The organism is Thermoflexus sp., from assembly GCF_040289485.1.
GTDB lineage: Bacteria > Chloroflexota > Anaerolineae > Thermoflexales > Thermoflexaceae > Thermoflexus.
Window position 1 is genome coordinate 1 of record NZ_PSLG01000001.1, and the last position, 57,671, is coordinate 57,671.

A 57,671-nucleotide genomic window follows, 5' to 3' on the forward strand; every position below is an offset into this window, starting at 1 on the left:
CCCGCCGGAACGCCACCTCCCGTCCCCCGCGGTCCCGAAATACCACCCCCCAGCCCCCCAGCGCAACCGGCTCCGCACTGCGCCACTGAAAACGCACCACCACCCCAACACCCCCCTCCCGCTCTCCCACCACCACCTGCGGCGGCGCCGCCATCACCCCATCCACCAGCCGTGTCCCTACCCGCCACGGCGCCGCCCGCGGAACCACCTCCACCTCCCCCACCGCCACCACCTCCCCTGCCTCCTCCCGCAAAGGCACCCGCGGATATCCCGGGCTCCCCGTCGCATACCATCCCACCACCACACGATACCGCCCCGGCGGAAGGTCCGGCGGCACATAAAGATACCGCCAGACCGTCCGCACTTCCCCAGGCCTCCACCGGTCCGTCGGAGGATCCGGCTCCTCATCCCGGTTCGTCCACAGATTCCCTGCCCCGTCCACCAGATGCACAAACAGCGTCCACCGCCCCTCCTCGCGCCCTTCGGTTCCCAAACGCAACACCAAAGGGATCGTCCCCCCAGGCGCCACCTGGCTTTCCATCTCCCCCACCCCCTCCAAACGCAGGCCGTTGGCCCACACCGCCCGCCGATCCCGCCACCGCCCCGGCCACGCCTTGCGCACCAGGTGGAACACATCCGCCCGATACTCCGGGATCGGGTGATCGAGGGCGATATGGAGATCGACATCATGGGTGGCCCTCATCGCCTCCAGCCACCCCTCCCACTCCCCCCGGTACAAAGAGACCCCCACAAACCAGAAAGCCGACGCCCCCTGAACCACCCGCTCCCGCTCCTCCGGGATCGGCCAATCGTAATGGCGGAAGCCCGCCGTTCCAAACACATCGCGGTGCCAGGGCGCCTGAACCAGGACGGGGTCCTGGATCCCTCCCAGGAACCGCATCGTCGACGGAAAGAGCGCGCCGGTCGGCCCCAACGGGCGTCCTTGAAGGAGCGGAAACCCAGCCCACCCCAACAGTTGCGCCCCCAGCAAGGCCGGCAAAAGGAGCCCCGAGCGCCGGGTCCCCAGAACCGCCAGGATCACGACCAGGGGAACGAAAACCATCGCAAAATAGCGCGCCGCAAAAAAGGGCCAGCGCAGCGCCAGAAGCGCCCCCACCCCCACCGGAACCAGCACGCTCCACCCCATCGCCATCCATCCAGGCCCCAACGGACGCCCCCGACGCGCCAGCCCTACAGCCCCCACCAACACCCCTATCGCCACCCCCAAACCCCGCGCCCCCTCCCCATCCGCCAAAGGGCCTACCACCCCATTGGCCCAAAAATGCCCGACGACCTCCCATGGCCTCGGGCGGACGGGGATCATCGTGAGGTGGCGCACCGTGTTCGCCATCGACCCCTCATAGGCCTGGGCCAGCCAGAGGCCGAACAGCCCGAACACCGCCCCCGAGAGCAACAGCCCCCGCCGCCAGCCCGGCGGACGCCGCACCAGCAAGACCACCCACTGGGCCAGGACCAGCCACGCCCCATAATAATGCGTGAACAGCAACAACCCTTGCGCTGCCACCCATATCCCCCACCGCCGCCCCGAAGGACGCCCCAGCAACCCCAACCAGGCCTCCGTCAACCACGCCCCCAAAGCGATCACCAGCCCATACATCCGAATCAGCATCAACTGAAACAAATAAAACGGATGCAACGCCATCAGAACCACCGCCGCCAACCCTCCCCTCTCCCCCCCCACCCGCCATCCCAGGCGAAACGCCAACGCCAGAGCCGGCAGCCCCAGCAACACCGAGAACACCCGATATCCCCACGCCCGATCCAACCCGCTTAGCGCCCACCACCCCTGGACCAGCCAATAATAAAGCGGCGGATGACTGTCCCGCATCAGATTCCGGGCCACCTCGAGCGGACCGTAGGAGGTCACCTGCCCGAGGACGTGCTGCTCGTCGAAGAGAGCCAGTTCGGGAGGCATCAGGACCAGGGCCGCCCAGAAAGTCAACCCTACGCCCACCAGGGCGGCGGCCCGAACCCGCCATCGTCCCTTCCCCATCTTCCGCCCTTCCCTCATCATCAAGCGAAGCCTCTCATGGCTCCCCCACGAACCCCAGCGGGGTTTTCCAGAAACGCCCCGAGACCCCCTCCCAGGTCCCGGTGCGTCCGACCCACCGGAACGAAGGGGCCTGCCGGGCCTGCAGCAGCACCCAGGCCAGATCGTATCCCAACGGCGCGTAAGGGCCGGGTTCGGCCCCCAGGGCGATGGCCCGGTAGGCCTCCACCCACGCTGGATCCGTCACCCGCCGGGTCTCCGCCACCACCCGCACCGCCCCGCTCCCATCCCAGAACGCCCGGAGATCCGGATGGAGCAGCCCTGGGCCACCGAGCAGCGGCCCGGACCATCCCTCCTGGCGCCACCGCCGCCATGCCTCGCCCGCGTGGACGGCCCGCCCGTCAAACCAGACGGGCTCAGAACCCCGGGGGGCAGCGTCCTGCCAGAACGCCTCGTGGACCTCCCAGCCCTGCTCCCGGAGGTGGGCGATGATCTCCGGTCCGAACCACGCCTCTTCGCCGTCCCACACCCACCAGAGGCGCCCGCGGGGTGGGCGCGGGAGCCCCTCCAGCAACAGGCGCACCATCGTCCTTTGATCCGGCGCCGTAGGGAGCGCTCCCTCAGGAGCTCGATCCGCGGGGATCAACGGGGCGACCCACAGGAGGCCGGCCCCTTGATAAACGGGGGCGGCCGCCCGCGTGGTTTCCGGGCGGAAGTGTCCGATCACCGCGATGAGGCCGGGATGGCCTCGCAACTGCCGGGCCCGCTCCGCCGCCAGGGCCGGGTCCCCCCCATCATCCAAGGCGACCAACAACGCCAGGGGACCGTTCGGATGCTGTGCGTTCCACTGGCGGACCGCTAGACGGGCTCCGAACAACACATCGTAGCCGATGGGGCGATCCCGCCCCTCAAAGGGAGCGACCAGCCCGATGGCGACGAGGGGCGGCGCCGGGCGGCAGGCCACAGCGAGCGCCAACCCGAGCCCGACGATCCATGCGGGCGAGACGGCGGGCCTTTTCTGATCTTCACGTGTTCTTCCGTCGACAGGGCGCGGGCATCCCCGAGAAGCATTCACCATCGCCCTCCAGCCCCCACATCTGCCCCTTCCACACCGGATGCATTATAATGAGGACGCCATTCATCCGACGGACCAGGCGCGCCGAGATGGGGGAGACCGAGCCGTTCCGGCCGGAGCCCGTGGACGAGTCATCGGCCCCAGAGCGTTGGGACACCGCCCCGCTGGCGGAGGGAGAGGGGGAACTGGAACCCCTCTCGGCGCCGGCCACCCTGCTGCGTCTGCGCGTGGCCCAGAGCGGGCGGACCATCGAGATCCGCCGGGACCAGGCCTGCGAGATCGGGCGTCCGGATCCCAGCCTGGGGCTGATCCCGGATCTGGATCTCTCATCCGAAGGGCCAGAGGCCCTCTGGGTCTCGCGCCGCCACGCCCGGATTTTCTATCACGACGGGCACTTCTACATCGAGGATCTAGGCAGCACCAACGGCACGTATCTGAACCACAAGCGCCTGGTCTCCGGCCTCCCCTACGCGCTCCAGGACGGGGACGAACTCCGCTTCGGCCGCATCGTGGCCCACGTGCATATCGAGTAAGCAACAGCGCGGTCAGCCCCCTACAACTTGGACCATATCGGCCTACACCCACGGCGGGCCGCGGCGGACCAGGGCGTCGGTCATGCGGGCCACGCGGACCATGGCCTCGACATCGTGCACCCGCACGATGTCCGCCCCCCGCACAATGCTGACGGCCACCGCCGCCGCCGTGCCCTCCAGCCGGTCCTCCGGGGGCAGGCCCAGGGTGTAGCCGATGAAAGATTTCCGGGAGGGGCCCACCAGCAACGGGAACCCCAGCGCCCGCAACTCCCCCAGCCGGTCCACCAACTCCAGGTTCTGGGCCACGGTCTTGCCGAACCCCAACCCGGGGTCCAACAGGATCCGGTGCCGGGGGATGCCGGCCGCCTCGGCCGCCGCCACCCGCTCCAGCAGATGGGCCCGCACCGCCGCCACAATGTCCCGATGCGCCTTCCCCTCGTAACGGGCCCCCAGCCGGGGATCCCGCACCACCGCGTCGCGCCGGCTCCGGTTGTCCATCAGCACGATGGGAACCCCCAGCGCCGCCACCACGGCCGCCATCTCCGGGTCCCGCTCCATCGCCCACACGTCGTTGACCAGATCCGCCCCTGCCTCCACCGCCGCCTGGGCCACCCGCGCCTTATATGTGTCCACCGAGATCGGCCCCAGCCCCTCCGCCGCCAGCCGCTCGATCACCGGCAGCACCCGCTGCAGCTCCTCTTCCTCCGGAACCGGCTCCGCCCCGGGCCGCGTGCTCTCCCCGCCCACATCCAGCAGATGGGCCCCCGCTGCTTTGAACCGCCGCGCCTGGGCCACCGCTGCCTCTACCCAGTCTGGCCCCCGCAACAGACCGTCCCCCGAGAAGGAATCCGGGGTGACGTTCAGGATCCCCATCACGAAGGTCGCGCGGCCCCAAAACAGAAACCCCGCGCCCACCCGCATCGGCGCCCGGGCCCACCGGCGAACCCCCTCCTGGGGCAGGCGGGCCGCCAACGCCGCAGCCGTCTCCCCCAGCCGGGGATGCACCCACCCGGGGGCGATCTCCGCCAGGGGAACCATCACGAAGGCCCGCTCCGCCATCCGGGGGTGGGGGAGCGTCAACGTCTCCCCTTCCAAGCACAGATCGTCGTAGAACAGCACGTCCAGGTCGATGGGCCGGGGGCCCCAGCGAGGCCCCGGCCGACGGCCCATCGCCTGCTCGATGGCCTTGCAGCGCGCCAGGAGTTCCTGTGGGCTCGCGTCGGTGGTCCCGATGCAGACCGCGTTCAGGAAGGGCGGCTGATCGGCGTAGCCCACCGGGTCCGTCTCATAGAACGAAGAGACCCCTTCGATCTCCACCACCGGCAACAGGCGCTCCAGGGCCTCCCGCAGGGCCTCATCCCGATCCCCCAGGTTGCTCCCCAGGGCGATCCCCACCCGATGCTTCCGACGTCGCAGCGGCGGCATCGATCTCCTCCCGATAGCACGCGCTCTGGCCGAAGGATTCCTCCACCTCAACCTCGAGGGATCGCAAACACAGGGCACGGGGCAACCGTGCCCGCAGCCGCCCGGCCAGATAGCGGGCCAGCCACTCCGCCGAGGTGTTGGGGATAGGGAGGAGGCGCACATCCCCGATGGGGAACACATACCGCTTGCCATCCACCTCCGCCTCTACCGCATCCTCCCCGATCGCCAGCCGCAGCCGAGGGTGGCCCGTCGGCAACAGCACCCGGTGATCCAGTTCGTCCACCAGCCCCTTCACCAGCCGCTTGAGGGCCACGAAGTCCATCACCATGTCCTCGTGCAGCTCCCCCTCCAGGGCCACGGCCACGCGATAGTTGTGCCCGTGAAGGGGCTCGCTCCCCTCCGGGAAGATCATAAAATGCCCCGCGCAGAACACCAGGTTGTCCTGGGACACGCGCACCCGATCCATCGCTTCCCTCCAGCACGGAAGGGATGGGCACAGCCCTCCCGGACCCTCATCCGCCTGCCGGGGTCGACGCCCCTCCCAACCCCTCCAGGATCTCGGCCGTGCGCCGGGCGCACGCCGTCCAGGTGAAGGCCGCCGCCCGCCGAGGACCGCGCTCCCGCAGGGTCCGGGCCAGGGCCGCGTCCACCAGCACGGCGATCAACGCCCCCGCCATCGCCCGCGGATCCTCCGGCGGGACCAGATAGGCGGCGTCCCCCACCAACTCGGCCAGGGCCGGGATCTCCGAGGCCACCACCGGGGTCCCGCACGCCATGGCCTCCAGCACCGGGAGGCCGAAGCCCTCATACCGGGATGGATACAGAAAGGCTGCGGCGTGGCGATAGAGGGCCGGCTTGTCCTCCTCGGCCACCGGCCCGATGTAACGCACCACCTCCTCCAGCCCCCACGCGCGGGCCAGGGGGCGCGGATCCACCCACAGCCTGCGGGAGCCCTCGGGCAGACGCCCCGCGATCACCAGCGGGAACGCCTCCCCCACCGCGTCCCGGGCCCAGCGGTAAACCGCCAACAGCCCCTCGATGTGCTTCCGGCGGTCGAACCCCCCCAGGTAAAGGACGTAGGCCGGAGGGAGATCGTAGCGGGTCCACACCCGCGCGTCGGCCACCGGGTCCGGCCGCCGGTTGAACCGCCCGTCCACCCCCAGCGGGATGGCCGTCACCCGTCCCGGCGGCAGACCCAGCCGCCGGAGGATGTCCCGGCGCGACGCCTCGGAGTCGGTGAGGACATGGGCCGCCCCCGCGGTGGCGGCAAGGGCCAGCGCCGTGTAGAGGCGCACCCCCGGGTGGGACCGGTATTCCGGGAACAGCAGCGGGATGAGGTCGTGGACCGTAACCACCACCGGGGCCGGCGCGCGCAGGGGCGGCGCCCAGTAGGGGACGAACAGCCGGTCCGCCCGCCATCGGGCCGCCGCCCGGGGCACCGTCACCTGCTCGAACCACACCTTGTCGAACGGGTGCGGGAGCGGAGGCCGCGGCAGGATCACCGGGGCGACGCCCGACGGCAGCGATCCTTCCCATCCCTCCGGGAGGGCCACCCCGATCTCCCAGGCCGGCCGCACCTCCGGGAGATGTCGGAGGATCTCCCGCACGTATTGACCGGTGCCTGTGGTCGGATGCTGGAGAAACCAACCGTTGACCAGAACCCGCATCCCCCTCCTCAAACTGGACGCCCGGCCTCGAAGCCCACCTCAGGACGCGCCAGGGCCGTAGACCTCCCTGGCGCCGGCCGCAACGGCCCGACGGCGGGGACCAGATCCTGGAACCAGAAGCCCTCGCGGAACACCTGTTCCCCCAGCGTGAAGGCGACCGGCTCCCGGAAGCCAGGCCCGTCGTAGACGAAGGTGTGAAATTCGCCGTTCTCGCCCGCCGGATCCACATCGGGGGGCAGCTCGGCCAGGAAGGGGAGGTCCAACGGCCGCCCGAGGAACCCCCGGCCCAGGCGCTGCCCGTCCACACAGACGGTGATCGCCCGGAACCCCAGGCCGACGAAGGCCTGCACCAGCGCCCGGGTCGGCTGGCCCCAGAGGGGGAACAGGACCTCGGCCCCCAGAGGCCGTAGGTGGCGGAGCCGGTAAGCGCGGATCTCCTCCAGGAACAGGTCGCCAAAGGCGAAACGGCGGATCCCACGGGCCATCAGGGCTCGAACCGCTTCCCCCATGCGCTGCTCGTAGACCTCGTTCGGACACGGGTCTGGCAGCCAGACCTCGTGGACCGGCAGGCCCAGGGCGGCCGCCTGGGCGTGGATCAGCGAGCGGCGCACGCCGTGCATGCTCACCCGATCGAAAGCCTCGTTGAGGGTCACCAGCAGAACAGCGACGGCCTCCCCACGCCGGCGCAGGGTGTGCAAGGCCATCGCGCTGTCCTTCCCGCCGCTCCAGGCCAGGGCGATCATCCCGCGGCCTCCCCATCCAGGATGCAGGTTCATGTTACCGCAGACCGACCCGCGCTCTCCAGCCGTCCCTCCGGGCGGATCTGAGGTAAAATTCCTCCCGCGGATGGATCTAAGAAAGCCCCAGGGGGAGGGATGGAACCGATGAGCACCTTGAAGGGCCGCGTGGCAGTGGTCACAGGGGCCTCGCGGGGGCTGGGGCGGGCCATCGCCCTGGAACTCGCCCGCCGGGGCGCCCGCGTGGTGGTCAACTACCGCCAGAACGAGGCGGCCGCCCGCGAGGTGGTCGAGGCCATCCGGGCCGCCGGCGGGGAGGCCATCGCCGTCCAGGCCGACGTCAGCCGCTCCGAGGAGGCGGAGCGGTTGATCCGCTCCGCCCTGGAGGCCTTCGGGCGGATCGACATCCTGGTGAACAACGCCGGGGCCACGCGCGACAACCTGCTGGCGATGATGAAAGAAGAGGACTGGGATTTCATCCTGGCCACCAACCTCAAGAGCGCCTTCCACTGCACCAAGGCGGCGCTGCGGCCGATGATGCGCCAGCGCTACGGCCGCATCATCAACATCACCTCTATCGCCGGCCTGGTGGGCAACGCCGGGCAGACCAACTACGCGGCCGCCAAGGCCGGCCTCATCGGTTTCACCAAATCCTTGGCCAAGGAGGTGGGCTCTCGCAACATCACCGTCAACGCCGTGGCCCCCGGCCTCATCCCGACCGACCTCACGGAGCCTCTGCCCCAAGAATTTAAGGAAGCCGCCCTCCGCATGACCCCCCTGGGGCGCCTGGGCACCCCCGAGGACGTGGCTTACGCCGTCGCCTTCCTGGCCTCCGACGAGGCCGCCTTCATCACCGGCCACGTGCTCACGGTGGACGGAGGGATGACGTGCGCGTGAGGGAGGGCGCGGGATGAGCGACGAGACCGACAAGAGGATCGAGCCGGTGGGATCGCCGGAGGAGGCAATGGGCCCGGTCGCCGGGCGCATCGTGGTGGCGCCCGAGGTGCTGGCCACCATCGTCCGCCAGGCTGCCCTCCAGGTGCCCGGCGTCGCCCGGCTGGCGACGGTCCGCTTCGGCCCCTGGGCCCTCTCCCCCGGCTTGCGCCTGCGCGTGGCCGAGGGCCACGCCCAGGTCGACTTGGCGTTGGTGGTGCGCCCCGAGCGCTCCTTCCGGGAGATCGCCCGGCAGACCCAAGAGGAGGTCGCCCGCGCGGTCCATGAGCTGACCGGCCTGGAGGTGACGGCCGTCAACGTCCTGATCGCCGATGTAGAGGTGGAGGAACGTGGCGCGTCTGAAATCCCCGGCGCCGTCCGATGAGATGGAGGAGGAAAGCCCGCGCCGGCCGGGAGGGCCAGCGGGGATGCCGCTGATGCGCCGGGCGCGGATGGTGGCCCTCCAGGCCCTTTACGAGATCGACGCGGCCGGTCACCCCCCGGGAGAGGTTCTGGCCGCCCGTTTCCAGGCGGAGCCGTTGCCGCCGGAGGCCCGGGCCTTCGCCCAGGAACTGGTCATGGGGGTGATGGCCCACCGGGCGGAGATCGACCGGCTGATCCAGCGCTACGCCCCCGCCTGGCCGGTTTCCCAATTGGCCCTGGTGGATCGCAACATCCTGCGCATGGCCATCTATGAGTTCGTGATCGCCCGGCGCACCAGCCCCGCGGTGGCCATCAATGAGGCGGTGGAACTGGGGAAGATGTTCGGCTCCGACAGCACGCCGCGCTTCGTCAACGGCGTGCTGGGCAGCATCGCCAGCGAGCAGGCCCCGCCCACGGGCGAGGGCCGCTGAAACCAGGGAGAGACACGGCATGGACAGCCTGTTCGGCATCGGACCGATGGAACTGGCCTTCATCTTCCTGCTGGCGTTCATCCTGCTGGGGCCGCGGGATCTGCCCCGCCTGGCTTACCAACTGGGCCGGTGGGCCCGCCAAGCCCAGGAACTCTACGCCGAATTCCGACGGGAGTGGGAGGCGGAGATCCAGGAGGTGAGCCGGGAACTGGAGCGCGCCACGGCCGAGGCCCCCGAGGTCCCCCTCCCGCCGTCCGCCGCCGCCTACCAACTGCCGCCGGATTCTGGAACCGCCCATGCCCATCCCTCGTCTCCCAACCCGCCGCCCGCGGCATAGCCCGCGCCTCCAGGACCGGCCCCGCCCGCTGCTGGAGCACCTGGAGGAGCTCCGACAGCGGCTGTTGCGCAGCCTGATCGCCCTGGGGATCGGGACGGGGATCGGGCTGCTGTTGGCCGACCGGGCCATCGACTTCCTAGCGGCGCCGGTCGGGGGCCGGGCGGGCCTGGTTTCCATCGACTTGACCGAGAGCATCGCCGCCTACATGCGGGTGGCCCTCCTCACCGGCTTCGCCCTCTCCTTCCCCTATATCGTCTATCAGATCCTGGCCTTCGTTTACGTGGGGCTGCTCCCCCACGAGCGCCGCGTCCTCCTGCTGCTGGTGCCGCTGGCGACGCTGCTCTTCCTGGGCGGGGCAGCCTTCACCTACTTCGTGATGATGCCGGTGGCCATCCCTTTCCTGACCACCTTCGCCGGCATCCGCACCGAGCCCCGGCCGTCCAGTTATCTGGGGTTCGTGGTCTCCCTGATGTTCTGGTTGGGATTGAGTTTCGAGATGCCCCTGCTCGCCTTCGCCCTGGCCAAGGCCCGCCTGATCACCGCCCGCCAGTTGCTCCGGGCGTGGCGTTTCGCCGTGCTGGCCAGCGCCATCCTGGCGGCGGCCATCACACCCACCGTCGACCCGGTCAACATGTCCATCGTGATGGTGCCGCTGATCGGGCTGTATCTGCTCAGCGTGCTCATGGCCGCCCTGGCCCGATGAGCCGCCCTTCCGCCGATGTATCCGAACCGAGGAGGACGCCGCCATGGCCGATCGCGTCCGCGTGATCATCATGGGCGCTGCCGGAAGGGATTTCCACAACTTCAACGTGTTCTTCCGGAACGACCCCGCTTATGAGGTAGTGGCCTTCACCGCCGCCCAGATCCCCAACATCGAGGGGCGTCGATATCCCCCCGAACTGGCCGGGCCCCTGTATCCCGAGGGGATCCCCATCTATCCCGAGGAGGCGCTGCCCGAACTGATCCGCCGCCACCGGGTGGACCGCGTGGTGTTCGCCTACAGCGACGTCAGCCACGAATACGTGATGCACCGCGCCAGCATCGCCCACGCCGCAGGGGCCGACTTCTGGCTGATGGGGCCCAAGGCCACCCAGTTGAAGGCCGCCAAGCCGGTGGTCTCCATCGGCGCGGTCCGCACGGGGAGCGGCAAGAGCCCCACCACCCGGCGGGTGGCCCGCCTCCTGCGGGACCTGGGATGGCGAGTGGTGATCGTCCGCCATCCCATGCCCTACGGCGATCTGCGCCGGCAGGTCGTGCAGCGGTTCGCCTCCTTTGAGGACCTCGACCGCTATGAGTGCACCATCGAGGAACGGGAGGAATACGAGCCCCACCTGGCCAACGGCTTCGTCGTCTACGCCGGGGTGGATTACGAACAGATCCTGCAAGCGGCGGAGGCCGAAGGGGACTTGATCCTCTGGGACGGTGGGAACAACGACTTCCCATTCTTCGTCCCTGATCTCCACATCGTCGTGGTCGATCCGCACCGCCCCGGCCACGAGGTCCGCTATCACCCCGGCGAGGCCAACCTCCGCATGGCCGACGTGGTGGTGATCAACAAGATCGACACCGCCCATCCCGACGCCGTGGCCCAGGTGCGCGAGAACGTCCTCCAGGCGAACCCCCGGGCGGTCCTGATCGAGGCGGCCATGCCGATCTTCGTGGAGGACCCCGGGGCGATCCGCGGCCGGCGGGTGCTAGTGGTGGAGGACGGGCCCACGCTGACCCACGGGGAGATGGCCTACGGGGCCGGCTGGGTCGCCGCCCGGCGCTTCGGGGCTGCGGAGGTCCTGGACCCCCGCCCCTACGCGGTAGGCAGCATCCAGGAGGCCTACCGCCGATATCCCCAGACCGGCCCGGTGCTGCCCGCCATGGGCTACGGGCCCGAGCAGATCCGAGAACTGGAGGAGACCATCAACCGGGTGCCCTGCGACCTGGTGCTGGCCGCCACCCCGGTGGACCTGGGGCGCCTCCTCCGGGTGCGGCACCCGGTGGTGCGGGTCCGCTACGAGATCCAGGAGATCGGCCGCCCGACCCTGGCCGAGGTCCTGGCGGAGCGGCTGGGACGGGGCGGGTCCCAGGTTTCCTCATCTTGACGGGCCTGCCGCCCCCCCTCTAAAATGAGAAACGCCGGAAGCGTTTTGCGGCCCCGCGAAGGAACACGGCCCGGGGAGTCGGAAGGAGCGGCGATGCGGTATTACATCCACACCTTTGGCTGTCAGATGAACGTGGCCGACAGCGAGCGGCTGGCCTCGGCCCTGGAGAAGCTCGGGTATCAGATGGCCGAGCGGCCCGAGCAGGCGGACGTGCTGGTGGTGAACACCTGCGTGGTCCGCCAGTCGGCCGAGGAGAAGGCCTACGGCTGGCTCCACATGGTCCGTCCCCTCAAGGAGCGGCGGCCCGACCGCGTGGTCGCCGTGATGGGCTGCCTGGTGGGGGTGAAGGGGAACGAGGGGCTCCGCCGCGCCTTCCCCTGGGTGGACGTGTTCATGCCGCCCGCAGATCCCCGCCCCCTGGTGCAGTTCCTGGCCCGGCGGGTCGACGAAGGGCGGGCCGTGGAGGACCTGGAGCGGATGCTCCGCTATGCCCTCCAGGACGAGGAACTGGTGCTCCCGCCCTCCGAGCGGGGACGCAAGGTCACCGCGTATGTTCCGGTGGTACACGGCTGCTCCTTCGGCTGCACATTCTGCATCATCCCCTACCGCCGGGGCCCGGAGCGGAGCCGGCCCCTAGGTCAGATCGTCGCCGAGGTGCGGGCGCTGGCCGAACAGGGGGTCCAAGAGGTCACGCTGCTGGGCCAGATCGTGGACCGCTACGGGAAGGACATCCCGGACGGCCCCGACCTGGCCGACCTGCTGCGGGCGGTCCACGAGGTGGAGGGGATCCAGCGCATCCGCTTCCTGACCTCCCATCCGAACTTCATGACCGATAAACTCATCGAGACCGTCGCCTCGCTGCCCAAGGTCTGCGAGCACATCGAGATCCCCGTCCAGGCGGGGAACGACGAGGTGCTGGCCCGCATGCGGCGGGGTTACACCGTGGCCGAATACAAGCGCGTGGTGGAGAAGATCCGCTGGCGCATCCCCAACGTCTCCATCGCCACCGACATCATCGTCGGCTTTTGCGGCGAGACCGAGGAGCAGTTCATGGACACCTACCGGCTGGTCGAGGAACTGGAGTTCGACGTGGTCCACATCGCCAAATACTCTCCCCGGCCGGGGACGGTGGCCTGGCGGACGATGGCCGACGACGTGCCGCCGGAGGAAAAGGAGCGGCGGTTCCGCATGCTGGAGGAGCTCTACGAGCGGATCTCCCGCCGGAAGAACGAGGCCCTCATCGGCCAGACGGTGGAGATCCTGGTGGAGGACCGCAACGAGAAGGGGAAGTGGTTCGGGCGCACCCGGAACAACCGCCTGGTCTTCTTCGAGGACGGCGACCGCGACTGGCGCGGCCAATTGGTCCAGGTGCGCATCACCTCGGCCGGCGCCTGGTCCCTCCAAGGAGTTCCCTGTGCCCATGGGACACGGTGATCCCACCGTGCCCCCTTTTTTAGGCGACGCGTCCCCCGGGCAGCGGATGGGGATCACTCGGTGACGATGTTGACCAGCCGGCCGGGCACGTAGATGATCCGCTTCGGCGTCCGGTCGCCCAGATGCCGGCGGACGTTGGCTCGGTCCAAGGCGATGGCCTTCGCCTCTTCCTCCGTGATAGAGGCCGGCACCTCGACGCGATCCCGCACCCGTCCGTCGATCTGAACCACCAGAGTGATGGTGTCCGCCCGAGCCAGGGCCTCATCCCACTGCGGCCATGGCTGCTGATGGATGCTGTAGGGATAACCCAGGCGCTCCCAGAGTTCCTCCGCTAGGTGCGGGGTGAAGGGCGCCATCAGCAGCAACAACGCGCGGATGGCCTCGCCCCAGGCCTCGTGGCGAACGACGGGCGTGGCCTTGGCCTCCTGCAGGGCGTTGGTGAACTCCATCAGGGCGGCGATGGCCGTGTTGAACTCAAAGTCCTCCAGGTCCCGGCTCACCCGCTTGATGGTCCGGTGGGTCCAGCGGCGCAACGCCGCGACCTGCTCCGGGGTGGGCTCCCCCTCGACCGCTGCCGGCTCCAGGACCAGGTTCCAGACCCGGCCGAGCCAGCGATGGACCCCCTCGATGCCGGTCGAGCTCCAGGGGCCGCCCATATCCCAGCGGAAGCCGAACATCAGGTAAGCCCGCACGGTGTCCGCCCCGTAGCGCATCACCAGTTCGTCGGGGGCGACCACGTTGCCCCGGGACTTCGACATCTTCTCGCGGTCCTCGCCCAGGATGACCCCCTGATTGCGCAGGCGGACCATCGGCTCGTCGAACCAGACCATTCCCATATCCCGCAGCACCTTGGTCCAGAAGCGGGTGTAGAGCAGGTGCATGGTGGCATGCTCGACGCCGCCCGTGTAGAGATCCACCGGCAGCCAGTAACGGGCCTCCTCTTCATCCCATGGCGCGTCCGCCTTGTGGGGGCTCAGGTAGCGGTATTGATACCAGGAGGAATCCACGAAGGTGTCCATGGTGTCCGTCTCCCGCTCGGCGGGCCCTCCGCACTGCGGGCACGTGGTCTTCACAAAATCCTCCAGGTATTTGAGGGGGGACTCGCCGGTGGGCAGCACGTTGACGCTCTCCGGCAGGAGCACCGGCAACTGATCCTCCGGCACGGGGACGGTGCCGCACTGCAGGCAGTAGATGATGGGGATGGGGGTCCCCCAGTAACGCTGGCGGCTGATGCACCAGTCCCGCAGCCGGTAGGAGACGGCGGGCCGCCCCAGGCCGCGGCGCTCCAGTTCCGCCACCACCGCCCGCTTGCCCTCCTCGCTGGGCAGGCCGTCGAAGGGGCCGGAGTTGACCATGATCCCTGGCCCCTCATAGGCCTCCGCCAGCGCCCCCCCCTGCCAGCCCGGCGGGGCGATCACCACCCGGATGGGCAGGTTGAACCGGACGGCGAACGCGAAGTCCCGCTGGTCGTGGGCGGGGACGCCCATGATGGCCCCCGTCCCGTATTCCATCAGGACGTAGTCCGAGATCCAGATGGGCAACGCCTCGCCGGTGAGCGGATGGCGGGCGTAGGCCCCGATGAAGACCCCAGTCTTCTCCCGCTCCAGGGATAGCCGCTCGATCTCGGTGCGCCGCTGGGCCTCCCGGATGTAGGCCTCCACCTCGGCGCGGCGGTCCGGCGCCGTCAGCCGGGGCACCAAAGGATGCTCCGGGGCCAGCACCAGGAAGGTCGCCCCGAACAACGTGTCCGGACGGGTGGTGAAGACGACGATGGGCTCCTCCCCCTCCGTCGGGAAGACGATCTCGGCGCCCTCGCTGCGGCCGATCCAGTTCTTCTGCATCGTGCACACCCGCTCCGGCCAATCCAGTTTGCTGTGGTCCAGCAGCTCCTCGGCGTAGGCCGTGATGCGCAGGAACCACTGCTCCAGCTCCTTCTTGATCACCGGTGTCCCACACCGCTCACAGACCCGCTCGCCGTCCTGGGAGATCACCTGCTCCCGGGCCAGGGTGGTGTTGCACCTGGGGCAGAAATCCACCGCCGAGCGCTTGCGATAGGCCAGACCGCGCTTGTAGAACTGGATGAAGAACCATTGGTTCCACTTGTAATATTCCGGCTCGCAGGTGATCACCTCCCGCGTCCAGTCAAAGGAGGCGCCCATGCTGCGCAACTGCCGGCGCATGCGCTCGATGTTGGCATAGGTCCAGGCCTTGGGATGGGTGTTGTGTTTGATGGCGGCGTTCTCCGCCGGCAGGCCGAAGGCGTCGAAGCCGATGGGGAAGAGGACGTTGTAGCCCTTCATGCGCAGATAGCGCGCCATCGCGTCGCTGGGCGCCATGGCGAACCAGTGGCCCATGTGCAGGTCGCCCGACGGATAGGGGAACATCGTCAGGAAGTAGAACTTGGGCCGGCTCGGATCGTGGACCGCCCGATAGATCCCAGTCTCCTCCCATCGCTGCTGCCACTTCGGCTCGATGGCTTGAGGATCATAGCGCTCCATCCCCCACCTCCCCAACGGAAGGGTCACTCATCGCGCTCCGGAAGGCCCGCGGGGGATCCTCAGCGGTCCACCCACGTCAGCCATCCGTAGATATCCGGGGCCTCGCCGCTCACGATGGCAAAGAAGCGCTCTTGAAGGCGGCGGGTGACCGGGCCGGGAGCGCCGCCGCCGATGGGGATGCGGTCCACCGAACGCACGGGGGTGATCTCGGCGGCCGTGCCGGTCATGAAGATCTCGTCGGCCGCATAGAGCCACTCCCGCGGGATCGGCTGCTCCCGCACCTCCAGCCCCTGCTCCCGGGCCAGGGCCAGCACCGCGTCCCGCGTCACCCCGAGCAGGATGGAGTTGTGCAGCGGCGGAGTGTAAAGGACGCCGTCCTTCACCAGGAAGAGGTTTTCCCCGGTCCCCTCCGCCACATAGCCATAAATATCCAGCATGATGGCCTCCGCGCAACCTTGATCGTGAGCCTCCATCACGGCCAGTTGGGAGTTCACATACTGACCACCGATCTTGCACAGGGCCGGGAAGGCCCCGGGAGCCATGCGACGCCACGAAGAGACCATCACATCCACCCCCTTCTCCAGAGCCTCCCTCCCCAGATACTGGCCCCACTCGAAGGTCACGATGGCCACCTCCACCGGACACGAACGTCCGTCCAGCCCCATGGTCTCCGACCCCCGGAAGACCAGCGGGCGGATGTAACAGGAACGATGGCCGTTCGCCCGCACCGTCTCCACGATGGCACGGGCGAGGTCCTCCTCGGTGTAGGGGATCTCCATGCGCAACAGCCGTGCAGAGAAGAAGAGCCGCCCGAGATGCGGCCGCAGCCGGAAGATCGCCGGCCCGCGCGGCGTCTCGTAAGCCCGGATCCCTTCGAAGACGCTGGTCCCGTAATGCAGGGCGTGGACGGTGACATGGACTGTCGCCTGATCCCAGGGCACCAACCGGCCGTTGAACCACACCCACGGGCTCCTCGCCACCATGACCTCGACCTCCCCGCCGGGGTTCAACGGGCGACGGCACGTCGCCGCCCGCCAGCTCCCACATCCTCAAAACGCCTGGGCCAGGATCACTGCCGCGGCCGCGGTCAGCAGCACTTCCACCGCCACGAAGAGAGGCTGCCGATAGTAGATCCGGTAGAAGGCCGTCCCCCGCGCCCCCTCCCGATGGAGCGGCCGGGGGAAGAGCGCATACTGGCGCTTCCGCCACGGCCAGAGCCACATGATCCCATCATCGGTCCCCACACTGTCCAACGCCAAATGGAGCAGCGCCAGCCCCCACACCCAAGGTGCGGAGAGCCCCAACCCCCAGGCCAGGCACCCTCCGCAGAGGAACCAGAACACCGGCGTGTGGGTCCAGAGGGCGTGGTGCGGATTGTGGCCCTGGCCCCCCGACCGGCGCCAACGCCACCACCCCCACACGAGATCCATGTCGGGCAGCCAACTGATCCAGACCGAGAGGCCGGCGATGCCGAGGTGGAACGGCTGGTGCGCCGCCCGCTGGATCAGATAGGCAGCCACCACCCCGGCCGCCGCATGCCCCATCCCGGTCATCCCAGCACCCCTCCGACTGGTGATCCGACCGATGGCCCCCTCAACAACAAACCCCCCTTCGTCAGGGACGAAGGGGGGTCCTCCGCGGTCCCACCCTGCTTCACGGCCGGCCCGCTGACGGGGGCCGCCGTGCCCTCTGGCGCGATAACGGGCGCAACCCGTTCGGGGCTCAACCGGCTCGACCCGGGTCACCCCGGCGGCTCCGGGGCGAGTTCAACCTTTGGGGGCCGTTCCGCCCCCGGGGCCTCCCCAAGGGCCCACGCTGCCTCCCACCCACCGGCAGCTCGCTGGGGGATGGTCTACTACTCCCCTTCTCCGCCTTTCCCGATCCGTGGCGCCTGGAGAAAACGCCGGGGCGCCGGAGGCGCCCCGGCTTGGTGGACCCGACGGGATTCGAACCCGTGACCTCCTCAATGCCATTGAGGCGCGCTCCCAGCTGCGCTACGGGCCCACACGGTTGCTCAGTGGAGCCGACCGGATTCGAACCGGCGACCTCTCCCGTGCGAGAGGAGCGCTCTCCCAGCTGAGCTACGGCCCCACATCGCACCCCCATTTTACCCACAAGCCATGGGCGATGTCAAGATCGGCGGGGAGACCCCATCCGAGGCCTCCCCGGAGCACCGCCCGAAACGTCTCGATGGGGCGCAGAAAATCACGTCGCCTCCAGATCCTAGGGAAGAAGGAGATGGAGCCGACGGTCCACCACCGCCCACAGCCCGGGATGTTGGGCCATAAGCCGAGAGAGAAAATAGAGGCCGTAGGCGATGTGGTGGCCGTCTTGAAGCGTTCCCGCCGCATGATTCTCCACAGATTTTTTCGGCCAGACAGGCGCGGGAGGCTGGCGGCAGGACCAGCCCCCGCGGCGCTGCCCTGCTCGGTTCCACCGACGGGACGGCGAAGGGGCCCCTGCGCGTCAGAGGGCCTCTCCATCCTCCGGATGGAGGGCCACCGGAAGCCAGATGTAGAACGTGCTGCCCGGGCAGCGCTCCTCGTCGTAGCCGGGGCTCTCCACCCAGATGCGCCCCCCATGGGCTTCGATGATGCCCCGGGCGATCGGCAACCCCAGCCCCGGCCCAGCTCCCTTGAATTTCACAGAGCCGGTGGAATGCCGTTCGATGGGGCCCACCCGGTAGAACTTCTCGAAGATCAGCGTCTGGTCCTCCGGGTCGATCCCGATCCCCGTGTCCTGCACAGCGATCTCTACATAGCGCGCCGTCCCCCCCGTTTCCTCCGGGGGCACCCGGCGGGCGCGCACCATGATGGTCCCGCCATCCGGGGTGAACTTGATGGCGTTCTGGAGGACGTGGCGCAGGGCCTGGACGAGGCGGGGCAGGTCGCCGTAGATCACCGGGAGGTCCTCCGCTGCCTCCACCACCAGGGTCTGTCGCCGTTGGGCGAAGGCCTCCTCCAACGGCTCGAGGGCCATGCGGATCAGGGTTGGGACCTGGATGGAGATCGGATAGATAGAAAGGGCCTCCGCATCGATTTGGGAGATGTCCAGCATGGCGTTGACGATCTCCTCCAGGCGCACGGCCGAACGGCGCAGACCGTCAACGATGCGCTGCAACGTCCCGTCCTCCCCCGCCATCTCCTGCAGGGTTTCGGCCAGAAGATCCACATAGCCCCGGATATGGGTGAGGGGCGTCCGCAACTCGTGGGAGGCGATCTCGATGAAATGGGTCTTCACCCGGTCCAGTTTCTCCAGGCGCTGCGCCGTGCGAGAGAGGTCCTCGTTCAGTTCGGCCATGCGGGCGTTCAGGCGCCGCAAGTCCTCCACCAGGCGGATGTTCTGCAACACGGCCGCTGTCTGCTCGGCCACCGAGGCCAGCAGGTCCATCTCGGCGGCGCTGTAAACGTCCATCCCGCCGCGGGCCCCCAGGGCCAGGCAACCCCACAGCGCCGCCTGCGCGCGAATGGGAACGAACCACTCCGCGCCCAGGCTTTGCAGCCCGCCCCGCTCCTCCGGATCCGCCCGCTGGAAGGGATCCCCGAAATCGATCTGGTACTGGGTCAGGACACGGCCCTCCTGCCAAGCCCGCAGGATCGGGCTGTCCGCCGCGAAGCGAATGGGCAGGCACGGCCCGATCCCCAAGCCGGGAATCACCTCGGCCTCCATGGCGCCGTCGGGTTGCTCCCGGAACAACAAGAGGGCCCCTTGCCGGATCCCGAAGGCCTCCCCCAGGACGGCGAAGGCCCTCTGGGCCAGGGCCTGGGCGTCCAACAGGTTGCTGATGGCCTGGGCGTAGTGGCGGACCACGGCGGCGGGATCCTCCACCGACGGCAGCAGCCACCGCCGGAGCCTCCGCTGGAGCGGCAGGCCGATCCCCCGCACGACGGCAGCGACAAGCAGGGCCAGAAGCAGCCCGTCGGCCAGGCGGGCGGTCGTCGGCGGCCACTCCCGGCGCCAGGCCAGGAACCCCGCCATGGCCAGCCCCGTCAGGGCAAGCAGGAGGATCCCCTCTCCTACGGCTGCGAGAACCCCCCGGGCGATCGGGCGCAAGACCGGAAGTTCCATATGCCGCAACGGGAGCACTTGGAGGAAGACCCCCAGGGCCCGCAGGGCCCAGCCCGCCATGATCCCACCCCCCCGGGGGGTCCACGCCAGGGCCTCGCCAGCGACCACCAGCAGGGCCCCCAGCAGCATATACAGCAGCCGGTTGCGATGCAGCGGACGACGGATCCGGACATAGGCCGCTACCAGTTCCCGTAGGGCGAGGAGGGTGCCGAAGCCCCAGAGGAACTCCCGGACCGCCCAGGAGGCCAGGATCGGATCGGCCGGCAGCCGGGCAGCCCGCCATGCGGCGGAAACCCAGACCCCGGTCTCCGGCCGGTAGGGCAGCACCGTGGCCAGGAGCCCCACCAGACCAGCTCCTACCATCCCACCGGCCATCCGCCAGGAGAGGGGGCGCTCCAAGGCCGCGCGGAGGAAGGCCCACGCCGCCAGCGGTAGAAGGGCCAGTACCAGCCCCGCCCCGTTCCACGCATTGAACCGCAATCGCCCCGGTAAGCCCTCCCCCACAGCCACCGCCCAGAGCCCCTGCCACAGCACCCCCAGCCCCCCATATACCCCGAAAGCCCAGGCGTCCCCCCGGCGTCGCCCCCACCAACCCCACCCGAACCCCAGGGCATACAGGACAGCAATCCCCCCCGCCAGCACCCCGCCGATCGGGATCCCCCCCAGCACCGGAAACGGCGGATACCACTTGACCATCGTTGTTATCCCAACTCCGATTTGGGAAATTTGGGAAAACCGGCTCCGCGTCGTCCACCGGGTCCGGACCGGTGACCGGTCCGTCTGCCGGCCGATCGTTGATGAACCGGAACGTCCGGGTCGCTTTATTTCAGAATATAATATGTGCCCCTCTTATCACCAATTTTAAGCAAAATACCCCGACGGACCAAATCGGCCAGGTCGAGCCGAAGGGTTTCTGGAGAGACATCGGGGCAGAGTTGTTGGTATTCTCGGTTGGTGATGCGCCCGTGCTCCCGGACGTATTGCAGGGCTTTGAGTTGCCGCTCGTTCATCCCGGCCTCCCTGGCCGGAAGCGGCGGGCGTTCCTGGCGGTTGTAGAGGATCACGGTGAACGAGAAGGGAGTGGCCTGGAATTTGGGGGGCGGATGGCCCGCCCGGGCCATCTCTTCAATCATGCGATCGATCCCCAGTCCCAGTTCCTCGATGTAGCCCCAATAGAAGAGCCCGGAGACAATACGGGGGTTCCGCGAGTAGTGCTCCTGCACGATGTTGTCCAGGGTGATGTGGCCAGGCAGCCCGCCGGGGCTGATCACCTCCAGGCGGTCGGCGAACTTGCGGACCTCGATGCGGCGGCCCCGCAACCGGTAATCCCGGTGGCAGACGGCGTTCACGATGGCCTCCCGCACGGCGAAGGGAGGATACTCCGGCCGCTCCTCCCGCTCCAAGCCGCGGACCACCGCCCCGATCTGCATTTCCTCCCACACCACCTCCCACGCCCGTTCGATGATCCGCGCCAGGGGCCCCCCGATCTCCTCCCGGCGCGCGTAGCCGGGAAGCCCGCCCTCCCCCTGCAGGCTGGTCCCCGGGAATTTCACGAAGACGAGCCCGCTGTGCGGGAGGAAGCGCTGGGGCTGTTTGCCGAAGAGCAACAGGCCGGCCACTGTGGGCTGCCCTTGAGGGGTCAGGGCCCCGATTTCCACCAGGTGCTCGTCGACGGATCCAGCGATCCGCCGGCGCTGGCGGGCCTCGCGCTTGGCCAGGTATTCCGCGATGATCTCGTCGTCCAGATCCTCCCGCGTGGCCCCCGACACCGGCTCGGCCTCATGGTCGCCGACGGACTTGGTGGCCGCCAGTTGCTGGATCTCTCGGCCCTCCAGCGGCCGGTTCTCGGCCCCGCGCCGGATCAGCACTCGGCCATCGGCCAGGCTGTGCAGATCGGGGCTCCGAGGGACATGCAACAGGACTAGGGTTCTTCCCTCCCATTCCATCTGCTCCCAGCGGGTGACCACGGGCGGGCGGCAGCGGGCCAGGGCCCGGGCGAGGGCGTCTTCCGCCTCCTGGGGATCCACCCCGACCGGCTGCCCTTCCCGATCCATCCCCAGGACGAGGGTGCCACCATCGGTGTTGGCAAAGGCCACCAGGATCTCCGCCATCACCTCAGGATCCGGCTCGCTCAGGAAATCCTGGAGCGCGCCTGGCTTCCGCAGGCCATCGCCCATCGAACACCTCCCCCCACAGACGACTGCGCTTCCATGATACCGCCGACCGGGCGGCTTACGGCGCCGGGATGCCGTTCCTGAGGTCATCCTTGCAGGCACACGCCTGCTTGTACACCCCGCCCCGCACCAGTTCCCCTTCGTAGAGCGTCCGGCCCGGACGGGCCTCCCATCCGCCCAGCCGAAACGGCCGATCGTCGTCCGCCGGGATCCACTCGCCGTTCAGACGCCGCGCCAGGTGGACGTGGGCAGCATCGGCGAAGCCGCCTTCGCAGGAGGGATGCCCCAGGGGATCCCCCGCCCGCACCCGGGTCCCGGTTGGGACCCGGCCCTCGGCCGCCAGGTGCAGATAGACCATCACCCACCCGGTCTCCTCGCGGCCGTCGCCGTCGGTGTCCAGGACCACCAGGCCCTCCCCGGTCCGCACCACCACTCCGTCCGCGACGGCCCGGGCCCAGAACCGGGAGGGCGCGCAGCCTACCACATCAGGGGGAGCGAAATCCAAGGCCCCCCATGCCGCCCCATTTCCCCACCCGCCATGGGGCCCACCGGTGAAATACCATGTCTCTCCCTCGGCCCAGGGCAGCCACCAAGCCGGCTCTGGCGGCATCGGGACAGCCGGCTCGGGCCGGAAGGGGGTGCCGAAGAGGGCTTGATAGACCGTCGGGAACTCCCGGGTCACGGCGGCCCGCCACGCCTCCGGCGGAAGCACAGCGGCCATGAAGGCCTGGACCGCCGCCGTCCCCGCGTTGATCCCTGCAGCCACCCGCACCCGCTGCCCCTCGGGAAACCGCAGGGTCCACATGTGGCGGCCCTTGAAGCCGTAATAGCCGTCGTTGAGCCGGTCGGCGGCCCAGTTCAGTTGGCGGTAAAGGCCCTCGCTCCCAGGGCGAACCCAGCCCATGGGATAGATCCGCGCCCGCTCATCGCGGGGCTCTCCCCGGACCCATCCGCTCCGCCACTCCAGCAGGGCCATCAGGACCCGCGGCCCCACACTGTGGTTCCGGGCCACCTCCTCCAGGATCTGGGCCCCATCCAGGGTCCGCCCACCCACCGTCTCCTGGTAACGGCTGAGATAGCCGCCGAAGCGACGGACGACCTCCGCCACCTGGAAGTCCCGATAGGCCGGCCCGTAGACCAACTCGGAATCCGGGATCAGTTTGAGCGCCGGTCCCTCCGCCAGTGGCCCCAGAGGGATCCAGAGCGGCTGCCCCACCCACAAGCGCTCGGGGTCCAGGCCAGGATTTGCAGCCAGGATCGCTGCCACAGTGGTCTGGAACTGGGCGGCCAGCCCGCTCAGGGTGTCCCCGGGCTGGATCAGATAGAACTCCCGATCGGGGGAAACCCCCACCCGGGGCGGGTCCGGGGTGGGCGTCCCGAGGAAGGCCGCGGGAGCCCGGGGCCTCGACGTCGGGAAGGCCATCGCCTCCTCCGGCTTCGGGCGGGGCGCGCAGGCCGCCAGCCCCATCAGGGCCAGCCCGGCCATCGCCGCGCCCCATCCTCGACAGAGGGTCCTCGCCATACGGTCGCCCCCGCAGGTTCCTCGCCGCCGACCTGGGATGATGGGAACATATCACAGCCTTTTCTTGCCAGCCAAGGGGGAAGCCAGACTCCGGCGTCCGGGAGGCCGGATCCATGCTAAGATGAAGGGGCAATCTGCCTCGGGCCGGAGGAAGGAGAGCGATGGCGTTGCGTTACCAGGGGATTACAGATGTTCCGGGCATCCGCGTTGGCCACGCCCAGGACCTACAAGCCCTGACGGGGGTGACGGTGGTGCTGTGTGAAGGGGGGGCGGTGGCCGGGATGGACCAGCGCGGCGGCGCGCCGGGGACCCGGGAGACCGACGCCCTGCGGCCCATGCACCTGGTGCAGGAGGTGCACGCCGTGGTGCTGGCGGGGGGCAGCGCCTTCGGGCTGGACGCGGCCGCCGGCGTGATGCGGTATCTGGAAGAGCGGGGCGTCGGCTTCGAAACGCCCGGAGGGCGGGTGCCCATCGTCCCGGCGGCCGTTCTCTACGATTTGGGGATCGGCGACCCGCGGGTCCGCCCGGATGCGGCGATGGGCTACGCCGCGTGCCTGGCCGCCACCGACGGGCCGGTGCCGGAGGGCAATGTGGGCGCCGGGACCGGGGCCACGGTCGGCAAGGTCCTGGGGATGCGTTATGCGATGAAGGGCGGGCTGGGCACCGCCTGCCTGGAGATCGGCGAGGGGATTCGGGTCGGCGCCCTGGTGGCGGTGAACGCCTTCGGCGACGTTGTGGATCCCCAGACCGGCGCGATCCTGGCCGGAGCCCGCCGCCCGGACGGACCCGGCTTCGTGGACACGATGGCGGTGCTGCGGGCCCTGGCCGGACAGGTTTCTCTGGGCTTCCGCCGTACCATCCCCGAGAGCACCGTGATCGGGGTCGTGGCCACCAACGCCGCCCTGACCAAGGAAGAGGCCAACAAGGTCGCCCAGATGGCCCACAACGGCCTGGCCCGGACCATCCGCCCTGCCCACACGATGCTGGACGGGGACACCCTCTTCGCCCTGGCCACCGGTGAAAAGCCGGCGGACGCGAGCATCGTCGGCGCCTTCGCCGCCGAGGCGGTGGCCGAGGCAGTGGTCCGGGCCATCCGGGCGGCGGAGGGCGTGGCCGGCCTGCCGGCATGGCGGGACTTTTACGGCCAATGAGTCAGCGTCCTGACGGTTCGGAAAGGAGCCGAGCATGCCACGCTTCTCCCGCGGTTGGGTGGAGTTGTCCGCGCTGGTCGGCGGGGCGCTGGGCCTGGCCCTCCTGTGGAGCGCATGGCAGGGAGGGATCCAGGCCCGCCGCGTATCCGACAACCTGTTCTGGATCGCTGCGATCTATCTGCTGATCGCCGTCTTCCCGGTGGTGGCGGAGATGGGCGGCAACATGGCGGCGCCTTGGCAGGCGCTGCGGGAGGGGCGCGCGCTCCCCGAGGTGCTGCACGAGCAGCGCGCCCGTTACGAGCCCTGGCGGGCGCTCCCTGGGCGCTTCGGCCTGGCCGCCCTTCTCTGCATGGCCCTCGGCCTGGGCCTGGGCCTGCGCTGACCCGCCGAAGCCCCGGGATTCGATGGGGAGCGAGGGGCCTGGCGCAAAGGGGAGGCGAAAGGCCAGGGAAGCCCAGCAGCCCTGCGCCGCATTCGGCAGGCCCAGCAACGCTGCATCCCATGAGACGCGGGGGCCCGGAAAATCCATCCGCCCCCACACCCTTGAAAACCGGAAGACAAAAAGTTAGAATAAAGAGAACCCGGGAGGGGCCCAGAGGGGGTGGAAGATCCTCCAGCCCGGGCTTGTCGGTTTATAAATGGTAACCAGAGAGGCGGGGGCTCCGGCGCCGGCGGGCCCGGGGATCCTTTGCGGACCGTAAGGGGGGCCCGATGACCAAGGGGCGGATCCTGATCGTCGAGGACGATGCCGACATCGCCGCCATGCTGCGGATCTATTTCAGCAACCTGGGCTACGAGGTCCAGACGGCGGCCCGGGGCCAGGAGGCCCTGGAGAGAACCCGGCAGCAACTTCCCCATCTCATCATCCTGGACATCATGCTCCCCGACATCGACGGCTACGAGGTCTGTCGCCGGCTTCGAACCCACCTGCGCACCAGCCACATCCCCATCATCTTCCTCACCCAGCGTGACGAGCGCAGCGATCGCATCGCCGGTTTGGAGCTCGGGGCCGACGACTACATCACCAAGCCCTTCGATATCGAGGAGTTGCGCCTGCGGGTGCAGAACGCCATCCGGCGGGCGGAGCGGGAGAGCCTCACCAGCCCAAGCACCGGCCTCCCCAGCGGGCGCCTGATCGAGGACCAGTTGCGCGAATTGCTCCGTCGCTCCGGATGGGGGCTTCTCTACATCGGCATCAACGGCCTGGACGCCTTCCGTGAGGTCTACGGCTTCGTCGCTGCTGACGAGGTGCTTCGCTGGACGGCGATGCTGATCGGTGAGGTGGTGGACGAACTGGGAACCCCCCAAGACTTCATCGGGCACATCGGGGGAGACGACTTCATCGTGATCACGGAGGCGGACCGCACGGAGGCCATCGCCCGCGCCCTGCGGGAGCGTTTCGCAGAGGGGGTGGGGACCCATTACGCCTTCCCCGATCGCGAGCGGGGATATTTGGTGCTGGTCGACCGCGACGGGAATGAGCGGCGTGTCCCGCTGATGCGTCTGGCCATCGGGATCGTGCGGGCCGGCGAGCACATGTTCAGCGACATCCGGGAACTCACCGAACGGGCCGCCGAAGCCCGGCGCCGGGAGATGGTCCTTTCCTAAGCCGGATCCCGAAACGTGGGGCGGGCCATGGGATGGCCGGAACAGCTCCGACGGTGGCTCCCGCGCAGAGGCCGGAGAGGAGACGGGGAGAACCCATTGGCCCTCGTCGCCCTCCTGGACCGCTGGGCGGAGCCTGTGCTGTGGCTGGAGGAGGGCGGGGACCAGGTCCTCTTGAACGCGGCGGCCCGCGCCTGGCTGGGGAGCCCTCCCGCAACCACCCGCCGGGCGCTGGAGGCCCGCCTGCAGCCGCCCGGTGTCCTCCAGCGCTGGCTGTCTGGCGCGACGGAGCCGGCCGCCCTGGACGGACAGGCGCTCCGCCCGGCCCTCCTCCGCCTGACAATGGATGGGAGGCCCGGGGTCCTGCTGATGTTACAGCCTGCGAGGCCCGATGACCGCCCCCCATCCTCCGCGATGTCCTCCCCTCCAGCCCGCGAACTGGCGCTGGTCACCGGGATCGCCCGCCTCCTCAGCGCCTCCATGGAACTGGAGGCCACCCTAGAGGCGATCCTCTTCGCCCTTCAACAGGTGATCCCCTACGACCTCGCGGAGGTCCGTCTGTGGGAGCCAGGGGAGCGGCGGGTGCGGACCCGGGCACGAGGTGGGAATCCCCAGCTTCTGGCCCGCCTCCCGGAGCGCCGGGAGGGCGAGCGTCCAGAGGAGGGCCTGACCGGGTGGCTGATGACGAACCGCAAGCCCCTGCGGGTGGAGGATCTGCAGACCTTCTCGGCCGCCCGTCCCCATCCGGACCTGGAGGCGCTCCCGGCCCGCGCCTTCCTCGGGGTCCCGATGCAGATCGGCGGGGAACTGGTGGGGACCCTCGAACTGATCGCCCTGCGGCCCGGGGCCTTCACGGAGGACCACCTTCGCCTGCTGGAAGCGATCGGGGCCCAGGCGGCCGTCGCCATCCACAACGTCCGCCTCTACGAATCCACCCGCCGCTACGCCGAGGGCCTGGAGACCCTGTTCCAGGTGGCGACGCTGAGCGCCACCGCCACGGCGATGGAGGATTTCCTGGCCCAGGCCGTGGCCCGTCTGGCCGCCTGGTTCCAGGTCGAGCGGGTGGTGGTGCTGCTGTATGATCCGAACCGTCAGGAATTGGTCCCCCACCCAGCCGGGCTCTACGGTCCCTGGCCGGCGGACGCGTTGTCGTTCCGTCTGCCAGTCCAGGATCCTGTCTTCGCCGGCAGCGTTTTCCGCAGCGGGCGGCCCTTCCGCTCCAACCGGGCCCCCGAGGATCGGCGGGTGATCCCACCCTATCGGGAACTCGTCGCCCGGTTCGGCGTCCGCTCGGTCCTCTCCCTCCCGCTGACCACGCGGGAGCATCCCGTCGGGGAGATCCACCTGATCAACCGGGTCGCGGGACGCTTCACCCCGGACGACGAGCGGCTGGGGGTCGCGCTGGGGGTGGTGCTGGGCACCACCCTCGACCACTTGCGTCGGATCGACGAGGCCCGACGCCGCGCCGCCCGCTTCCAGACGCTGGTGGAGATCGGACGACGCCTGGCCTCTGCCTTGGACCCGGAGGCCATCTTCGAGACCATCCGGGAGGAACTGGGCCGCATCCTGGACGCCCGGAACATGTATGCGGCCCTCTACGATGCAGCCACCGACGAGGTCCTCTTCGCCTTCTACGTCCATCTGGGCGAGCGCCTGGCGGAACGGCCCCGGCGCCGTGGGGGGCGCGGCCTCACCGAATACGTGATCCGCACCGGGCAGCCCCTCTTCCTGCGGGGAGATGTGATGGCCCAGGCCCGGGCCCTGGGCATCGAGCCCGTGGGAGCGCCGGTTCGGGCCTGGATGGGCGTTCCCCTGCGCGTCGGTGATCGCATCCTCGGGATGCTGGCCGTCCAGCACGAGGAGGAGGGCGCCTTAGACGAGGAGGATTTCGAGCTCCTCCAGGCCATCGCCCATCAGGCGGCCATCGCCCTGGAGAACGCCCGACTCTATCAAGACGTGCTGAAACGCCTCGAGGCGCGGGTCCAGCAACTGGCCGCGCTCAACCGCATCGGCCAGGAACTCAACGCCAACCTGGATCTGGACCACATCCTCAACCTGGTGATGGACGCCGCCTTCCAGGCGACCGGTGCCGATTACGGAGAGATCCTGTTGTATGAGCCGGAGAGCGGCCTCCTGCGGCCGCGCCTGCTGCGCAACCTCACCCTGGAGCAACTGCGGAGCCGCGGGCTGGATCGCCAGCGCCCCGGGGAGGGGTTGATCGGCCAGGCCTTCCAGAGCGGCCGCGTGGTCCTCGTCTCCGACGTCCGGGAGGACCCCCGCTACCTCGCCGGCACCCCGGACACCTGCTCCGAGGTGGCGGTGCCCATCTGGTATGGGACGTGGGTGGTCGGGGTGCTGGACCTGCAAAGCCGGCGCCCCCACGGGTTCAGCGAGGAGCAGATCGCCTTCCTGGAGGCCCTGGCCGCCCAGGCGGCGGTGGCCATCGGCAACGCCCTCCGCCTGGCGGAGGAGGCGCAGCGCAGCGCCCGCTACCGACAGCGCATCGAACTCATGCGGGGGATGCTGGAGGTGGGCCAGGCCCTCCGCTCCGAGCGCCCGCTGGAGAACGCCCTGGACGCCGTAGCCCACACCATCCAGGAATCCCTGGGCTTCAACTTCGTGCTCATCAGCCTCATCGAGGGAGAGCCTCCGCGCCTGCGCCGGGTCGCCCAGGCTGGTCTCCCCCTCTCCGTCTTCGAGCGGATGCGCCAGACGCTCCAGCCGTGGCGCAACATGCAACTGCTGCTGCGGGAGGAGTTCCGCCTGGGAAGTTGCTACTACATCCCGTATGAGCGGCAGCCAGAGAACCTCGACGAGCTCCTTGATACCTGGACGGCCACGCCCACCCGGGAGCCGCGGCCGGACCCGACCCGCTGGCACCCACAGGACCTCCTGATCGTTCCCATCTATGGGACCGGCGGGCGGCTGCTGGGGATCATCTCGGTGGACGACCCGCGGGATGGCCGGGCCCCTACCCTCGAGATGGCGGAGATGCTGGAGCTCATGGCCAGCCAGACCGGGATCATCATCGAGAACGCCCGGCTGTATGAGGGCCTGAAGGCCCGTATCGAAGCGTTGACCCACCTCAACGAAGCGAGCCGCCTCATCGCCACCCGTCTGGAGGAAGGGGCCCTCCTGGAGGCCATCGCCCGGGCCGCCGCCCTTTTGAGCCACGCCTCCTGGGCGACTGTCTTGGAGCCCTCCGTCGACAGCGAGGTTCGAGCCCTGGCCCGGTTCCCCCTCGAGCCCGCCGAGACCCCCGCAGTGCCTTTGGATCCCGCCTGGGTGTCGCAGGTCCTGGCCACCGGACGCGCCCACTACTTGCGGGATCTCCCCGAGGCGGGCCGGGAGGCCCTTCGCGCCCGCTCGATCCTCCTCCTCCCGATCCGATCGGGGGCGGAGATCCTGGCGGTGATCGCCGTGGCCCATCCGGAGCCCAACGCCTTCGACGAAACCGAACAGATCCTGCTGCACACCCTGGCCGAACAGGCAGCGGTGGCCCTGGAGAACGCCCGCCTCTACGCGCGCGCCCGACGTTTCAACGAGGAACTGGAGCGCCAGGTCCAGGAGCGCACGGAGGCGCTGCAACAGGCCCTGGCCGACCTCTCGGCTCGCCACCGCCAACTGGAGCGGCTCTATCGGGTCACCCTGGAACTGACCGCCAGCCTGGAACTGGAGGCCACTTTGCAGCGGGCCATCTCCCTGCTGGCGGAGGAAGGGGAGACCATGGCCGTGGCGCTCCTGGATCCCGAGAGCCAGGTCCTGCAGGTGCGGGCCGGAATCGGCCCCGGGGCCGAGGCCCTGCGCGGCGCCGCCTGGTCCTTGCGGGACGACCCCGGATGGGTGCGGGCGGCCATCCGCCAGCGGCGGGCCCAGCGCCTGGAGGATGGAAGCCCCGAGGGATTGCCGCCCCCTTGGCAGGCCTTGCAACCGCGGTCCTTCGTGGCGGTCCCCCTCACCTTGGGCCTGGATGTGCTGGGGGTGCTGATGGCCGGCCATCCAGCCCCCGGCCGCTTCCCCCCGGAGCGGATCCAGCTGCTGGAGACCGTCGCTGCCCAGATGGCCCAGACCGTCAACAACGCCGCCCTCTACCAACTGATCACCCAACAGGCGGAACAACTGGGCAACACCCTGCGCACCGTCCAAGAGGAGGCCTCCAAGCGCCAGGCCATCCTGGAGTCCATCGCCGAGGGTGTGCTGGTGGCCGATGCCCGCGGGGTGGTGATCATGATGAACGCCGCCGCCGAGGGGATCCTGGGCCTGCGCCGCTCCGAGGTTATCGGCCGGCCCGTCAGCGATTTTGTCGGCCTCTACGGACCGGCCTGGCAGGAGTGGATGGCCTCCCTCCGCCGCTGGCTGTCGTCCCCCCGGGGCCAGCCGCCCCCCACCCTGTTTATGCGGCACGAGCTGCCCCCCGAAGGGCGCTTCATCACCGTCCACGCCGCTCCTGTGCTCATGGGGAACGAGTTCCTGGGCACCGTTTCGGTCTTCCGCGACATCACCCCGGAGGTCGAGGCGGACCGGGCCAAGGCCGAGTTCATCTCCACCGTCTCCCACGAACTGCGGACGCCCATGACGTCCATCAAGGGCTATGCCGACCTGCTGCTGATGGGCTCGGCCGGCCCGCTCTCCGAGATGCAGCGCCGCTTCCTCCAGATCATCAAGGCCAACGCCGACCGGCTCAAACTCCTGGTGGACGATCTGCTGGATATCTCGCGCATCGAGAGCGGACGGCTGCAACTCGACCTGCGGCCGGTGCCCCTGGAGGCAGTGGTGGAGGTGGTGGTGGCCTCTCTGAAGGCCCGCATCGACGAGAAGGGACAGCACCTGGAGATCGACCTGCCGGCCTTCCTCCCGCCGGTCCTGGCCGATAAGGATCGCCTGGTCCAGATCCTGATGAACCTGGTCAGCAACGCCCACAAATACACGCCCGAGGGGGGGCAGATCACCCTGCGTGCCCGGCTGCAGGGTCCCCAGATCCAGGTGGAGGTCAGCGATACCGGCATCGGGATCCCCCCGGAGGCCCTGCCGCGCATCTTCGAGCGCTTCTACCGGGTCGATGACCCCAGGGTCCAGGAGACGCCGGGGACCGGCCTGGGCCTCTCCATCGTGAAGGCGCTGGTGGAGATGCACGGGGGGCGGATCGAGGTTGAGAGCGAGGTGGGCCGAGGTTCCACTTTCCGCTTCACCCTCCCCATCGCCCCCGAGGCGGCCCGCCCGACCCCTGAGCCGGCCGCCCTGCCGGGCCCGCGCGCCGACGGCCAGGGGCCGATCCTCATCGTGGAAGACGACCGGGACATCGCCGACCTCCTGGTGCAGCATCTGGAGCGGGCGGGCTATCGGACCCTGGTGGCCCGCCGGGGCGAGGAGGCCCTGCGCCTGGCGCAGGAGCACCGCCCCCGGTTGATCACCCTGGACATCTACTTGCCCGATCTGGACGGCTTCGCCGTCCTGGAGCGGCTGAAGGCCGACCCCGCCACCGCCGAGATCCCGGTGATCATCGTTTCGGTCCTGGCCGACCGCCAGCGGGGAGTGCGCCTGGGGGCGGTGGATGTGCTGGGCAAGCCGGTGGACGTCGACTTGCTGCTCCGGGTCGTCGGGCAATACGCGCGGCGCCACGCCCACATCCTCCTGGTGGACGACGACGCCGGGACGCGGAGTTTGCTGGAGGAGACGCTGCGCGGCCAGGGGTTCGTGGTGACAACCTTCGGCAACGCCGTCGAAGCCCTGGCGTGGATCGAAAGCCATCTCCCCGACCTGGTGCTGATGGACCTGAAGCCAGCGGGGATGAGCGGTCTGGAGGCCCTGGCCCGCCTGAAGGCCAACCCCCGCACGGCCGACATCCCGGTGGTGATCATGACCGCCAGCGCCACCGACCCGGTGGGCAAGCGGCGGCAGGCCCTGGCCATGGGCGCCGCCGATTTCTTCCTCAAGCCCTTCGCCCTGGAGGAGTTCGTGGCCGCCATCCGCCGGCTGCTCGCCAGCGATCCTGAAACCGAGACGGACGGGGAATAGAAGGCCACAACCCGTCGCCTGGAGGAGGAGCGCACAGGATGGCCAAGATCCTGATCGCTGAGGACGAACGGGATATCCGGGAACTGGTCGTCTTCACCCTGGAGTTCGGGGGCTTCGAGGTGATCGCCGCCACCAACGGCCAGGAGGCTGTGGAACTGGCCCGCCAGCACCGCCCGGATCTCATCCTCCTGGATGTCCGCATGCCCAAGATGAGCGGCTATGAGGCATGCCGCCTCCTGAAGGCCCAAGAGGAGACCCGGACCATCCCGGTGGTTTTCCTCTCGGCCAAGGGGCAGGAGGCGGAGATCCGGGAGGGCCTGGCCGCCGGCGCCAACGCCTACATCCTCAAGCCCTTCGCCCCCGACGAACTGATCCAGCAGATCCGGGCCCTCCTGGACCGCCACGCCGCGCCGGGATCGTGAGGGGGAGAGCAGGATGAGCCTGGCCACCGTGGGGGAGCGCCTGGTCCATTACGAGGCCCTGGGCCGAGGCCAGCCGGTGGTCTTCCTGCACGGCTGGGCCGGATCATGGCGCTACTGGCTGCAGACCATGCAGGCCCTCTCCCATCGCTTCCGCGTGTATGCGGTGGACCTGCTCGGGTTCGGGGACTCGGCCCGGCTGCGGAAGGAAACCGGCCTGGCCTACCGCTTGGAGGCCCACGTGGAGATCGTGCGGGGCTGGATGGACGCGCTGGGGCTGGCCCGGGCCCATTTCATCGGCCACACCCTCGGGGCCATGGTGGCCGTCCGCCTGTCCCTGGAGGCCCCCGAACGAGTAGACCGCATCCTGACCGTAGGTTATCCGGTCTCCTTGGAGGCGCCGCGGGCGGTGCCGACGGCAGGGCTGCGCCAGGCCCTGGCCGCCCATCTCCTGCGGCTGGCCCAGGACTATCCCGAAGTGCGCCTGGAGCACCAGCGGGCCGACCCCGAGGCGGTGGGGGCTTGCCTGGAGGAGGCGCTGCGCCGACGGGAGGAACTGCTGGATTGGCTGCGCCGGGTCGACGTTCCCCTCCTGCTGGTCTACGGCGGGCGAGACCCCCTCACGCCCCCGCCCCTCTTCCTGAACGGCCGGCTAGACACCCACCTGCGCCTGCTGGTGCTGGAGAAAGGCCAACACTTCCCGATGCTGGACCTCCCGGCGCCGTTCCAGCGCCTGGCGGAGGAGTTCCTCACGCGGCCGGATCCCACCGGGATCGCCCTCAAGGAGGAATGGCAGCGGCGGTTCCGATGAGCGTCCGGCGGGCGCCCGCTGAAGAGGGCCCACGGCCTCCCCCTTCCCCAGGACCCCGCCTATACTTCTTCTGACCGAGGCCGCGGGCGGCGTCTCCGCCACAGCCGAGCCCGGAGCGATGGGGGAGGAACCCATGCAACCCTGGGCCTACCCGGTGGACCTAGCACAGGTGCAGGCGCGCTGGCAAGCGTTCGTGGAGCACCGGCGGCTGGACCCAGCGCTCGACCCCCTGGTGGCCGTCTCCTGGGAGCGCTGCGGCCGCCGCCTGAACCCCACCCTCGCACCGGCCCTCCCCTGCCTGGATCCGGCCACGCTGGAGCGTGTGCGCAACGCCCTCGCCGACCTGATCGCCACCGCCCGCCCGATGCTCGAGGATCTCTACCAGTTCACCGAGGGCTCGGGGATCGCCATCGCCCTGTTCGACGCCGCCACCTGCGTCCTGGACGTGCTGGGCGACCCCATGACCGTTCAGGCCGCCGAGGCGGTCGGGCTTCGGCCCGGCGTCTACTGGAGCGAGGGCCACGTGGGCACCAACGCCTTCGCCCTGGCCCTCTTGGAACGAACGCCTATCCAGGTGATGGGGGCCGAGCATTTTCTCCTTCTCTATCACCCGTGGACGACCGCGGCCGCACCCATCTACGGCCTTGACGGCCAGCCCCTCGGCGCCATTGGAGTGATGGGGGCCGCGGAACGGGCCCAGCCGGATACCTTGGGGATGGTGATGGCGGCCGCGCGCGCCATCGAAAACCAGATGCAGGCCGCCGCCAACCTCCAGGAAAGCCACCGGTTCCTGGCCGAACTCCAGGCCATCCTGGAGGCCAGCGACCAAGCCGTCTTGGTCCTGAGCCCTCAGGGGCAAATCATCCGCCTGAACCGCGCGGCGGCCCGCATCCTGGGCCTCGACCCCGCCGGGCTGCTGGGCCGCCCGGTGGGCGAACACCTCCGCCTGCCCTCCACCCTCCAGGCCGCCCTCGCCGACCCCCAGGCCGATCTGGAGAGCGAGGCCACCCTGCTGGTGGACGGCACGCCCCTCGAAGGCTGGATCCGCCTGCGGGCCGTGTCGGATGGCCCGCGGCACCTGGGCTTCCTCCTCACCTTTCGACAACGCGAACAGGTCCACCGCATGGTCGCCCGGCTGGTCAGCGCCCAAGCCCTGATGTCCCTGGCCGATATCCCCGGCCGCTCCCGGGCCATCCAGCAGGTTCGCCACCAGGCCCGGGCGGCCGCCCGCACCAGCCTCCCGGTCCTGCTCCTGGGCGAGCCGGGGACCGGGAAAAGCGTCCTGGCGCGGGCCATCCACAACGCCAGCATCCGCGCCGGTGGCCCCTTCCTCACGGTCTCCTGCCGGGCCATCCCGCGGGAGTTGCTGACGGTGGAACTGCTCGGCGTGGAGGGGGGAGCCTTCCGGGATGGCCCGGCGGAGGGGCGGCCCGGCAAGTTCGAACTGGCCCACGGGGGGACGCTCTATCTCGACGAGATCGAGGCGCTGCCGCTGGAGCTCCAGGCTGCCCTGTTGCGCATCCTGGAGACCGGCGAGGTGATGCGCCTGGGCGGGCTGCGGCCCATCCGCGTGGACGTGCGCCTCATCGCCTCCTCCGCCGTGGACCTGGAGCACTGGGTCGCCGAGGGCCATTTCCGGGCGGATCTATATCATCTCCTGGCCAGCACCGCCATCCTCATCCCGCCCCTGCGGGAACGGCCAGAGGACATCCCGGCGATCGTGGAAGCGGTCCTGCGCCGCCTCCGGCGGACCTCTGGGCGTCCCTACACCATCACCGAGACCGCCATGCAACGGCTGAAAACGTATCCGTGGCCGGGCAACGTCCGGGAACTGGAGAACACGCTGGAGCGGGCGGCGGCCTTGAGCGAGGACGGGCGGATCGACCTGCACCACCTCCCAGCCCGGATCGCCCGCGGCGTGGAGGCAGGACGTCCGGCGGATCCCATCCGCCCGCTGGAGGAACTGGAACGCGAGGCCATCCTGCAGGCCGCCATCCAGTATCGAGGACGGATCGGGGCCATGGCCACCGCCTTGGGCCTCAGCCGCACCACCCTCTGGCGTCGCCTGAAGCGCTACGGGATCGATCCGACAGCCTTCCGGGAGCGTCCGAGGGCCTCCCCCGGGGACCATCGGGTCGCGGCGCCCCCCGATCTCGCTGCCAAGCGCCCCCGCCCACGCTGAACCCGCGGAGGGAACTTTGGGGACCGATCGCTCCTTCCTGGCGCTCCTCGCCCTGCTCTACGCCATCGCGGCCGCCCTCTTCGCCACCCGGACCCCGCCCTGGCAGGTGCCGGACGAGCCGGCCCATTACAACTACATCCGGTTCCTCGCCACCCAGGGCCGCCTTCCGGTTCTGCAGCCCGGGGACTACGACCAGGAATACCTCAGCCGGATCGTCTCCCGAGGGTTCCCCTCGGACCTCCCCATCGATCCACTGCGCTACGAGTTCCACCAGCCCCCGCTTTATTATCTGCTCGCCGTTCCCTTGTTCAGGTGGTTCCATGGAGCCCTTCTCCCGTTGCGCCTGTTCTCCGCCGCCCTGGGCCTGGCGCAGGCCCTGCTGGCCTTCGCCGCCGTCCGTAGGCTCTTCCCGGAGCGCCCGGGATGGGCACGGGGGGTGGCCGTTTTCCTCGCCTTCCTGCCCCAACATCTGGCGATGAACAGCGGGGTCAACAACGACGCTCTGGCCGAGGCGATCCTCATGGGGCTCTGGGTGCTGCTGGCTGCGGAACGGAATGGCCATCGCGCGGCCCGGGGATGGATCGGCGGAGCGTTGTTGGGGCTGGGCTTCCTGACCAAGACGACGATCTACCCCATGGCCGTGGTGGTGCTCCTCGGCGTCCTCGCCTGGGCCGCCCAGGAAGGGGCCCCCTCCTCGGAACGGCTCCGGCGCCTGGCGCGCTGGCTCGGGCCAGCCCTGTTGTTGGGCGGTCTCTGGTGGGGGCGCAATCTGATCACATATGGGTGGCCCGACGCCCTGGGCCTGCGCCAACATGATCGCGTGGTGGTGGGGCAGCCCCGCACGACGGAGTGGATCGCCCGCTATGGCCTCGGGGCGACGCTGGAGCGCTTCCGGGTCTTCACCTTCCAGAGTTTCTGGGGCCAGTTCGGATGGATGGGGGTGGTGCTGGACGCCCGGCTCTATTTCCTCTTCGCCTGGCTCACCGCCCTGGGCCTCCTGGGGTTGGGGCTGCACCTGGGGCGCGCCCGACGGGGCTCTCCCCTCTGGGGGATGCGCGGGCTGTTGCTGCTTTTGAACGCGGGGCTCACCGCGGGCGCCTACATCGGCTACAACCTCTCGTTCGTTCAACATCAGGGGCGCTATCTGTTCCCGGCCCTCCTCCCCATCGCCCTCGGGCTCACCGCTGGGCTTCAGGCGTGGCTGGAGGGGCCTGCCGCCCGGGGGCTGATGGGGGCCTGCGGGCTGGGGATCGCCGGCTTCGCCATGGCCGGGGCGCTCTCCGGCGACCTCCCCCGCTTTCCGATGGCCGTCCTCGGAGGGACCGCCATGGCCGCCTACGGGATCCGCCGTTTCCCCGCCCTCCGACCATGGCTGGCGCCCGCAGGGCTGCTGCTCGCCTTCGCCTTGGACCTCTACCTGGCCCTGGGGGTCCTCCCCCGGGCCTTCCCATGATCGCTGGTGAAGACCTGGAAGGGCGCCTGGGCCCGCTACAGGGCTTTCCAGTTTTCTGGAGTTGGCTATTCTTTAAAGATACGGGATTGAAACCTAGTTGGTCGACACGGACTCCAGCGGCGGCACAGAGCGGCCGCGGGCCCGCGCCTCCTGCAGCGCCCGTTTGAGGGCATAGGCCATCACCGTCAGTTCCGCCTCGGCCTCCTCTGGCTCCGGCGCGGGAGAAGGCCGGGGGGGAACCGCGGGGCCAGCCTCCTTCTCCTCCTGCGGAGATGCCTCTGGCGCTGCCGCCTTCGCCGGGAGCAAGCCCCGCAGGCTCAGCCGGATCTGCTTCTTCTCCGGATCCACCAGGATGATGCGGGCCTCGATCTCCTGGCCCTCCTGGAGGACCTCCGCTGGGTCTTTGAGGTTGCGGATCCCGAACTCGCTGATATGAATCAGGGCATCGCGCTCGGCACCGATGTCCACGAAGGCGCCGAACTTCTCGATCCGGGTCACCTTCCCCCGGACCCGCTCCCCCACCTTCAGATCCTCCCAGCGCAAGGACGGCGGCGGGATCATGGTGAGGCGCAGCCGCCGCTCGCGGCGGCTGGCGTGGATCGCCCAGACCTCCACCGTGTCCCCGACCTGGAAGGACCCGATCGGATCCACCCGTCCCTCCTTGCGGATCTGAGAGGCAGGGACAAACCCCTCCACCGGCGCATCGATATCGACGTAGACCCCGTTGGGCTCCACCCGGGTGACCCGCCCGGTGAACGCGCGCCCGGGCTTCAATTGACCCCAACCCACGCTCGCCGGGCGGATCTGCGTGAGGCTCAGCAGGCCCTTCTTCCGGTTCACCTGCTTCACCCACGCCGTCACCCGGTCCCCTGGTTTGAACACCTCCTGGACCCGGAGGACCGGCCCGGGGATTTGCGAGATGTGGAGGAATCCAAGGACCTCTGCCCCGATGTCGACGAAAGCGCCGGCGGGGGTGACATGCACCACCACGCCTTCCACAGGCATCTTGGGGCGCAGGGACCGAAGGGGGACCTTTGCCGAAGCCTTTGTCTCCGAGGATGCCGCGATCACAGGGCTCGTTTCCATGGCCGGTCGCTCCCTCCTTTCAGGATGAGTCCAGACCCGTTCCTGCTTTCACAATTCTACGCCGGAGCCCAAAAAGGGGCAAACCGGGGCGGGGCGTGGGCGTTGACCTCCTCGCGTTCTGCCCGCGTTCCGGCCGCGGGGTAAAATGGGGGGGAGGCGGGGAGGGCGCGGGCACGATGATCGGGATCAATTGCGGACGCCTGGCGGATCTGCCAGCCCTTCGCGATTTTGCCGAGGTCCACGGCCTGGGCCTGGAGCTGCAGGAGTTCGCTTCCCCAGAGACTTTGGAGGGCGACTGGCGCGCCTTGATCCGTCGATATCGCCAGGCCCTGGCCGGGTTCGCCGGGCCGATCTCCCTCCACGGCCCGTTCGTGGATCTGTTCAGCGGCAGCATCGATCCGCGGATCGCTGCTGTGGCCATGGAGCGCTACCGCCAGGCGATGGAGATCGCGGTGGAACTGGGGGCCTGGCTGGTGAACTTCCATCTGAACTACAATCCCCTGGTGGACGAGCCATCCTATCGGCCCCGCTGGCTGGAGCGCCAGGCGGCCTTCTGGTCGGAACTGGCCGAGGAGGCTCAGGACGCCGGGGTGCGCATCGCCCTGGAAAACATGTGGGAGCCGGACCCCTTCCTTCAGGTCGAGGTCATCCAACGGGTGAATCATCTTTCGATCGGGGCGTGCATCGACATCGGCCACGCCTATCTGTATTCCCGCGTCCCCATCCAGGCCTGGATCAACATCCTGGAGCCGATTCTGATCTACGTCCACCTGCACAACACCAACGGGATCCAGGATCGACACTTGCCCCTGAGCCATGGGATCATCCCGATCGAGCCTGTCCTCAGCCGCCTGGTGCGCTGCATGAACCGCCCGGTGCTGATCCTGGAACTGCCCGGCCTGGCCGAGATCCAGGAGAGCCTCCCGATCCTGCAACGGATCCTTCAACAGACGTCGGCGTTCCCATGAGGACACCAGGGACGCTCCTGGCGGCCTTCGCCCATCCCGACGTTGAGGCCCTTGGCCCTGCCAGGACCCCCGCCTTCTATGCGCAGCGGGGGGTTGCTGTGCGCGGTTGCGGGAGGGCCATGACCCGCGCCACTTCCGGTGTGACCATGACATCGACCGGAAGGCGGCATTGGGCGCCGCCCTCCCGGTCACCACCCGTATCGATGTCCGACCGGTCCTCGCGCGGAAGGCCCGGGCGGCCGCGTGCTCTTAGAGCCAGGGCGACGGTTTCATGCAACGGTTCCGTCTGGCGGCGTTCCGGCAACGCGCCTTTTGGAGGACCGAGGTGTTCCACCGGGCCTTCCCACCTTTCCGAGCCGGCGGAGACCGACATCCTTCCCTCACCGGCCGCGGGCGGGCGAGGCCGCGGGACGGACCCGGCTCGCCAAAAAGACCGCGCGACGATCAGGAGATCCTAAATGGGCATGACATCACCGCCTTCGGGGATCCGCATCTGGGTGGTTCACGAGGGGGCCGCGGCGGACGCCCATTTAGTGGAGACATTGAAACGGCACCGGTTCATGGTGGAAACGATCGCCACCGATGCTCTGCTGCGGGCCCTGCGAAACCGGCGCGCCCACGGGGCCGCAGCTGGGGAGAAGCCCGCCCTCATTGTGCTGGATCGCCTGGATGCCTCCAGAGGGCTCGAACTCCACCAGCATCTCCGGCGCCGGCTGGGCCTCCCCGTGCTCCTCATCGTGGATCGGGAGGACGCTGCCATGTGGGGCCGCCAGGATGACGGGGTGCTAGTCGCCCCCTTCTCCACCCGGCGGCTACTCCACCGGATCCGGGCGATGGTGGCCGCCGGCCCCAAGGAGATCGTCGAGGAGGAGATCATCGAGATCGGCCCGTTCCGGCTGAACACCCTGCGGCGGGTCCTCCAGCGCGGGGACGCCATCTATTGCCTCACGCCGAAGCAATGCCGGCTGCTGGCCATCCTGATGCGGCGGGCCGGCCACGTGGTCCCCCGGCGGGACCTCATCCGATGGGTCTGGGGGGGCGAGACGCCCGTCCGCAGCCGCACCCTGGACGTCCACATCCGCTGGCTTCGCCGTATCCTGGAGGAGGATCCGGCCCACCCCCGCTACTTGGAGACCGTCCGCCACGTCGGTTACCGCTTCTCGGCCTCTGGAGGGAAGCCCGATCCGGATCCGCGGGGGGCCAAGGGGATGGCGATGTAAAACGTGCTGCCCCGCCCCAACTGGCTCTCCACCCACACCCGCCCCCCATGCCATTCCACGATCGAGCGCACCAGGGCCAGCCCCAGCCCGCTCCCTTTGACGTGAGCGGTCTCCTTGCGACGGACCCGATAGAATTTCTCGAAGATCCGCGTCTGGTCGGCTGGAGCGATGCCGATCCCCGTGTCCTGCACCCACACCAGCGCGGTGTCCTCCCGTTCCGCGAGGCCCAAACGGATCGATCCGCCCTCTGGCGTGTATTTGATAGCGTTGTCCACCAGATTGGCGATGGCGCGGCGCAACCAGGCCGCATCCCCCAGCACCATCCCCTGACCACGGATCTCCACGGCCATCCGCAACCCCCGCGCCATCGCATGAGGCCGCATCTCCTGGAAAACATCCCGGACCACGTCCCTCAGGCGGCACAGGGCCCGCTGCCCAATCCCTTCCTCGATCCTCCGGAGATCGAGCAGATCGTTGATCATGCGGGTCATCTGATCGATGCCCCCCATGATCTTCTCCACATACTCCTGCTGCCGCGCGGTCAGGGGACCGGCCAGCCCCAGCATGGTCACAAAACCTCGCATGGCCGTGAGCGGGGAGCGCAGATCGTGAGAGACCGCGGCGATGAAATCGGATTTCAGACGATCCAGTTCCTTGAACGGCGTGATGTCCCGCACGAGCAGAAGGCAGCCCACTTCCCGCCCATCCTCCATGCGGAGATCACACCGGCCCGCCCAGAAGGCTCGTCCGTCCGCCCGGCTGATCTCACGGCTCCGGATCTGCCCTGGCGGCACGGGCTCGCGAAGCAGATCCAGCAAATCCCCATCGTGGAGCACCGAAGCGGCGGGCTGGCCCAGGGCCTTGGAGACGGACAGGCCCACGAGACGCTCCGCCGCCGGGTTCGCGAACCGGAGGTCTCCCTTTGGATCGAACAGAAGGATGGCGTCAGGGCTGCTCTCCAGGACCGCCCGGAGCCGCTCCCGCTCCGCCCGCACGGCCTCGTAGAGCCGGACGCGGGCAAGAAAGCCCGCCGCTTGATCGAGGATCAGCCGAACCAATTGGCGCTCGGAATCCAAGGCCCGATGGGGCGGGTCAAAGAGCAACCAAGCGATCCCCTCCTCCCCCTCACCTCGGATCGGCAGGAGAGCCAGCGAACGATCCCAATGGCCCCGGAACAGCACGTCCGGGAGACCCGGTCGGCGCCCCTTGCTGATCCCCCATCGGGGGAGCGGATGTTCCCGAGCCCACGCCCAGCACACCGCATCCACCGGATCGGTTTCGGCCTCCCCTTGAGCGGTGAAGGCCCGCAGCCGTCCCTCCGGATCCTGGATCAGGATCCGTGCCCTTGAGGACGGAACAGCCTGCTCCAACGCGTGGGCCACCGCTGGGAGTCCCTGGTCGATGCCCTCCGCCTCCGCCAACCGCTGGTTTAACGCCAACAAGAGGGAGAGATCCTTCAAGCGCGAACGCAGGGCATGGCGCATCTGTTCCATCGCCGCTGCGAGGGCGCCCAGTTCGTCGACCGACTCGCTCGGGATGGGGTCCCCCAGATCGCCCCGCGCCATCCGAACGGAGGCCGACGTCAGCTGTTCCAGGCGGCGGGCGATGGGACGGCTCATCATCCCAAACGAGATCGCTCCTACCCCCGCGAGCCCCAGGAGGAGGGCCCCCAGCGGGAGGATCAGGATGACAGACCGTCGGATCAGGGCCGCGCGTGGGTAGCGGATCACCGCCCACCACTCGGTGCCCGTGAGCCGCCGGCCCCAGATCTGCTCGACCGTCCCCCGCGGGGAGATCCGGGCGAAGGCGAAAGATTCTGCCGGCCCGCCGGGCGGGAGCGGGAAGATCTCCCCCAGACGTCCCACGTCGGAGTGCAGGAAGATCCGCCCCTCCCGGTCGATGATCAGTCCCCGGGCCTCGGGAAGGCTTCCCTGCAATGATGTGAGGACCTCATGCAGGGCTGGGTTTTCCTCCACCCACACGCGGCCGATCAAGATCCCCGGGGGCGGATCCCCCTCCAGGGGGGCGAGGAACGAGATCCCAAAGCGCCCGTCCGGCAAGCGGTCGAACGCCGTATGCAGGGCGGCCCGAGCGCTCCAGGCCTCGGCCAGGGCCGAGCGCTCCAAGGTCGAGAGGCCCCACCGCATCGCCTCCGCAGGGTAGGCGGCCACGACCTCCCCCTCGCCATTGACCACCAGGAGGGCGTTATACACCGGTCCGGTCTGGACGAGCCGGCGCAGCCCCAGGCCGGTCGCCGGAGACGGCGCCATCGGCACCGACCCCAGGATGGCCAGGTCCGCCAGCAGGGTGTCGCCGGTGTGCAGAAAATGGGCCAACCGCTCGGCAGCCCGCTCGGCCTGCTGTTCCATCGCCTCCGCCCACTCGCTCTCGGCCCGGTGGATCGCCCACAGGAGAAGCCCACCGAACAGGGCGAGGATCAGGCCGGCGATCCATGCCCCGAACAAAGCGAGGAAGCGGATCTGGATGCGACGGGCATAGGACGGCCATGCCGCAGGGCGGCGGGTTTGTCGGAGGATCGGCCAGCGGTGATGGGCGGCCTGGGCGATCAGGCCGCTGAGCAGCGCCCCGAAACCGGAAGGCATGGCCACCGCGGTCGCGAGGGTCCACACCCCGTCCAGCGCCTCCCACCAGGAGGGATAGACGGTGGCCCAGGACAGCCCGTTGAAGAAGAGCCAGACCAGCCATCCGAGGACGGCGACGACCAAGGGCTGTCGGAGAAGCCGGAAGGGACGCCCGATCCAGTTCTGGGCCAGCGCCCCGCCGATCAGGGCCGCCTCCATGGCCACGATCCAAGGCCCGTGCAGCACCCGCCCGTCGATCAGGATCCCGGCCACCCCTCCCAGCAGCAGGCCGACCCACGCCAGCGCTCCTGGCCCCCAGCGGGCACCCCAGATCAGGTAAGGCAACCCCATCAGGGGGGTGAACGCCAACCGAAAGGGAAGATCCGGGAACCGATCTGAGGAGACAACCGGGGTCAAGGCGGTAAGGAAGGCAAGCAGGAGAAAGAGCCCGTCGCTGACCTCCGCGTTTTCCCGCAGCGCCCGAAGGTCTCTGCGGCCTGCGATCCCGATCCCCAAGGCCGCCGCGAAGCCCAGGGCAGCCAGCAGCCAGCCCCATCCCGAGCCAGGCCCTACCAGACGACCGGGAAGGATCAGGAGCTCCAGCCGCATCGACCTGTTCTCCTGGCGACGGCCTGGGCTCTCGCCGGCAGCCCGGCCCGCGCCCGCCGCACGGAGGATCCCCCGAACCAATGGTAGCGGGAACGCCGGAACCTCGCCAGCGGATGGCACGACCGATCCGGAGAGGAAAACAGATCCCTCCCCGGGGCCGGATTATAATGAGAGGGGAAATCTCTTCGCAGGACGCGGGGGAAGGAAGGGATACCCGCCACCGAGGGGCGGCGGGGACGAAGCCCCAACGGATCCTCAGGAGACGGAGGGAAAGCCATGCGGATCGTCGTGGGCAGCGATGAGCGCACCCATCTCACGGACGTGGTGATCGAGGAGCTGCGGCGCCGCGGCTTCGAGGTGGAGCCAGTGGGGCCCCTGGCGGGGGAGAAGGCCTACTGGCCCCAGGTGGCCCGCATCGTGGCCGAGAAGATGGCCCGGGGCGAGGCCGATGAAGGCATCCTGTTCTGCTGGACAGGGACCGGGGTGAGCATCGCAGCCAACAAAGTGCCGGGGGTCCGGGCCGCCCTCTGCGAGGACGCCGAGACCGCCCGGGGGGCACGCCTTTGGAACAACGCCAACGTGCTGTGCATGAGCCTGCGCCGCACCTCCGAGGCCATCGCCCGGGAGATCCTGGACGCCTGGTTCGGCACCCGCTACGTCCCGAACCCGGAGGATGACACCTGCTTGGCCCAGGTGGCCGAGATCGAACGGACCTACGCGCAGGCCTCTGGGCCGATCCCCTCGCCGGCCGGCGCCCCGGCGCCATGAAGCAGAGGCCGGCGCCCCCCATCCCGAGGCGCCCGCTGGCGATGGATCTGGAATCTGCGGACCCAGGCCGCCCTCTGGGAGCCGGCCGAGGAGGTCGACCCGAGCGGGCGGGCGGCCCCGACGGGCGGCCCCGAGGGGAAGCCCGGGTCGGCGGGCGCGCCGTCCGCCTGCTGAAGGTCCTCCTCACCTCCGCGTGCGAGCGGGATTGCTACTACTGTCCTTTCCGGGCGGGCCGCTTCTTCCGCCGGGCCACCTTCCAGCCGGACGAACGGATCCGGCTGGTGATCACGCTGGATCAGCGCGGGCAGATCGACGGGCTGTTCTTGAGTTCCGGGATCATCGGCGGAGGGATCCGAACCCAGGACCGCCTGTTGGCCGTGGCGGAACAGCTCCGGCGCCGCTTCGGCTATCGGGGATACCTGCACCTGAAACGGATGCCGGGGGTCGAGGCCGAGCAGGTCCGGGAGGCGATGCGCTGGGCCGACCGGGTTTCCATTGACCTGAAGTGTATTTCTCCTCCCTCCATCCAGGCCGGACACCCTTATGGGCGCCGCCCCTCGCCTCCAGCTGTCCTCAGACTAAGGATCCGAACAGTCCCGCATCCGCCCGCAACGGAGGCAGCGGAGCCGGCAGTGGATCTCAACCATCGGCGCGCCGCAGATCTCACACCGCCGATCCGCTTCCGGATCCGCCTCGAAACCGGCGGGCTCGCCCGCACCGGCGAGGGGACGCTCGTCCATCGCCTCGGAATCCTCTGACGAAAGCCGAACCGCTGCGCCGTCCACCCTGGAGAACGAAAAGGCCGCCTGCGCGGCGGCCTGGACTCCCCGGGGAGGACTCGAACCTCCAACCCGCCGGTTAACAGCCGGCTGCTCTGCCTGTTGAGCTACCGGGGAAGGTCATTTCAATTATAAAGAGACGGGCCTCCTCCGTCAAGGTGAGGAACCCGGACGGCTACCGGCGGATCCGGAGGCGACCGAGCGCTCCCGGAGACCGGCGGATTTGATCCAGCCCCTTCTTGATCCCGACGGTGGGCAGCAGAAGGACCGGGTAAAGCGTATACCGCAGGTCGCGCCCCAGCAGCAGGGGGAGCAACGGCAGCCAGATCATCCCGGCCAAGAGGCTCTCATCCCACCGACGGGTCAACATGTAAGCAATGAGGAAGACAGCAACGGCAAAAAGGGTCTCCCCGGGGAGGAGGGCCAGCATCACCCCGATGGTGGTCGCCATCCCTTGCCCTACCCGAAAACGCAAAAAGGGCGAGGTGTCATGGCCCAAGACCGCCGCCACGCCTGCCCAAAAAGCCTGGGGCTCGGCAAGGCCCAAGGCCTGGGCCCAGCGCACCGCGGCGTAGCCCTTCAGGATATCCAGGATGGCGACAGTGACCCCCCAGCGCCAGCCCAGGTGCAGCCAGACGTTGCGGGCCCCCGGGTTGCCGTCCCCTACCGTCCGGATGTCGATGCCCGCCCCTTGCCGGGCCACCAGGTAGGCCGTCGGGATCGCCCCCAGCAGATAAGCTGTGCCCAAAGCCGCCAGGATCGTCCCCATCGTCCCCCCTGCGAGCCGGTGGCGACCGGAAGACCCCTTCCGGGCGGCTTTCAGCGGCCCCCGGAGATCACCGCCACCAGGCGGATCTCATCCCCGTCCTGGAGGACGGCCTCTTCGTGCAACAGCTTGCCTTCGCGAACCGCCAAGGTGATCTCCGGATTCAGGCCCACCCGCTTCATCGCCTCCCGCACCGTCAGGCCAGGAGGGACCTCGAACACTTGCTGGCGATAGATCAGGCGGACCATGTTCCCCCCGTAGCGGCAGATCTGCCGTTGTTGTCCCTCTCTTATGATTTTATTATACTAGTGAAAAAGGCCTCTTCTTCATCGCCGCACGCATGGGGCCCACCGGCCCCGGCGGTCAGATGCCGATCCTTCGCCCCGCGCTACCCCAGGGACCCCGGGGTCGTGGTTGAGGGCCGGGCAGGTATTTTCGAAAGCGGGGCGGAGCCGGAATGAGGCGGGTGCTCTATTTCCTGGCGGCCCTAGGGATCCTGGGGATCGGGAACCTTTATGCCCTCCTCCTGTACTGGATCGGAGGATGGATGGGCACAGGGATCGGGCTGGCCCTCTGGCTCAGCGCCCTCCTCGGGATGTTCTTTTACCTCAGCCTCCTTTTGGCCCCCGCCTCGGGCCGAAGGATCCGTGATCTCCGGGGGTTCTTTGCCCTCTTCATCCTCCTCGGCCCCCGAACGATGGGAGCGGTCCGCAATGGCCGTCCCCGCGCCACACCGCCCTCGACCCGTGGCCCCGGGCTGTGGCTGCTGGATGCGCGCAGCGCGGCGGCCCTGGAGCAGGCCACCGGCCAGGTCCGGGTGGAAGGGCCTGGCCTGGTTTATGTAAGAGGGCTGAAATTGCTGAAGGTGATCCCATTAGAACCCGAGGAATCCATCGCCACCTTTATCGACCTACGCCCCCAGCGGGCCCCTGGCTCCAACACGCTGATCCGAACCCGCACCCGGGATGGCCTCTCCCTTGGCCTTCAGATCCGCACCCACGTCGCCTTCGCTCCCCAGCGCTGGAACTGCCAAGCCCCTTACATGCACCCGCCCCTCAGCATGCGCCATGCCATCCGCGCGGCTTTACGGGCGGCCCGGGTGGATGAGGACCGCGTGCTGGCCTGGCACGAGATCCCCCACGAGATCGCGAGAGGCGAGTTGCAGCTCCGGGTGGCCGAGCGCCATTCGGACGAACTGCTGGCCATCGACCGTCAGGGAAGCGGCCCGGACGAGCCCCCTCTGGTCCGCCTGCGGAAGGAGCTCCAGGCGGCCGTGGCTTCACGACTGACAGGCCTCGGGCTCCGTCTGGAGCGCCTGCGTCTGACGCTGGCGGAGGTCCCGCTGGAGGTCCAACGTCAGCGGGTGGCGGTGTGGCAGAGCCACTGGGCCCTTCGCCTGGCGCGCTGGCATGGATGGGCGGAGGCGAGGATCTTCGTCGAATACATGGGGGCCCGCCAGTTTGCCCAGGTGGAACTGCTGCAGGCGCTGAGCCAGGCGCTGACAAAGGAAGAGATCCATCTGGAGATCGTGCTCTGGCACCTGCTGGAGGCCATCCGCGCGGCCGCCCGCCGCGAAGGCCTCCCGCTGCCCGCCGAACTGGAGCGGCTCCGGGAGCACCTTCAGTCCCTTCCCTCCGACGCTCCCCCGTGAGGCGAACCGATGCTTCCCTGGGCGATCCGGGCGCTCTTCTATCTCCCCATCCTGATCAGTCTCGGGCTCGCGTTGGCGATCGGCCCGGTCCTTCCGGACCTGCTGGCGGGGAGAAGGCCCCCCTCCACGATGCTCGTTGCGGGTCTTCTCAGCGCGATCGTCCCCTTCGGTTTCCTCCTGATCCATGCGGTCGCCTTTGTAAAAAACCTGTATCACGTGCGCCGGCGCACGGCCCTCGCCTTCGTCCTCCGCATGGCCTTCCCGATCTGGCTGATCCCCATCGGCTGGCTACGCCGTCTGATCCTGCCCAAAGCCCAGGCCCGGGACGGCGATCTGACGCCGGAGAGCCGGACCTCCCCCGTGGCCCGCATCGGGGGGCCAGGGTTCCTGATCGTGCACGAGAGCAACGCCGTGATCCTCGAGCGCTGGGGGTCCTTCGCCCGGCTGGTGGGGCCCGGTGAGCATCTCCTGGAGCCCTTCGAACACCCCGCCATGGTCCTTGACCTCCGCCCCCAATCCCGCCACCGCACTGTGAACCCGTGGACCCGCGATGGGATCCGGGTGCAGTGCGGGCTCCGGATCTGGTGCGTCCTGGATTGGCAGGGCCCAGACGCTGAGAACCGCGAGCGCCTGATCCGGATGGCCTACCAACTGTATAGGCGGACCGAAGAGGAAAGCATGCAGGTGGATTGGGCCTCGGACCTGGCCGACGAGGCGGCCATCGTGCTGGCCCATCAGATCGCCGCCTACCCCTTCGACGCGCTGTGGTCGCCCTACGTGGAAGCAGGCAGCAGCCCCTCGGCACCCCCTCGGGTGTTGGGCGACTCACCGGAACGACAGGGGGCCTCCGAATTGCCGGACTGGGGGATCCCGGAGCGCCCGCCCGCCGACGCTCCGACGATGGTTCTCTGGGAGGACCTGCGCCGGCAGGTCCAGGAAGAGACGGAGCGGATCGCGAGGGAGATGGGGGCGCGCCTGCTTTACCTGAGCCTAGAACCCCCAGTCCCCCATCCCGACATCCGGGCGGAGGTGGAGCAGGCCTGGCTGGCACAATGGCAGGCGCCGTGGCGGGCATGGGTGGTTCACCAGCATGCCCGGGCGGTGAGCGAGCGGATGCGGTTCCAGGAACTGGCCCGGGCCCTGGGCCAGCGGGAGTTGCTGGAGGCCATGGCCAAGGCCGTGCGACAGGAGAACCAGGCCGGCGCCCCCCAACAACGCCTCCACCGCATCGCCCTGCGCATCATCGAGGTCATCGAACAGTGGGCACGCCCCCATGGGGAGGAGGCCACCCTCACCGAACTCGTGGAGCTGCTCCGCTACTTCGAGGAGAGGCTCCGGAGCGGCTCCGATCAGACCGCCGGCGGGAGGGGAACCCCATGAGACCTGCGTTCGGGAGGCCCGAGGAGGCAGAATTCCGCGCCCGGCGGATCCGGGGCCTGATCGAGCGGTGCGGCCTGGGAGAGGACCCTATTCTGAAGGCACTGACGCAACGGCTGGCCCACAGCGAATGGGAGCCGATCGTCCATGCCGCCTCCCGGCTGGCGGGGCTCGACCGCCGGGAGGGGCTGGCCAGTTTCGAGGTCTGTGTTCAACGGGTGTGGACGGAGGCCGCCTGGCGCCTGGGCAGGCTCTCTGCAGCCCCACGTCGCCGCCAGGCCTAGTGTCTCTGTCAACTCAGATGACGAAAACGGCTGGACCGCCATCAAGGCCGTTGGTGGCTGCGATCGGAGCACCCCCAGTTTGAGGACCTCGGGATCGTGCCCGGGAAGGACATGCGCTACCCAGTCATCGCCATCCTGAAGCCGACCCCGGCGCCGGGATGAGGATCCAGCCGATGGGTCCCCAGCCGTTGACCGGCGACGGCTCACCGCCGATGCAAGCGCACAAAGCGATCCGCCGCAGGGGTGCAGCGCGCTGGGCCGCTACGGTATGGCGGCGCGAGGCCCCCCGCGGGGTCAGTGGAGCCTTCGCCAGAAAGGGGGACAACGCCCCCCACTGGACCCTGGACATCGAGGCCTCAGGCCGGAGGATCCGGGGGATGCCGATCGGATCCCGGCGGGGCCTCCGTCCGGTCCTCCTGGAGGCCCCGCCGGAACTCCCGCACGCTCTGGCCCAGTTCGCGGGCGACGGCGGAGAGCCGGCCGGGCCCGAAGAGCAACAAGGCCAAGAAGAGAATGAGGAGCAGCTCCTCTGCACCGATCCGGATCACAAGCGCCTCCCCAGGGAGAACACGAAGCGCCCTTCAACGGGCGCGCCGGACCAGCCGGACGCGGGTGGCATACCACGTATCATCGAAGTGGCCGACGGCAAGGTCCTGGATGTCCCGGCCCCGCCGCGTCTGATCCCCCGGGCCAACGAAACGGCCAACGAAACAGTTCTGCCATCTTGCCCTCCAGGTCACCGGCTGGGCCGCTGGCCCGGGGGGTTGTGATGAAAACCGTCACCACAAACCCGCTCTGTTGAGCGGGCGCTGTCAAAGTCGGGCTAAAGCGTGCGCCCGGAAGACGGGACCAGTGTCGTCAAGCCCGGCCTAGCGCTCAACGAAGCGGATCGCCTTGACATCACCGGCGGCCCGTCGTCTTCCGGTTAGGGCGACGTGCTCAGCACGGGCGATACCTTGATCCACGTCTGCCCACCATCGTCGGTCTGGAACAGCGCGTAGTCGTAGGATTTCCGGTCCTGGGCCACCATCCAGCCGACATTCGGCGACACGAAGTCCAGTTCCCTCACGTTGAACCCCTCCGGGGTGGAAAAGCTCTCCCAGTGGCGTCCGGCGTCCTTCGTCCTCACCCCAAGGCTGCCGTCCGTGGTCGCTACCCAGGCATGAAGCCCATCAACCGCGAACGAGGTGGCGGTGCTGATGCTCCTCACTTCGTGCGTGAAAAGCACTTCCCACGATCCACCCGTGCTGTCCGAGGCGAAGATGGTAAGCTGCGGCCTATTGGAACCCTCCTCCACCGCGAGGAGGATGAGCTTCGACCCGAGCGGCAAGGGGAGGCCGACCCAGCTCGGCGCGCCGCCGGGGAGGTTGACCTTGTTCCATGTCTTTCCGCCATCTTCCGTTCTGTAGAGGGCGGCGCCGGTGCTCAACCAGCCGTGGCCCGCGTCCTTGAACCGCAGGTCTCCCGCCAGACCGCCGGCGTAGACCTGTGTCCACGTCCGGCCCCCGTCCGCGGTGGTGAAAATCTCCCCGCGGCTGTGGTGAGCGCCGCTCATGACTTCAATCCAACCATGCCGGCTGTCCGCAAAGGTAAGGACCACTCCGCCGTCGGCGATGATGTCCGGCTTGATCGCGGCGAGCCGCTCCCAGCTGTGGCCGCCGTCCGACGAGCCGTAGACCACGTACGTCTCCACGTCAAGATACCAAGCCTTGCTTGCACCCGCGAAAGCTCCGAGACCGCCGACGATAGATGGGGGCCTGTTGCCCACTTGGGACGGGGTGACATCGATCCACGTTTGGCCGCCATCCGTCGTGCGCAAGACACGGCCGTCGGCGGACATCGCCCACCCGGTCTTCTCATCCACCATGTGAATTGACGCGATAGCCAAGGGCGCTGCGGAGCCGCCCACCCCCGATCGGGAAGGCCGTGTCTTCCCGTTGGCTTCGGAGGGCAGATGTTGTGCACCCAAACTACATCCGGCCAGGGAAAGGCAAAACACAAGCGTAGCCACAAGCGAGAGACAAGACTTCATCGCGACGCCCCTTTGATGTGGAAAATTGAATCGCGCCGAGGAGCAGCGTGGCTCCACGAAGAGCAGCCGCTGCCCCTTGCGGTCGCACCACCCCTTACTGGGTCAATGGGTCGCGAGCGTGCCGGTGTTCACGTCGAAGGTGATGTGAGTGCCGTCGCTTGCGACCAAGCTGAGCATCGCGTCGTTGGCGCCGACCAGCGTGAGCGCGCCGTGCCCCTTCAAGGTGTACTCGGCGATCCTCTCGGGGATCGGCGTGCTGAAGCGGGTGGCTACGACGACGACGCCGACGGACTCGTCGCGGGCCAACGCGCCGGCGTAGACCAGTCGATCCCTGCCCAACCAGGTGCTCGTGAAGACGTACACCGATTGCGCCCAGGGTGGTGGGGTCAGGCCACCGCCGCCGACGATGCCGTACACGGGACCGCCTTGGGGCCCGCCGGCCGCAGGCGGGGGAACCTTCACGCCCTTTTGGGGAGCCGCGGCTGGGTGGGCCGCCTCGAGCGACTGGCAGTACTCCTGCACGACTGCCCGCTTGTCTTGAGGCAGATTCAACGACTGGACAAGCTTGCAGAACGGAAGTCCCGCGGGGGAGCCGCTTGCCATTCTGTACCCGGCACCGAGACCGGCAAGCAGGAGACCTGCGGCTGCAGCAACGAAGGCCTTCATACGCTTGCGGCGCGACTTCATGATAACCACCTCCGCTACTTATTCCACTTGATGTCTGTGGAGTACGGCAGCGACGACTGTGACGTCGGGCAAGGCGTCGACCCGTAGCAGTTCAGCGCGTCATAAAGTTGCTGCCAGCCCTGAGACGGCGTGTTGTCCGTCCCCGCGCAGCCGCCGCGTTGCTGGCACGCCTGGTACTGGGTCATTTCACCCGGGAAGTAAAGAGTCCTTCCCGACTGGTTGTAGTATCCGTAGAGGCTGATCTGCTGCCACTGCCGAGCGTTTGCTCCAGTAGTGTTATAGATCTGGGGCAAGGGCCATGCCGGGCTGACGCCCCAGGATACGTACCACACGTCCGACTGGCGCCAGCCATTGTTGCAGGTGCCGTCAATGCCGGGCCGTGTACCCGAAGTCGGGCACCCGTCGGCGCTCCCGAAGTCATAGTAGGGAGGCCGGCCGCTGACTCCCGCGTAACCGTCCGCCCAGGCGCAGGTGTTCGTCGTGCTGTTCCAAGAGGGCTCGAGGTCAGCTGCGCCCCACACCGTCACCTGGTCGCTGTAGCCCCGGTTGGAAACCCATGTCGCCACCGCCTTGGCCACGTTCGCCCAGTCGGCGCCAGTTCTGCTGTCGACGTAGGGCCCATAGTTATTAACGCCGATGCCGAGATTGAGGTAGATATTCGATGGTGAGCACGCCCACCAACCTGCCGCAAACCCCTCAGCCGCGCTCTCCACAACGGAGTATGGAACGAAGATGCCGTTCAGGGTGTAGACTCCATAAACACCGTTACGGATCCAATCAGGTCCTCTCCTTCTCTTAGCCGAGATCCACCAAAAAGAATAGTCCGAAGGGCCCACGTCTACCTGAAGGAGGGCCAAAGAAAGCCTTAAGGGAAGCTTAAAACAGCGATCCGAGGGGGATCAGCGGGAACGACGTAGGAACCGAACCGGGTGCCGGATCCGGTGGGTGGTCCCGCCGGCGGGGATCACGCTGATGGAGCCGTCGACCTCCAGAACGGCCATCTCGACCTCCTGGAGATCAGCGATCCCGTGCTCGCGGATCGCCGCCGCCAAGAGCGCGGGGTCCAGCCCTTCCCGCTCCAGGTTCCGCTCCAGCACCCGCCCGTGGAGCACGAGGAGGGTGGGTGTGCCCTCCAGCAACGCCTGCAGACGGGGCGAGCGCAGCCGCAAGCGGGCCACAAGGGCGTTTATGGTCATCAGCACCCCTGCCGCGAGGATCCCTCCCACAAGAGAGGTGTCCGGGCCGACCATGGCGTTCTGCACTGCGTTGGCCAAAAGCAACAGCAACACCAGATCGAAGAAGTTGAGGGAGCCGATCTCCCGTTTGCCGCTCAGCCGCAGGCCGATCAACGTAGCCAAATAGACGGCCGCGGCGCGGAGCACGATCTCCCATGCGGGAACGGCCAGATTCAGCATACGGGTTCCCTCCCTTCAGGGGCTGCAGGGACCACGAACGTGAAGGCGCTCCCCTTGCCCGGTTCGCTTTCCACCTCGATGCGGCCGCCGTGGGCCTCAGCGATCATGCGGGCCAGGAAGAGGCCCAAACCCAGACCGGGCCGCTCCTCCTGGCTTCCCCGATAGAACGGTTCGAACAGGCGAGGGCGTTCCTCCAGGGGGATACCCGGCCCGGTGTCCCGCACTTGGAACCAGACCTCCCGGTCCCGGACGCCGGCCCGCAGGGTCACACAGCCGCCGGGCGGCGTGAACTTGATGGCGTTGTCCACGAGGTTGTCCAAGGCCTGGGCCAACCGCTCCGGGTCCCCGTCCAAGCACGGAAGTTCCGAAGGGATCTCCTCTTGCCAGAGGAGGCCCCGCATGCGGGCGGCCGCGGCCCACGCCCGCGCGCGCTCCCGCAGCCAGGCGGCGGGCTCCAGACGCTGCCGCTTCAGCGGCAATGGCCCCCCCTGGGGAGCCGCATGGGCGAGGTCCTCGAGCAGACGGGTGAGATGGACCATCGTCTGAGACATCCCATGTAGCAATTCGCGGCGCAGCGCTGGGTCCTCAGCAGCCCCGCCCTGGAGGGCGTGGAGGGCGGCCTGCGCGGCGCCGATCAGCCGGCCGAACTCATGGACGATCCCCCGCAGCATCAGCCGCCGGGCTTCCTCGAGTTGGGCCCGCCGGGCCTGCAGGCGGTTGAAGGCGCGGATCAGCAGCCGAACCTCCTGGGGTCCCGCCTCCGGCAAGGTCTGGGCAAGTCCCTCCAGCGGGGCTGCGGCCATCGCCTGGGCCGTCTGCTGCAACGGGCGGCTGAGGGATTGGGCCAGCAACAGGGCGGCCAGGCCGCTGAGAGCCAGCCCTATCCCGATGATACCGAGGATCAGCCGACGGGCTGTGCGCAACCCGGCGGCGACGTCCAGAAGGCGACGCAGGAGCCGCACGTAGCCAGGCCGGCCGCCCTGCTCACCGGTGACCGGGATCAACACATCGATGGCGATGTCCGAATCGGCCCCACGCAGGGTCGCCTGCCAGGCCGGTGCCCCGCCCTGGGCCCGCTCGAAGAGGGGGCCCGCAGCGAAATCGCCAGGGGCGAATCCCCCTGGGGGGGAGACGGCCAGGAGCCGTCCCTTCGGATCCAGCAGGAGGACCTGCGTGGGCTGTTGGATGGCCAGGGCCTCCAAGAAGGCCTGGGCGGTCCCCGGGTCCGTCCAGATCTCCGGCAGCATCGTCCCCAGCCGAGCAATCAGGATCCCTTGGTCGACCATCTCCCGGGCCAGGGCGGGCAACAAGATCCGCTCGGGCACGAGTTCCAGCAGGGCCGAGCCCACCCCGAGGGCAACCAAGAGGAGGGGGAACATCGTGCCGAGGAAGAGGCGCCCACGGAAGGTGCGTGCCATCGTTCGGGCTCCTCACGCCGCAGGGACCAACTTGTAACCCACCCCGCGGACGGTGACGATCCTTCGGGGGTGATCCGGGTCCTCCTCGATTTTCTCCCGGAGCCAGCGGATGTGTACATAGAGGGTTTCCGGCTGGCCTGCGTACTCGGCCCCCCAGACCTGGGTGAGCAACTCATTGGTGGTGAAAACCCGGTTGGGGGCCGTGGCGAGGGTATACAGCAGATCGAACTCACGGGGGGTGAGGGCGACAGGGCGCCCGGCCACCGTCACGGTGCGCCCCGCCGGGTCGATGGTCAGGTCCCCGACCACCAACGGCGCAGCCACCCGCGAAGGGGAGGCCGCCGACGCGCGTCGCAACACGGCCCGGATCCGGGCGATCAGGACGTCGGTGTCGAACGGTTTGGTGATGTAATCGTCGGCCCCCAGCTCTAGGCCCAGGACCTGATCCAGTTCCCGCCGCCGGGCGGTGAGGAAGATCACTGGCACCCCGAAGGCCTCCCGGAACCGCTGCAACGCTTGCAGGCCATCCATCCCCGGCAGGCCGATGTCCAGCAACACGAGGTCCGGGCGCTCCCGAGCGGCGATGGCCAAGGCCTCCTCCGCGCTGGCGGCAGTGTGAACCCGGAAGCCTGCCCGCTCCAGGCTGAAGGCCAGGCTCCGCCGCAGCAAGGTATCGTCGTCCACCAAGAGGATCCGCGCGCCCATCGGCTCCCCCTGTAGGTCCAGCCATCGCCCCGCGGGCCCGAGATCCCCGCCCCCGGGGCGCCCCCAGGGGACCGGCGCCTTTATTGTAATCCTTCCCCTGGAAAGGCCACCCGGCAGGATCCGATCGACCCCTAGGCGGGTCTCTGCCCTTCCGCTTGGGCGGATGATGTTTGCCGGCGCCGCTGGGGGACATGGAGCGCCCGATCGGATCACCCCCACGTCCGGGGACGCCCCACCTCGTAGTTCACGTTGGGCGCCTCGAAGAAGTTCACTTGCTCGGGCAGATCGATCTCCGCGGCCAGCCAGCGGAAGGGGTTGGCCTCGTGGAAGTGGGGGCCCAGGCCGAGTTCCTCCAGCCGCCGGTCGGCGATATAGCGCACGTAGCGGTTCAAGGCCTCGGCGCTGAGGCCCAAGAGGGGGCGCGGCAGCAAGGCGCGGTTGTAGGCCTCCTCCAGCGCCACCGCCTCCAGGATCATTGCTCGAAGCGTGGCCCCCAGCTCCGGCGTCCGCACCTCCGGATGCTCCTGGAGGAAGGCGAGGATCAAGTGGAGGCCGAAAGAGAGATGCAGGCTCTCATCTTTGAGCACCCAATCGATCAGGGTGCACAGCCCCCGCAGCAGGTTGCGCCGTCGGAAGGAGAGGGCGAAGGCAAAGCCGGAATAGAAGAAGATCCCCTCGAGGACGACGAAGAAGCCCACCAGGTTGCGCAGGAAGCGTCCCCGCCCCTCCAACGTGTTCAGGTCGGGGCGATGGTGGAGGATCTCATCCGCCAGCCGTCGCTGGAAATCCGCCTTGGCGGCCGCCGCCGGATGGTCCTCCAACGCCCGGAACACCCGCTCCCGATCCACCGGCAAGGTCTTGATATAGGTCTCAAAGGCCATCACGTGATTGGCCTCCTCCCAGGCCTGGCGGGCCAGGTAGAGGCGCACCTCGGGGGCCGTCAAGTAAGGGTAGAGGGCCATCAGCAGGTTGCTGGTGACCAGGGATTCCATGGGGTTGAAGAACCCCAGCATCTGCTCGACGGCCTGGCGCTCCTCATCGCTGAGCCGCTCGTGCCAATCGCGGACATCGTCGTGGAGAGGGATCTCCTCAGGGAACCAGGTGTTGCGCTTGGCTTGTTGCACGTGGGCGTAGGCCCACGGATAGCGTAGCGGGAACAGCCGCGCCGGCTCCACAGGGTCGCCACCGATCAGGCCGTAGGCGGTGCGCATGGCCCTCTCCTCCGTTTTGAGGTTGAACGCCTGGCCTATTGGCAAGCCTCACACAGGCCGTCGGGGGAACAGAGGTCACCGGCCTGGAGCTGGCCCTCCGCTGCCACCACCCAGCCGGGGCGTTGAGCGGCCTTGTTGACCCGCAGGGTGGCCGGCTCCGGGCGCATGCGGGGGGCGATATACGCGTAGTAAGTTGCCTTCAACCCCATACGCCACGCCTGCAGGTAGATCTCGGCCAGCTCGTCGGGGCGCTCGACGACCAGATAAAGGTTCCGGCTGATCCCCATGTCGACCCACTTCTGGGCCCGGGCGGTGATCTCCAAAAGGGCCTCCGGCCGGATCTGAAAAGCCGTGGGGAAGCGCCGGCGCACCGGTTCGGGGATCTCAGCGATCGGTGCCAGATCCCCTTGGGTCTCCACCAGCCGCTCCCGCACCTGCTCCCACAGCCCCATCTCCTTGAGGGTCTTCACCAGCACCGGGTTGAACTCGATGAAGCGGCCGGAGAGGGTGGTGCGGGTGAACAGATTGCTATAGTAGGGCTCCAGGCTGGGGCTGGTGCCGGCGATCAAGGCGATGGTGGCGGTGGGGGCGATGGCCATCACGGCCCCGTTGCGGATCCCCTGCCGGACCGCCGCCCGCAGCTCTTCCCAATCGCGGCGCCGGCCGCGGTCCACAGGCAGGGGTGCTCCGCGCGCCCGCTCCAGGTCCTCCAAGGTGTCGAAGGGCAACCGCCCCTTGGCCCACTCGCTCCGGTCGAAGCGGGGGAAGGGACCCCGCTCCCGGGCGAGGGCGACGCTGGCTGCAATGGCCTCATAGGCGATGGCCTCCACCACCCGATCGGCCCGCTCGGCGGCCTCCGGGTCGTTCATCGAGAGGCCGAGACGGGCGATCCACTCGGCGAAGCCCATCAGCCCTAACCCCACCGGACGGTTGAGGAGGTTGCTCCGGCGGGCCCGCTCGGAAGGGTAAAGGTTGAGGTCGATGACATTGTCAAGGGCCCGCATTGCCGTGCGCACCGTGCGGGCCAACGCCGCCTCGTCCAGCTCCCCATCGCGGCCTAGGTGGCGGATCAAATTGACGCTGGCCAGGTTACATACTGCGATCTCGTCGACGTTG

47 protein-coding genes and 3 tRNA genes (1 of these 50 running past the window's edge) are annotated in these 57,671 nt (G+C 68.8%); 23 read left to right on the top strand and 27 right to left on the bottom strand.

The features are described 5' to 3' along the window. Both C4313_RS00005 and C4313_RS00010 read right to left on the bottom strand, forming a co-directional pair. Positions 1-2,014, bottom strand: a 2,014-nt coding sequence (locus C4313_RS00005) for a glycosyltransferase family 39 protein (protein ID WP_352427820.1), incomplete at its 3' end; no start/stop codon positions are given. 34 nt (positions 2,015-2,048) lie between these two features. Continuing rightward, on the bottom strand, positions 2,049-2,987 hold the full coding sequence (locus tag C4313_RS00010) for an ABC transporter substrate-binding protein (RefSeq protein WP_352427821.1): 939 nt from the start codon (positions 2,985-2,987) through the stop codon (positions 2,049-2,051). Positions 2,988-3,175: 188 nt separating this feature from the next. On the opposite strand from C4313_RS00010, the gene C4313_RS00015 reads away from it, so the two are divergent. Next, the gene (locus tag C4313_RS00015; protein ID WP_352427822.1) at positions 3,176-3,619 is read left to right on the top strand and encodes an FHA domain-containing protein; all 444 of its coding nucleotides are present in this window, start codon (positions 3,176-3,178) and stop codon (positions 3,617-3,619) included. 42 nt (positions 3,620-3,661) lie between these two features. Here the strand turns inward: C4313_RS00015 and folP are convergent, their stop codons facing one another. The 4 genes from folP to C4313_RS00035 are packed head-to-tail and all read right to left on the bottom strand — an operon-like array spanning position 3,662 to position 7,454. After that, complete coding sequence (gene folP, locus C4313_RS00020; RefSeq protein ID WP_352427823.1) at positions 3,662-5,044, bottom strand: dihydropteroate synthase; 1,383 nt, start codon at positions 5,042-5,044, stop codon at positions 3,662-3,664. After that, the gene (locus C4313_RS00025; RefSeq protein ID WP_352427824.1) at positions 4,974-5,510 is read right to left on the bottom strand and encodes a 6-pyruvoyl trahydropterin synthase family protein; all 537 of its coding nucleotides are present in this window, start codon (positions 5,508-5,510) and stop codon (positions 4,974-4,976) included. Before C4313_RS00025 ends, folP begins: the two co-directional genes overlap by 71 nt. A gap of 46 nt (positions 5,511-5,556) precedes the next feature. After that, positions 5,557-6,711 (bottom strand): glycosyltransferase family 4 protein, encoded by a 1,155-nt coding sequence (locus C4313_RS00030; RefSeq protein ID WP_352427825.1) that lies wholly within the window; start codon positions 6,709-6,711, stop codon positions 5,557-5,559. Between the two features lie 8 nt (positions 6,712-6,719). Continuing rightward, positions 6,720-7,454 (bottom strand): Dph6-related ATP pyrophosphatase, encoded by a 735-nt coding sequence (locus C4313_RS00035; RefSeq protein WP_352427826.1) that lies wholly within the window; start codon positions 7,452-7,454, stop codon positions 6,720-6,722. 141 nt (positions 7,455-7,595) lie between these two features. On the opposite strand from C4313_RS00035, the gene fabG reads away from it, so the two are divergent. The 7 genes from fabG (at position 7,596) to miaB (ending at position 13,099) form a co-directional block, all read left to right on the top strand. Further along, positions 7,596-8,345 (top strand): 3-oxoacyl-[acyl-carrier-protein] reductase, encoded by a 750-nt coding sequence (gene fabG, locus C4313_RS00040; protein ID WP_352427827.1) that lies wholly within the window; start codon positions 7,596-7,598, stop codon positions 8,343-8,345. A gap of 13 nt (positions 8,346-8,358) precedes the next feature. Then, positions 8,359-8,766 (top strand): Asp23/Gls24 family envelope stress response protein, encoded by a 408-nt coding sequence (locus C4313_RS00045; protein ID WP_352427828.1) that lies wholly within the window; start codon positions 8,359-8,361, stop codon positions 8,764-8,766. Between the two features lie 43 nt (positions 8,767-8,809). Then, complete coding sequence (gene nusB / locus C4313_RS00050) at positions 8,810-9,235, top strand: transcription antitermination factor NusB (RefSeq protein WP_352427829.1); 426 nt, start codon at positions 8,810-8,812, stop codon at positions 9,233-9,235. 19 nt (positions 9,236-9,254) lie between these two features. After that, positions 9,255-9,572: a Sec-independent protein translocase subunit TatA/TatB gene (locus C4313_RS00055; protein ID WP_352427830.1), complete on the top strand. Its 318-nt coding sequence runs from the start codon at positions 9,255-9,257 to the stop codon at positions 9,570-9,572. Beyond that, positions 9,532-10,275 (top strand): twin-arginine translocase subunit TatC, encoded by a 744-nt coding sequence (gene tatC, locus C4313_RS00060; RefSeq protein ID WP_352427831.1) that lies wholly within the window; start codon positions 9,532-9,534, stop codon positions 10,273-10,275. The genes C4313_RS00055 and tatC overlap by 41 nt, the downstream gene beginning before the upstream one ends. Positions 10,276-10,318: 43 nt before the next feature. Further along, positions 10,319-11,665 (top strand): cyclic 2,3-diphosphoglycerate synthase, encoded by a 1,347-nt coding sequence (locus C4313_RS00065; protein WP_352427832.1) that lies wholly within the window; start codon positions 10,319-10,321, stop codon positions 11,663-11,665. 93 nt (positions 11,666-11,758) lie between these two features. Beyond that, positions 11,759-13,099: a tRNA (N6-isopentenyl adenosine(37)-C2)-methylthiotransferase MiaB gene (gene miaB / locus C4313_RS00070; RefSeq protein WP_352427833.1), complete on the top strand. Its 1,341-nt coding sequence runs from the start codon at positions 11,759-11,761 to the stop codon at positions 13,097-13,099. A gap of 53 nt (positions 13,100-13,152) precedes the next feature. On the opposite strand, the gene leuS is transcribed toward miaB, so the two are convergent. The 8 genes from leuS to C4313_RS00110 all read right to left on the bottom strand — a co-directional run bounded on the left by leuS (position 13,153) and on the right by C4313_RS00110 (position 23,325). Further along, the gene (gene leuS / locus C4313_RS00075; protein WP_352427834.1) at positions 13,153-15,597 is read right to left on the bottom strand and encodes a leucine--tRNA ligase; all 2,445 of its coding nucleotides are present in this window, start codon (positions 15,595-15,597) and stop codon (positions 13,153-13,155) included. A gap of 59 nt (positions 15,598-15,656) precedes the next feature. Further along, positions 15,657-16,580 (bottom strand): branched-chain amino acid transaminase, encoded by a 924-nt coding sequence (locus C4313_RS00080; protein ID WP_352427835.1) that lies wholly within the window; start codon positions 16,578-16,580, stop codon positions 15,657-15,659. Between the two features lie 66 nt (positions 16,581-16,646). Continuing rightward, positions 16,647-17,150, bottom strand: a complete 504-nt coding sequence (locus tag C4313_RS00085) for a metal-dependent hydrolase (protein ID WP_352427836.1) — start codon at positions 17,148-17,150, stop codon at positions 16,647-16,649. Between the two features lie 375 nt (positions 17,151-17,525). Continuing rightward, positions 17,526-17,601 (bottom strand) — tRNA-Ala (locus C4313_RS00090). Positions 17,602-17,615: 14 nt separating this feature from the next. After that, positions 17,616-17,688: transfer RNA gene (locus C4313_RS00095), tRNA-Ala, on the bottom strand. Between the two features lie 375 nt (positions 17,689-18,063). Continuing rightward, a complete protein-coding gene (locus tag C4313_RS00100) occupies positions 18,064-20,361 on the bottom strand; it encodes a sensor histidine kinase (RefSeq protein WP_352427837.1) in 2,298 nt (765 codons plus the stop codon). A gap of 125 nt (positions 20,362-20,486) precedes the next feature. Then, positions 20,487-21,842 (bottom strand): ATP-binding protein, encoded by a 1,356-nt coding sequence (locus tag C4313_RS00105; protein WP_352427838.1) that lies wholly within the window; start codon positions 21,840-21,842, stop codon positions 20,487-20,489. A 55-nt stretch (positions 21,843-21,897) separates the two neighbouring features. Next, positions 21,898-23,325 carry a LasA N-terminal domain-containing protein gene (locus C4313_RS00110; RefSeq protein ID WP_352427839.1) on the bottom strand — a complete coding sequence of 476 codons (1,428 nt, stop codon included), beginning with the start codon at positions 23,323-23,325 and terminating at the stop codon, positions 21,898-21,900. Positions 23,326-23,522: 197 nt separating this feature from the next. Between C4313_RS00110 and C4313_RS00115 the strand changes: the two genes are divergently transcribed. The 8 genes from C4313_RS00115 to C4313_RS00150 all read left to right on the top strand — a co-directional run bounded on the left by C4313_RS00115 (position 23,523) and on the right by C4313_RS00150 (position 36,997). After that, the gene (locus C4313_RS00115) at positions 23,523-24,512 is read left to right on the top strand and encodes a P1 family peptidase (protein WP_352427840.1); all 990 of its coding nucleotides are present in this window, start codon (positions 23,523-23,525) and stop codon (positions 24,510-24,512) included. Between the two features lie 34 nt (positions 24,513-24,546). Then, on the top strand, positions 24,547-24,894 hold the full coding sequence (locus C4313_RS00120; protein WP_352427841.1) for a hypothetical protein: 348 nt from the start codon (positions 24,547-24,549) through the stop codon (positions 24,892-24,894). A 329-nt stretch (positions 24,895-25,223) separates the two neighbouring features. Next, a complete protein-coding gene (locus C4313_RS00125) occupies positions 25,224-26,120 on the top strand; it encodes a response regulator (protein ID WP_352427842.1) in 897 nt (298 codons plus the stop codon). Between the two features lie 96 nt (positions 26,121-26,216). Then, positions 26,217-32,132, top strand: a complete 5,916-nt coding sequence (locus C4313_RS00130) for a GAF domain-containing protein (protein WP_352427843.1) — start codon at positions 26,217-26,219, stop codon at positions 32,130-32,132. A gap of 38 nt (positions 32,133-32,170) precedes the next feature. Further along, positions 32,171-32,554, top strand: coding sequence for a response regulator transcription factor (locus C4313_RS00135; protein WP_352427844.1), 384 nt, complete (start codon positions 32,171-32,173; stop codon positions 32,552-32,554). 13 nt (positions 32,555-32,567) lie between these two features. Further along, positions 32,568-33,362: an alpha/beta fold hydrolase gene (locus C4313_RS00140; RefSeq protein WP_352427845.1), complete on the top strand. Its 795-nt coding sequence runs from the start codon at positions 32,568-32,570 to the stop codon at positions 33,360-33,362. Between the two features lie 133 nt (positions 33,363-33,495). Next, positions 33,496-35,544 (top strand): sigma-54-dependent Fis family transcriptional regulator, encoded by a 2,049-nt coding sequence (locus tag C4313_RS00145; RefSeq protein WP_352427846.1) that lies wholly within the window; start codon positions 33,496-33,498, stop codon positions 35,542-35,544. Between the two features lie 16 nt (positions 35,545-35,560). Beyond that, positions 35,561-36,997: a glycosyltransferase family 39 protein gene (locus C4313_RS00150; RefSeq protein WP_352427847.1), complete on the top strand. Its 1,437-nt coding sequence runs from the start codon at positions 35,561-35,563 to the stop codon at positions 36,995-36,997. A 93-nt stretch (positions 36,998-37,090) separates the two neighbouring features. Here C4313_RS00150 and C4313_RS00155 read toward each other — a convergent pair whose 3' ends face one another. Continuing rightward, entirely contained in the window at positions 37,091-38,002 is a 912-nt protein-coding gene (locus tag C4313_RS00155; RefSeq protein WP_352427848.1) for a S1 RNA-binding domain-containing protein, read from the bottom strand. Positions 38,003-38,259: 257 nt separating this feature from the next. Here C4313_RS00155 and C4313_RS00160 point away from each other — a divergent pair, with 257 nt between their 5' ends. Together C4313_RS00160 and C4313_RS00165 are read left to right on the top strand one after the other, a co-directional pair. Beyond that, the gene (locus C4313_RS00160; RefSeq protein WP_352427849.1) at positions 38,260-39,051 is read left to right on the top strand and encodes a sugar phosphate isomerase/epimerase family protein; all 792 of its coding nucleotides are present in this window, start codon (positions 38,260-38,262) and stop codon (positions 39,049-39,051) included. A gap of 458 nt (positions 39,052-39,509) precedes the next feature. Continuing rightward, positions 39,510-40,271 (top strand): response regulator transcription factor, encoded by a 762-nt coding sequence (locus C4313_RS00165; protein ID WP_352427850.1) that lies wholly within the window; start codon positions 39,510-39,512, stop codon positions 40,269-40,271. Here the strand turns inward: C4313_RS00165 and C4313_RS00170 are convergent. Next, positions 40,202-43,462, bottom strand: a complete 3,261-nt coding sequence (locus C4313_RS00170; RefSeq protein WP_352427851.1) for an ATP-binding protein — start codon at positions 43,460-43,462, stop codon at positions 40,202-40,204. The genes C4313_RS00165 and C4313_RS00170 overlap by 70 nt on opposite strands. Positions 43,463-43,738: 276 nt before the next feature. Between C4313_RS00170 and C4313_RS00175 the strand changes: the two genes are divergently transcribed. Further along, on the top strand, positions 43,739-44,230 hold the full coding sequence (locus C4313_RS00175; protein WP_352427852.1) for an RpiB/LacA/LacB family sugar-phosphate isomerase: 492 nt from the start codon (positions 43,739-43,741) through the stop codon (positions 44,228-44,230). 41 nt (positions 44,231-44,271) lie between these two features. Continuing rightward, positions 44,272-44,988: a radical SAM protein gene (locus tag C4313_RS00180; RefSeq protein ID WP_352427853.1), complete on the top strand. Its 717-nt coding sequence runs from the start codon at positions 44,272-44,274 to the stop codon at positions 44,986-44,988. Positions 44,989-45,053: 65 nt separating this feature from the next. On the opposite strand, the gene C4313_RS00185 is transcribed toward C4313_RS00180, so the two are convergent. From C4313_RS00185 to C4313_RS00195, 3 genes are all read right to left on the bottom strand, one after another. Next, positions 45,054-45,126, bottom strand: a tRNA-Asn gene (locus C4313_RS00185). 58 nt (positions 45,127-45,184) lie between these two features. Beyond that, a complete protein-coding gene (locus C4313_RS00190) occupies positions 45,185-45,778 on the bottom strand; it encodes a glycerol-3-phosphate acyltransferase (RefSeq protein ID WP_352427854.1) in 594 nt (197 codons plus the stop codon). A gap of 50 nt (positions 45,779-45,828) precedes the next feature. Beyond that, complete coding sequence (locus C4313_RS00195) at positions 45,829-46,023, bottom strand: MoaD/ThiS family protein (RefSeq protein WP_352427855.1); 195 nt, start codon at positions 46,021-46,023, stop codon at positions 45,829-45,831. Positions 46,024-46,232: 209 nt separating this feature from the next. Between C4313_RS00195 and C4313_RS00200 the strand changes: the two genes are divergently transcribed. The 3 genes from C4313_RS00200 to C4313_RS00210 are packed head-to-tail and all read left to right on the top strand — an operon-like array spanning position 46,233 to position 49,087. Beyond that, positions 46,233-47,426 (top strand): hypothetical protein, encoded by a 1,194-nt coding sequence (locus C4313_RS00200; RefSeq protein WP_352427856.1) that lies wholly within the window; start codon positions 46,233-46,235, stop codon positions 47,424-47,426. Between the two features lie 9 nt (positions 47,427-47,435). Next, on the top strand, positions 47,436-48,806 hold the full coding sequence (locus C4313_RS00205; protein WP_352427857.1) for an SPFH domain-containing protein: 1,371 nt from the start codon (positions 47,436-47,438) through the stop codon (positions 48,804-48,806). After that, the gene (locus C4313_RS00210) at positions 48,803-49,087 is read left to right on the top strand and encodes a hypothetical protein (protein ID WP_352427858.1); all 285 of its coding nucleotides are present in this window, start codon (positions 48,803-48,805) and stop codon (positions 49,085-49,087) included. The genes C4313_RS00205 and C4313_RS00210 overlap by 4 nt, the downstream gene beginning before the upstream one ends. A gap of 356 nt (positions 49,088-49,443) precedes the next feature. Here the strand turns inward: C4313_RS00210 and C4313_RS00215 are convergent, their stop codons facing one another. The 8 genes from C4313_RS00215 to C4313_RS00250 all read right to left on the bottom strand — a co-directional run. Beyond that, positions 49,444-49,635 (bottom strand): Sec-independent protein translocase subunit TatA/TatB, encoded by a 192-nt coding sequence (locus tag C4313_RS00215; protein WP_352427859.1) that lies wholly within the window; start codon positions 49,633-49,635, stop codon positions 49,444-49,446. A gap of 377 nt (positions 49,636-50,012) precedes the next feature. Beyond that, positions 50,013-50,768, bottom strand: coding sequence for a hypothetical protein (locus C4313_RS00220; protein ID WP_352427860.1), 756 nt, complete (start codon positions 50,766-50,768; stop codon positions 50,013-50,015). 453 nt (positions 50,769-51,221) lie between these two features. Continuing rightward, positions 51,222-51,806: a hypothetical protein gene (locus C4313_RS00225; protein WP_352427861.1), complete on the bottom strand. Its 585-nt coding sequence runs from the start codon at positions 51,804-51,806 to the stop codon at positions 51,222-51,224. 899 nt (positions 51,807-52,705) lie between these two features. Then, positions 52,706-53,221, bottom strand: coding sequence for a DUF421 domain-containing protein (locus C4313_RS00230; RefSeq protein WP_352427862.1), 516 nt, complete (start codon positions 53,219-53,221; stop codon positions 52,706-52,708). Continuing rightward, positions 53,215-54,639: a sensor histidine kinase gene (locus C4313_RS00235; protein ID WP_352427863.1), complete on the bottom strand. Its 1,425-nt coding sequence runs from the start codon at positions 54,637-54,639 to the stop codon at positions 53,215-53,217. Before C4313_RS00235 ends, C4313_RS00230 begins: the two co-directional genes overlap by 7 nt. Positions 54,640-54,651: 12 nt before the next feature. Continuing rightward, positions 54,652-55,344 (bottom strand): response regulator, encoded by a 693-nt coding sequence (locus C4313_RS00240; RefSeq protein ID WP_352427864.1) that lies wholly within the window; start codon positions 55,342-55,344, stop codon positions 54,652-54,654. 209 nt (positions 55,345-55,553) lie between these two features. Next, positions 55,554-56,555 carry a ribonucleotide-diphosphate reductase subunit beta gene (locus tag C4313_RS00245; RefSeq protein WP_352427865.1) on the bottom strand — a complete coding sequence of 334 codons (1,002 nt, stop codon included), beginning with the start codon at positions 56,553-56,555 and terminating at the stop codon, positions 55,554-55,556. A gap of 35 nt (positions 56,556-56,590) precedes the next feature. Then, on the bottom strand, positions 56,591-57,671 hold part of the coding region annotated (locus tag C4313_RS00250) for a ribonucleoside-diphosphate reductase subunit alpha (RefSeq protein WP_352427866.1) (this coding region is incomplete at its 5' end). Its footprint extends 420 nt past the window's final position; 1,081 of 1,501 annotated nt are visible.

Bases quoted from the DNA above. Each gene is read 5' to 3' on its own strand.
- C4313_RS00015 (WP_352427822.1), top strand. From the start codon at position 3,176: ATGGGGGAGACCGAGCCGTTCCGGCCGGAGCCCGTGGACGAGTCATCG.
- folP (WP_352427823.1), bottom strand. From the start codon at position 5,044: ATGCCGCCGCTGCGACGTCGGAAGCATCGGGTGGGGATCGCCCTGGGG.
- C4313_RS00025 (WP_352427824.1), bottom strand. From the start codon at position 5,510: ATGGATCGGGTGCGCGTGTCCCAGGACAACCTGGTGTTCTGCGCGGGG.
- C4313_RS00030 (WP_352427825.1), bottom strand. From the start codon at position 6,711: ATGCGGGTTCTGGTCAACGGTTGGTTTCTCCAGCATCCGACCACAGGC.
- C4313_RS00035 (WP_352427826.1), bottom strand. From the start codon at position 7,454: ATGATCGCCCTGGCCTGGAGCGGCGGGAAGGACAGCGCGATGGCCTTG.
- fabG (WP_352427827.1), top strand. From the start codon at position 7,596: ATGAGCACCTTGAAGGGCCGCGTGGCAGTGGTCACAGGGGCCTCGCGG.
- C4313_RS00045 (WP_352427828.1), top strand. From the start codon at position 8,359: ATGAGCGACGAGACCGACAAGAGGATCGAGCCGGTGGGATCGCCGGAG.
- nusB (WP_352427829.1), top strand. From the start codon at position 8,810: ATGCCGCTGATGCGCCGGGCGCGGATGGTGGCCCTCCAGGCCCTTTAC.
- C4313_RS00055 (WP_352427830.1), top strand. From the start codon at position 9,255: ATGGACAGCCTGTTCGGCATCGGACCGATGGAACTGGCCTTCATCTTC.
- tatC (WP_352427831.1), top strand. From the start codon at position 9,532: ATGCCCATCCCTCGTCTCCCAACCCGCCGCCCGCGGCATAGCCCGCGC.
- C4313_RS00065 (WP_352427832.1), top strand. From the start codon at position 10,319: ATGGCCGATCGCGTCCGCGTGATCATCATGGGCGCTGCCGGAAGGGAT.
- miaB (WP_352427833.1), top strand. From the start codon at position 11,759: ATGCGGTATTACATCCACACCTTTGGCTGTCAGATGAACGTGGCCGAC.
- leuS (WP_352427834.1), bottom strand. From the start codon at position 15,597: ATGGAGCGCTATGATCCTCAAGCCATCGAGCCGAAGTGGCAGCAGCGA.
- C4313_RS00080 (WP_352427835.1), bottom strand. From the start codon at position 16,580: ATGGTGGCGAGGAGCCCGTGGGTGTGGTTCAACGGCCGGTTGGTGCCC.
- C4313_RS00085 (WP_352427836.1), bottom strand. From the start codon at position 17,150: ATGACCGGGATGGGGCATGCGGCGGCCGGGGTGGTGGCTGCCTATCTG.
- C4313_RS00100 (WP_352427837.1), bottom strand. From the start codon at position 20,361: ATGGTCAAGTGGTATCCGCCGTTTCCGGTGCTGGGGGGGATCCCGATC.
- C4313_RS00105 (WP_352427838.1), bottom strand. From the start codon at position 21,842: ATGGGCGATGGCCTGCGGAAGCCAGGCGCGCTCCAGGATTTCCTGAGC.
- C4313_RS00110 (WP_352427839.1), bottom strand. From the start codon at position 23,325: ATGGCCGGGCTGGCCCTGATGGGGCTGGCGGCCTGCGCGCCCCGCCCG.
- C4313_RS00115 (WP_352427840.1), top strand. From the start codon at position 23,523: ATGGCGTTGCGTTACCAGGGGATTACAGATGTTCCGGGCATCCGCGTT.
- C4313_RS00120 (WP_352427841.1), top strand. From the start codon at position 24,547: ATGCCACGCTTCTCCCGCGGTTGGGTGGAGTTGTCCGCGCTGGTCGGC.
- C4313_RS00125 (WP_352427842.1), top strand. From the start codon at position 25,224: ATGACCAAGGGGCGGATCCTGATCGTCGAGGACGATGCCGACATCGCC.
- C4313_RS00135 (WP_352427844.1), top strand. From the start codon at position 32,171: ATGGCCAAGATCCTGATCGCTGAGGACGAACGGGATATCCGGGAACTG.
- C4313_RS00140 (WP_352427845.1), top strand. From the start codon at position 32,568: ATGAGCCTGGCCACCGTGGGGGAGCGCCTGGTCCATTACGAGGCCCTG.
- C4313_RS00145 (WP_352427846.1), top strand. From the start codon at position 33,496: ATGCAACCCTGGGCCTACCCGGTGGACCTAGCACAGGTGCAGGCGCGC.
- C4313_RS00155 (WP_352427848.1), bottom strand. From the start codon at position 38,002: ATGCCTGTGGAAGGCGTGGTGGTGCATGTCACCCCCGCCGGCGCTTTC.
- C4313_RS00160 (WP_352427849.1), top strand. From the start codon at position 38,260: ATGATCGGGATCAATTGCGGACGCCTGGCGGATCTGCCAGCCCTTCGC.
- C4313_RS00165 (WP_352427850.1), top strand. From the start codon at position 39,510: ATGGGCATGACATCACCGCCTTCGGGGATCCGCATCTGGGTGGTTCAC.
- C4313_RS00170 (WP_352427851.1), bottom strand. From the start codon at position 43,462: ATGCGGCTGGAGCTCCTGATCCTTCCCGGTCGTCTGGTAGGGCCTGGC.
- C4313_RS00175 (WP_352427852.1), top strand. From the start codon at position 43,739: ATGCGGATCGTCGTGGGCAGCGATGAGCGCACCCATCTCACGGACGTG.
- C4313_RS00180 (WP_352427853.1), top strand. From the start codon at position 44,272: ATGGATCTGGAATCTGCGGACCCAGGCCGCCCTCTGGGAGCCGGCCGA.
- C4313_RS00190 (WP_352427854.1), bottom strand. From the start codon at position 45,778: ATGGGGACGATCCTGGCGGCTTTGGGCACAGCTTATCTGCTGGGGGCG.
- C4313_RS00195 (WP_352427855.1), bottom strand. From the start codon at position 46,023: ATGGTCCGCCTGATCTATCGCCAGCAAGTGTTCGAGGTCCCTCCTGGC.
- C4313_RS00200 (WP_352427856.1), top strand. From the start codon at position 46,233: ATGAGGCGGGTGCTCTATTTCCTGGCGGCCCTAGGGATCCTGGGGATC.
- C4313_RS00205 (WP_352427857.1), top strand. From the start codon at position 47,436: ATGCTTCCCTGGGCGATCCGGGCGCTCTTCTATCTCCCCATCCTGATC.
- C4313_RS00210 (WP_352427858.1), top strand. From the start codon at position 48,803: ATGAGACCTGCGTTCGGGAGGCCCGAGGAGGCAGAATTCCGCGCCCGG.
- C4313_RS00225 (WP_352427861.1), bottom strand. From the start codon at position 51,806: ATGAAGTCGCGCCGCAAGCGTATGAAGGCCTTCGTTGCTGCAGCCGCA.
- C4313_RS00230 (WP_352427862.1), bottom strand. From the start codon at position 53,221: ATGCTGAATCTGGCCGTTCCCGCATGGGAGATCGTGCTCCGCGCCGCG.
- C4313_RS00235 (WP_352427863.1), bottom strand. From the start codon at position 54,639: ATGGCACGCACCTTCCGTGGGCGCCTCTTCCTCGGCACGATGTTCCCC.
- C4313_RS00240 (WP_352427864.1), bottom strand. From the start codon at position 55,344: ATGGGCGCGCGGATCCTCTTGGTGGACGACGATACCTTGCTGCGGCGG.
- C4313_RS00245 (WP_352427865.1), bottom strand. From the start codon at position 56,555: ATGCGCACCGCCTACGGCCTGATCGGTGGCGACCCTGTGGAGCCGGCG.